General features: G+C 71.6%; 55 protein-coding genes (1 of these 55 running past the window's edge). 32 read left to right on the top strand and 23 right to left on the bottom strand.

Annotated features, from left to right (window positions below; genetic code table 11):
• The 3 genes in view from KUM38_RS36845 to KUM38_RS36835 are tightly spaced (at most 42 nt apart) and all read right to left on the bottom strand, a layout consistent with a single transcriptional unit that may run on beyond the window.
• A protein-coding gene (locus KUM38_RS36845; RefSeq protein WP_217136294.1) for an ABC transporter permease crosses the window boundary here: on the bottom strand, window positions 1-259 show its beginning. It extends 2024 nt beyond the left edge of the window; 259 of the gene's 2283 nt are visible here — the first part of the coding sequence; it begins with the start codon at window positions 257-259; its stop codon lies off the left edge, out of view.
• Between the two features lie 42 nt (window positions 260-301).
• Window positions 302-1054, bottom strand: a complete 753-nt coding sequence (locus tag KUM38_RS36840; protein ID WP_217136292.1) for an ABC transporter ATP-binding protein — start codon at window positions 1052-1054, stop codon at window positions 302-304.
• Window positions 1051-1566, bottom strand: a complete 516-nt coding sequence (locus KUM38_RS36835) for a PadR family transcriptional regulator (RefSeq protein WP_217136289.1) — start codon at window positions 1564-1566, stop codon at window positions 1051-1053. Before KUM38_RS36835 ends, KUM38_RS36840 begins: the two co-directional genes overlap by 4 nt.
• Before the next feature lie 129 nt (window positions 1567-1695).
• Here KUM38_RS36835 and KUM38_RS36830 point away from each other — a divergent pair, with 129 nt between their 5' ends.
• From KUM38_RS36830 to KUM38_RS36810, 5 genes are all read left to right on the top strand, one after another.
• Entirely contained in the window at window positions 1696-2967 is a 1272-nt protein-coding gene (locus KUM38_RS36830; protein ID WP_217136287.1) for an ABC transporter substrate-binding protein, read from the top strand.
• Between the two features lie 180 nt (window positions 2968-3147).
• On the top strand, window positions 3148-4770 hold the full coding sequence (locus KUM38_RS36825) for a glycoside hydrolase family 13 protein (RefSeq protein WP_217136285.1): 1623 nt from the start codon (window positions 3148-3150) through the stop codon (window positions 4768-4770).
• Window positions 4771-4799: 29 nt separating this feature from the next.
• Window positions 4800-6128, top strand: coding sequence for an ABC transporter substrate-binding protein (locus tag KUM38_RS36820; RefSeq protein WP_217136283.1), 1329 nt, complete (start codon window positions 4800-4802; stop codon window positions 6126-6128).
• Between the two features lie 5 nt (window positions 6129-6133).
• Entirely contained in the window at window positions 6134-7501 is a 1368-nt protein-coding gene (locus tag KUM38_RS36815; RefSeq protein ID WP_217136280.1) for an ABC transporter permease subunit, read from the top strand.
• Window positions 7498-8337, top strand: coding sequence for a carbohydrate ABC transporter permease (locus tag KUM38_RS36810; protein ID WP_217136278.1), 840 nt, complete (start codon window positions 7498-7500; stop codon window positions 8335-8337). Before KUM38_RS36815 ends, KUM38_RS36810 begins: the two co-directional genes overlap by 4 nt.
• Before the next feature lie 136 nt (window positions 8338-8473).
• On the opposite strand, the gene pgl is transcribed toward KUM38_RS36810, so the two are convergent.
• The 5 genes from pgl to tkt are packed head-to-tail and all read right to left on the bottom strand — an operon-like array spanning window position 8474 to window position 15073.
• Window positions 8474-9259, bottom strand: coding sequence for a 6-phosphogluconolactonase (gene pgl / locus KUM38_RS36805; protein ID WP_217136276.1), 786 nt, complete (start codon window positions 9257-9259; stop codon window positions 8474-8476).
• Window positions 9256-10308 (bottom strand): glucose-6-phosphate dehydrogenase assembly protein OpcA, encoded by a 1053-nt coding sequence (gene opcA, locus KUM38_RS36800; RefSeq protein WP_217136273.1) that lies wholly within the window; start codon window positions 10306-10308, stop codon window positions 9256-9258. Before opcA ends, pgl begins: the two co-directional genes overlap by 4 nt.
• Complete coding sequence (gene zwf, locus KUM38_RS36795) at window positions 10305-11828, bottom strand: glucose-6-phosphate dehydrogenase (RefSeq protein WP_217136271.1); 1524 nt, start codon at window positions 11826-11828, stop codon at window positions 10305-10307. Before zwf ends, opcA begins: the two co-directional genes overlap by 4 nt.
• A gap of 4 nt (window positions 11829-11832) precedes the next feature.
• The gene (tal, locus tag KUM38_RS36790) at window positions 11833-12951 is read right to left on the bottom strand and encodes a transaldolase (protein ID WP_217136270.1); all 1119 of its coding nucleotides are present in this window, start codon (window positions 12949-12951) and stop codon (window positions 11833-11835) included.
• A gap of 34 nt (window positions 12952-12985) precedes the next feature.
• Window positions 12986-15073 (bottom strand): transketolase, encoded by a 2088-nt coding sequence (tkt, locus tag KUM38_RS36785; RefSeq protein ID WP_217136268.1) that lies wholly within the window; start codon window positions 15071-15073, stop codon window positions 12986-12988.
• Between the two features lie 343 nt (window positions 15074-15416).
• Between tkt and KUM38_RS36780 the strand changes: the two genes are divergently transcribed.
• The 4 genes from KUM38_RS36780 to KUM38_RS36765 all read left to right on the top strand — a co-directional run bounded on the left by KUM38_RS36780 (window position 15417) and on the right by KUM38_RS36765 (window position 18822).
• Window positions 15417-16370, top strand: a complete 954-nt coding sequence (locus KUM38_RS36780; RefSeq protein ID WP_217136266.1) for a heme o synthase — start codon at window positions 15417-15419, stop codon at window positions 16368-16370.
• A 93-nt stretch (window positions 16371-16463) separates the two neighbouring features.
• Complete coding sequence (locus tag KUM38_RS36775) at window positions 16464-16796, top strand: hypothetical protein (protein WP_217136264.1); 333 nt, start codon at window positions 16464-16466, stop codon at window positions 16794-16796.
• A 166-nt stretch (window positions 16797-16962) separates the two neighbouring features.
• Window positions 16963-18069: an amidohydrolase family protein gene (locus tag KUM38_RS36770; protein WP_217136262.1), complete on the top strand. Its 1107-nt coding sequence runs from the start codon at window positions 16963-16965 to the stop codon at window positions 18067-18069.
• Window positions 18070-18087: 18 nt separating this feature from the next.
• The gene (locus KUM38_RS36765; protein WP_217136260.1) at window positions 18088-18822 is read left to right on the top strand and encodes a nucleotidyltransferase domain-containing protein; all 735 of its coding nucleotides are present in this window, start codon (window positions 18088-18090) and stop codon (window positions 18820-18822) included.
• Here KUM38_RS36765 and KUM38_RS36760 read toward each other — a convergent pair.
• The 4 genes from KUM38_RS36760 to KUM38_RS36745 all read right to left on the bottom strand — a co-directional run bounded on the left by KUM38_RS36760 (window position 18780) and on the right by KUM38_RS36745 (window position 22445).
• Window positions 18780-19802, bottom strand: a complete 1023-nt coding sequence (locus tag KUM38_RS36760) for a heme A synthase (protein WP_217136258.1) — start codon at window positions 19800-19802, stop codon at window positions 18780-18782. The two genes, KUM38_RS36765 and KUM38_RS36760, sit on opposite strands and share 43 nt — an antisense overlap.
• Before the next feature lie 108 nt (window positions 19803-19910).
• Window positions 19911-20681 carry an ABC transporter permease gene (locus KUM38_RS36755; protein WP_217136256.1) on the bottom strand — a complete coding sequence of 257 codons (771 nt, stop codon included), beginning with the start codon at window positions 20679-20681 and terminating at the stop codon, window positions 19911-19913.
• A complete protein-coding gene (locus KUM38_RS36750; protein WP_217136253.1) occupies window positions 20678-21601 on the bottom strand; it encodes an ABC transporter ATP-binding protein in 924 nt (307 codons plus the stop codon). Before KUM38_RS36750 ends, KUM38_RS36755 begins: the two co-directional genes overlap by 4 nt.
• A gap of 31 nt (window positions 21602-21632) precedes the next feature.
• Window positions 21633-22445, bottom strand: a complete 813-nt coding sequence (locus KUM38_RS36745) for an aminoglycoside N(3)-acetyltransferase (RefSeq protein WP_217136252.1) — start codon at window positions 22443-22445, stop codon at window positions 21633-21635.
• 161 nt (window positions 22446-22606) lie between these two features.
• On the opposite strand from KUM38_RS36745, the gene KUM38_RS36740 reads away from it, so the two are divergent.
• The 13 genes from KUM38_RS36740 (at window position 22607) to KUM38_RS36680 (ending at window position 32917) form a co-directional block, all read left to right on the top strand.
• On the top strand, window positions 22607-23320 hold the full coding sequence (locus KUM38_RS36740; RefSeq protein ID WP_217136250.1) for a metalloregulator ArsR/SmtB family transcription factor: 714 nt from the start codon (window positions 22607-22609) through the stop codon (window positions 23318-23320).
• Window positions 23317-24738, top strand: coding sequence for a Fe-S cluster assembly protein SufB (gene sufB, locus KUM38_RS36735; protein WP_217136248.1), 1422 nt, complete (start codon window positions 23317-23319; stop codon window positions 24736-24738). The genes KUM38_RS36740 and sufB overlap by 4 nt, the downstream gene beginning before the upstream one ends.
• Window positions 24739-24794: 56 nt before the next feature.
• A complete protein-coding gene (gene sufD / locus KUM38_RS36730) occupies window positions 24795-25979 on the top strand; it encodes a Fe-S cluster assembly protein SufD (protein WP_217136246.1) in 1185 nt (394 codons plus the stop codon).
• The gene (locus KUM38_RS36725; RefSeq protein ID WP_217136243.1) at window positions 25976-26293 is read left to right on the top strand and encodes a non-heme iron oxygenase ferredoxin subunit; all 318 of its coding nucleotides are present in this window, start codon (window positions 25976-25978) and stop codon (window positions 26291-26293) included. Before sufD ends, KUM38_RS36725 begins: the two co-directional genes overlap by 4 nt.
• 7 nt (window positions 26294-26300) lie before the next feature.
• Window positions 26301-27065 carry a Fe-S cluster assembly ATPase SufC gene (sufC, locus tag KUM38_RS36720; RefSeq protein WP_217136242.1) on the top strand — a complete coding sequence of 255 codons (765 nt, stop codon included), beginning with the start codon at window positions 26301-26303 and terminating at the stop codon, window positions 27063-27065.
• Window positions 27062-28318 (top strand): cysteine desulfurase, encoded by a 1257-nt coding sequence (locus tag KUM38_RS36715; protein WP_217136241.1) that lies wholly within the window; start codon window positions 27062-27064, stop codon window positions 28316-28318. Before sufC ends, KUM38_RS36715 begins: the two co-directional genes overlap by 4 nt.
• Before the next feature lie 11 nt (window positions 28319-28329).
• Window positions 28330-28794 (top strand): Fe-S cluster assembly sulfur transfer protein SufU, encoded by a 465-nt coding sequence (gene sufU / locus KUM38_RS36710; RefSeq protein ID WP_217136240.1) that lies wholly within the window; start codon window positions 28330-28332, stop codon window positions 28792-28794.
• On the top strand, window positions 28791-29123 hold the full coding sequence (locus KUM38_RS36705; RefSeq protein ID WP_004989638.1) for a metal-sulfur cluster assembly factor: 333 nt from the start codon (window positions 28791-28793) through the stop codon (window positions 29121-29123). The genes sufU and KUM38_RS36705 overlap by 4 nt, the downstream gene beginning before the upstream one ends.
• 86 nt (window positions 29124-29209) lie before the next feature.
• Window positions 29210-29530: a multidrug efflux SMR transporter gene (locus KUM38_RS36700; RefSeq protein ID WP_217136239.1), complete on the top strand. Its 321-nt coding sequence runs from the start codon at window positions 29210-29212 to the stop codon at window positions 29528-29530.
• A 101-nt stretch (window positions 29531-29631) separates the two neighbouring features.
• A complete protein-coding gene (gene dapD / locus KUM38_RS36695; protein WP_217136238.1) occupies window positions 29632-30621 on the top strand; it encodes a 2,3,4,5-tetrahydropyridine-2,6-dicarboxylate N-succinyltransferase in 990 nt (329 codons plus the stop codon).
• A 137-nt stretch (window positions 30622-30758) separates the two neighbouring features.
• Window positions 30759-30998, top strand: coding sequence for a hypothetical protein (locus tag KUM38_RS36690; protein WP_217136237.1), 240 nt, complete (start codon window positions 30759-30761; stop codon window positions 30996-30998).
• A gap of 135 nt (window positions 30999-31133) precedes the next feature.
• Entirely contained in the window at window positions 31134-31694 is a 561-nt protein-coding gene (locus KUM38_RS36685) for a SigE family RNA polymerase sigma factor (RefSeq protein ID WP_217136836.1), read from the top strand.
• On the top strand, window positions 31691-32917 hold the full coding sequence (locus KUM38_RS36680; protein ID WP_217136236.1) for a WD40 repeat domain-containing protein: 1227 nt from the start codon (window positions 31691-31693) through the stop codon (window positions 32915-32917). The genes KUM38_RS36685 and KUM38_RS36680 overlap by 4 nt, the downstream gene beginning before the upstream one ends.
• A 6-nt stretch (window positions 32918-32923) precedes the next feature.
• Here KUM38_RS36680 and dapA read toward each other — a convergent pair whose 3' ends face one another.
• The gene (dapA, locus tag KUM38_RS36675; RefSeq protein ID WP_217136234.1) at window positions 32924-33817 is read right to left on the bottom strand and encodes a 4-hydroxy-tetrahydrodipicolinate synthase; all 894 of its coding nucleotides are present in this window, start codon (window positions 33815-33817) and stop codon (window positions 32924-32926) included.
• A gap of 130 nt (window positions 33818-33947) precedes the next feature.
• Between dapA and KUM38_RS36670 the strand changes: the two genes are divergently transcribed.
• Together KUM38_RS36670 and KUM38_RS36665 are read left to right on the top strand one after the other, a co-directional pair.
• Complete coding sequence (locus tag KUM38_RS36670) at window positions 33948-34364, top strand: phage holin family protein (RefSeq protein WP_217136232.1); 417 nt, start codon at window positions 33948-33950, stop codon at window positions 34362-34364.
• Window positions 34361-34723, top strand: a complete 363-nt coding sequence (locus tag KUM38_RS36665) for a DUF3618 domain-containing protein (RefSeq protein WP_217136230.1) — start codon at window positions 34361-34363, stop codon at window positions 34721-34723. The genes KUM38_RS36670 and KUM38_RS36665 overlap by 4 nt, the downstream gene beginning before the upstream one ends.
• Before the next feature lie 119 nt (window positions 34724-34842).
• On the opposite strand, the gene KUM38_RS36660 is transcribed toward KUM38_RS36665, so the two are convergent.
• Window positions 34843-36669: an endonuclease/exonuclease/phosphatase family protein gene (locus tag KUM38_RS36660; protein ID WP_217136228.1), complete on the bottom strand. Its 1827-nt coding sequence runs from the start codon at window positions 36667-36669 to the stop codon at window positions 34843-34845.
• A gap of 184 nt (window positions 36670-36853) precedes the next feature.
• Here KUM38_RS36660 and KUM38_RS36655 point away from each other — a divergent pair, with 184 nt between their 5' ends.
• The 4 genes from KUM38_RS36655 (at window position 36854) to KUM38_RS36640 (ending at window position 42590) form a co-directional block, all read left to right on the top strand.
• On the top strand, window positions 36854-38293 hold the full coding sequence (locus KUM38_RS36655; RefSeq protein ID WP_217136226.1) for a hypothetical protein: 1440 nt from the start codon (window positions 36854-36856) through the stop codon (window positions 38291-38293).
• 145 nt (window positions 38294-38438) lie between these two features.
• On the top strand, window positions 38439-39896 hold the full coding sequence (locus tag KUM38_RS36650; RefSeq protein WP_217136223.1) for an alkaline phosphatase PhoX: 1458 nt from the start codon (window positions 38439-38441) through the stop codon (window positions 39894-39896).
• 475 nt (window positions 39897-40371) lie between these two features.
• Entirely contained in the window at window positions 40372-41955 is a 1584-nt protein-coding gene (locus KUM38_RS36645; RefSeq protein WP_217136221.1) for a TROVE domain-containing protein, read from the top strand.
• A gap of 80 nt (window positions 41956-42035) precedes the next feature.
• The gene (locus KUM38_RS36640) at window positions 42036-42590 is read left to right on the top strand and encodes a TetR/AcrR family transcriptional regulator (RefSeq protein WP_217136219.1); all 555 of its coding nucleotides are present in this window, start codon (window positions 42036-42038) and stop codon (window positions 42588-42590) included.
• A gap of 52 nt (window positions 42591-42642) precedes the next feature.
• Here the strand turns inward: KUM38_RS36640 and KUM38_RS36635 are convergent, their stop codons facing one another.
• The 8 genes from KUM38_RS36635 to KUM38_RS36600 form a co-directional block, all read right to left on the bottom strand.
• The gene (locus tag KUM38_RS36635; protein ID WP_217136835.1) at window positions 42643-43833 is read right to left on the bottom strand and encodes a TerD family protein; all 1191 of its coding nucleotides are present in this window, start codon (window positions 43831-43833) and stop codon (window positions 42643-42645) included.
• A 142-nt stretch (window positions 43834-43975) separates the two neighbouring features.
• Window positions 43976-44200 (bottom strand): hypothetical protein, encoded by a 225-nt coding sequence (locus KUM38_RS36630; protein ID WP_217136218.1) that lies wholly within the window; start codon window positions 44198-44200, stop codon window positions 43976-43978.
• Window positions 44201-44348: 148 nt separating this feature from the next.
• Entirely contained in the window at window positions 44349-45338 is a 990-nt protein-coding gene (locus tag KUM38_RS36625; RefSeq protein ID WP_217136214.1) for a zinc-dependent alcohol dehydrogenase family protein, read from the bottom strand.
• Complete coding sequence (locus tag KUM38_RS36620) at window positions 45335-46186, bottom strand: carbohydrate ABC transporter permease (RefSeq protein WP_217136212.1); 852 nt, start codon at window positions 46184-46186, stop codon at window positions 45335-45337. Before KUM38_RS36620 ends, KUM38_RS36625 begins: the two co-directional genes overlap by 4 nt.
• Window positions 46183-47124: a carbohydrate ABC transporter permease gene (locus KUM38_RS36615; RefSeq protein ID WP_217136210.1), complete on the bottom strand. Its 942-nt coding sequence runs from the start codon at window positions 47122-47124 to the stop codon at window positions 46183-46185. Before KUM38_RS36615 ends, KUM38_RS36620 begins: the two co-directional genes overlap by 4 nt.
• A complete protein-coding gene (locus KUM38_RS36610) occupies window positions 47121-48494 on the bottom strand; it encodes a sugar ABC transporter substrate-binding protein (RefSeq protein ID WP_217136208.1) in 1374 nt (457 codons plus the stop codon). Before KUM38_RS36610 ends, KUM38_RS36615 begins: the two co-directional genes overlap by 4 nt.
• Window positions 48495-48582: 88 nt before the next feature.
• Complete coding sequence (locus KUM38_RS36605) at window positions 48583-49353, bottom strand: DeoR/GlpR family DNA-binding transcription regulator (protein ID WP_217136206.1); 771 nt, start codon at window positions 49351-49353, stop codon at window positions 48583-48585.
• Window positions 49354-49630: 277 nt separating this feature from the next.
• Window positions 49631-50440, bottom strand: coding sequence for an NAD(P)-dependent oxidoreductase (locus KUM38_RS36600; RefSeq protein ID WP_217136204.1), 810 nt, complete (start codon window positions 50438-50440; stop codon window positions 49631-49633).
• 242 nt (window positions 50441-50682) lie between these two features.
• Here KUM38_RS36600 and KUM38_RS36595 point away from each other — a divergent pair, with 242 nt between their 5' ends.
• The gene (locus KUM38_RS36595; RefSeq protein WP_217136202.1) at window positions 50683-51624 is read left to right on the top strand and encodes a 5-dehydro-4-deoxyglucarate dehydratase; all 942 of its coding nucleotides are present in this window, start codon (window positions 50683-50685) and stop codon (window positions 51622-51624) included.
• The gene (locus KUM38_RS36590; protein ID WP_217136200.1) at window positions 51621-52784 is read left to right on the top strand and encodes a hypothetical protein; all 1164 of its coding nucleotides are present in this window, start codon (window positions 51621-51623) and stop codon (window positions 52782-52784) included. Before KUM38_RS36595 ends, KUM38_RS36590 begins: the two co-directional genes overlap by 4 nt.
• A gap of 303 nt (window positions 52785-53087) precedes the next feature.
• Here the strand turns inward: KUM38_RS36590 and KUM38_RS36585 are convergent, their stop codons facing one another.
• Window positions 53088-54287, bottom strand: coding sequence for an MFS transporter (locus KUM38_RS36585; protein WP_217136198.1), 1200 nt, complete (start codon window positions 54285-54287; stop codon window positions 53088-53090).
• 132 nt (window positions 54288-54419) lie between these two features.
• On the opposite strand from KUM38_RS36585, the gene KUM38_RS36580 reads away from it, so the two are divergent.
• Together KUM38_RS36580 and KUM38_RS36575 are read left to right on the top strand one after the other, a co-directional pair.
• The gene (locus KUM38_RS36580; RefSeq protein ID WP_217136197.1) at window positions 54420-55052 is read left to right on the top strand and encodes a TIGR03086 family metal-binding protein; all 633 of its coding nucleotides are present in this window, start codon (window positions 54420-54422) and stop codon (window positions 55050-55052) included.
• Between the two features lie 41 nt (window positions 55053-55093).
• Complete coding sequence (locus tag KUM38_RS36575) at window positions 55094-55852, top strand: MBL fold metallo-hydrolase (protein ID WP_217136194.1); 759 nt, start codon at window positions 55094-55096, stop codon at window positions 55850-55852.
• The last annotated feature ends 112 nt before the right edge of the window (window positions 55853-55964 follow it).

Below are 55964 nucleotides of genomic sequence, written 5' to 3'. Positions count from 1 at the left end.
TCGGGTAGGGGCCGGCGACGGACTCCACGCCGTCCAGGCCGGCCAGCCTCCCCGCGTCGGCGGAGGCGGTGGTGTGCAGCGTGACGTGCGCGCCGCGCGCCTGGGCGAAGACGCGCTGCCAGGGGTTGGTGGCGTACCCGAACAGGGCCGTGGCCAGCAGCAGGGACGCGACGATGCCCGCGGTGGCGAGCACCAGGAACAGCGCCTCGCCGCGGTGCGTGCGCAGATCGGAGTGTGCCCAGCGCAGGGTGGCTCGCACGGGCCTCAGCCCCTCGGCGCGGATCGGTCGTGGACGCGCATGTCAGTCCTTGAGCTCCAGCACACCGGACGCCCCGGTCCGGCGCGGCGGTGCGCCGCCGTCGAGCGCGGCGTCGTCGGCGATCCGGCCGTCGAAGAAGCTGATCACCCGGTCCGCCGCGCTCGCCAGCCGCGCGTCGTGCGTGACCAGCAGGATCGTCTGCCCACGCGCGTGGAAGCGGGAGAGCAGCCGCATCACCTCGCGGGTGCCCTTGCTGTCCAGGCTGCCCGCGGGCTCGTCGGCCAGCAGCAGCGGCGGATGGTTGACCAGCGCGCGGGCCAGCGCGACCCGCTGCTGCTCACCGCCGGACAGCTCGCCCGGCATGCTGCGCTCCTTGCCCTCGAGGCCCAGCTCGGCCAGGAGTTCCTCCCGCCCGGCGCGCGCCTTCTTCGGCGGCACCCCGGCGAGCAGGGCGGGCAGCTCCACGTTGTCGGCGACCGACAGGTCGGACACCAGGTTGAAGAACTGGAAGACGATCCCGATCCGTTTGCGGCGCTCCACCGCCCAGCGGGCCTCGCCGTAGCCGTCCGTGCACGCGCCGTCCAGCCAGATGCTGCCCGCGTCGGGCCGCTGGAGCCCGCCGAGCAGGTGCAGCAGCGTCGACTTGCCCGCACCGGACGGGCCGGTGATCGCCACGAACTCGCCGCGCGCCACCCGCAGGTCGACGCCGCGCACGGCGTGCGCCGGGGCGCCCTCGCCGTGGTGCGTCTTGACCAGGCCCTCGGCGCGCAGCACGGGAGCGTCGCTCTCGCTCACGGAAGCTCCTCCAGCTCCTCCTGGCACCGCTCCAGCCAGTCGAGGTCGGCCTGCAGGTGCAGCATCGCGCCCTCGATCAGCAGGTGGGAGATGCGGTTGTCCCGGTCTTCGGCGGCGGCCAGCTTCGACAACTGCCGCATGGTGTTCAGGTACTGGCGCCGCTGCCGGTTGATCAGCGCGATCCGGTCGGCGAGACCGGTCTGCGGGGCCAGGGCCAGTTTCATGAAGAACTCGTCCCGCACCCGCGGCTCGTCCGCCGTCTCCTCGTACCAGGCGCGCAGCGCCTCCCGCCCGGCGTCGGTGAGGTGGTAGACCTTCTTGTTGGGTCGGCTCGACTGCTCGACGTCCTCGCCCTCGATCAGTCCCGACTTCTCGAGGCGGCCGAGGGTGACGTAGATCTGGCCGACGTTCGGCTGAGGGTACGCGGAGCCCAGCAGTTGCTCAAGGTCCTGCTTGAGCTCGTAGCCGTGGGCCGGGCCACGGGCGAGCAGCGCCAGGAGGGGCAGCCGCACTCGCGCTCTCCTCCTCGCGTCCTGTGGGCAATGTGCCGCAGGCCCTAGTATCGCGCATACCTAACGGGTATACATGGCCTCTGACCCCCGGACGATGATGCCCGGGTGCCGGTGTACAGGGAGGAACCTATGCGGTGGATCCATGCCGCGGGTAGGGGCCTCCTCGTCCTGATCGTCGTCCTGACCGGTCACGTCGCCTCCGGGGCGCGGGCCGGGGAGGCCGGCGGGGACGGGCGGGGACCGCTCACCCTGGCCACCGCCGGCGACCTCACCGGCTACCTCGGCTCCGTGCTGGAGGGCTGGAACCGCACCCACCCCGGCGAGGAGGTCACCCTCGTCGAGCTGCCCGACTCCGCCGACGAGACCCGCGCGCAGATGATCACCGACCTGCGCGGCGGCGAGCGCGGCCGGTTCGACGTGCTCAACATCGACGTCAGCTGGACCTCGGAGTTCGCCGCCGCCGGCTGGATCCGTCCGCTGCCCCGCGACCGCTTCCCGCTCGGCACCTTCCTGCCCCGGGTCGTGGACACGGCGACGTACGACGGACGCCTGTACGCCGTCCCGTACGTCACCAACGCCGGGCTGCTCCTCTACCGCGAGGACGTCCTCGCCGAGGCGGGCGTCCCGCCGCCGCGCACCTGGGCCGAGCTGGAGCGGGCCGCGAAGACCCTCGCCCCGGAGCACGGCCTCGACGGCTACGCCGGCCAGTTCCTGCCCTACGAGGGCCTCACCGTCAACGCGGCCGAGGCCGTCTACTCGGCGGGCGGCACCGTCCTCGGCGACGAGGGCGAACGCGTCACCGTGAACTCGCGGGCGGCCCGGGACGGCATCGGCTTCCTCGCCCGCGGAATCCGCGAGGGCTGGATCCCCCGGGAGGCGCTGGCGTACAAGGAGGAGGAGTCCAAGCAGGCCTTCCAGGACGGCCGGCTGCTCTTCCTGCGCAACTGGCCCTACGCCTACGTCGCCGCCTCCGCCCCGGGCTCGAAGGTGGCCGGCAAGGTCGGCGCCGTACCGCTGCCGGGGCCGGACGGTCCGGGCACGAGCGTCCTCGGCGGCTCCAACCTGGCCGTCGGCAGCCACGCCCGGCACCCCGACTCCGCCGCGCGCCTGATCGCGTACCTCACCGGCGAGCGCGTGCAGCGCCAGGTCCTCACCCGCGGCGCGCTGCCGCCCGTACGGGCCGACCTGTACGAGGATCCGGAACTGGTCCGGCGGTTCCCGTACCTGCCGACCCTGCGCGAGAGCGTGCTCGCCGCCGCTCCGCGCCCCAAGAGCCCGCGCTACGACCAGGTGAGCCTGGTGGTGCAGGCGGTGGTGCACGACGCGATGACCGGGCGGCAGACGCCCGGGGCCGCGGTGCGCCGGCTGGCGGCCGAGCTCGCCGCCGTCTCCTCGCGATAACGCTCCCCCTAGTTACATGTTAGGTAACGCGGACATCTCAAACGTGCCCGTTGTGCCCGCTTAAGTCACCCTATGGGCTCCTCAACTCCGCAGTAGCTTCCGTACGTTCATTGACACCTTCGCGACACCGCTACTTAACATGCATGCATAACGAGCACTCCTCACAGACAGGTCAATGGGGTGAACAGGCACCACTGGTGGCGTGACGCGGTGATCTATCAGGTGTACGTCCGCAGCTTCCTGGACAGCACCGGTGACGGCATCGGCGATCTCGCCGGGGTCAGGGCGGGACTGCCGTACCTGAAGAAGCTCGGCGTGGACGGGATCTGGCTGAGCCCCTTCTACCCCTCGCCGCAGCACGACCACGGCTACGACGTGGCCGACTACACCGGCGTCGACCCGGTCTTCGGCGACCTCGCCGAGTTCGACCTGCTGGTCGACGCCGCCCGGCGGCTCGGCGTCAAGGTGCTGCTGGACATCGTCCCCAACCACTGCTCCAGCGAGCACCCCTGGTTCCGCGCGGCCCTCGCCGCCGGCCCCGGCAGCCCCGAACGGGCCCGCTTCCACTTCGCCGACGGCCGCGGCCCCGACGGCGCCGAGCCGCCCAACAACTGGCACGCCATGTTCGGCGGCCCCGCCTGGACCCGGGTCACCGAGCCGGACGGCCGGCCCGGCCAGTGGTACCTGCACATGTTCACGCCCGAACAGCCGGACTGGAACTGGCGCGAGCCCGAGGTGGCCGCCGAGTTCGACCGGATACTCCGCTTCTGGCTGGACCGGGGCGCCGACGGCTTCCGCATCGACGTCGCCGCCGGCCTCTACAAACACCCCGAACTGCCCGACTCCCCGGACCCGGAGGCCGACGCCCGCACCCGCGACTCGGTCAACCCGCTCGCCTGGAACCAGCCCGAGGTGCACGAGGTGTGGCGGCACTGGCGCGCGGTGTGCGAGGAGTACACCGCCCGCGACGGCCGCGAACGCCTCCTGGTCGGCGAGGTCTCCGTCCCCACCGCCCGCGAACACGCCCGCTACGTCCGCGCGGACGAACTCCACCAGGCCTTCTTCTTCGACCTCCTCGGCGCCCCCTGGGACGCCGACGCCTTCCGCAAGGTCGTCTCCGAGGCCATGCAGGACATCGCCGGCACCGGCTCCACCGTCACCTGGGTCCTCAACAACCACGACCAGGTCCGCACCGTCACCCGCTACGGCGAACCCGCCCCGGAAGGCAGCGGACTCGGCCCCGCCCGCGCCCGCGCCGCCGCCCTGCTGATGCTGGCGCTGCCCGGGGCCGCGTACATCTACCAGGGCGAGGAACTGGGCCTGCCCGAGGTCGTGGACCTGCCCGACGACGTGCTCACCGACCCGATCTTCCGCCGCACCGGCAGCCGCGCCCGGGTCCGCGACGGCTGCCGGGTGCCGCTGCCCTGGTCCGGACAGGCCTCACCGTTCGGCTTCACCTCCGGCGCCGAGGGCGTACGGCCCTGGCTGCCGCAGCCCGAGTGGTTCGCCGAGCACGCCACCGACCGGGCGCTGGCCGACACCCGCTCCTTCTGGCACCTCTACCGCGACGGCCTGCAACTGCGTGCCGCACTGGACCAGTTGGGCGAGGGCACGCTCCGCTGGCTGGACACCCAGCCCGGCGTCCTCGCCTTCACCCGCGGCGACGACCTCGTCTGCGCCGTCAACTTCGGCACCGCCCCCGTACCCGCCCCGGTCGCCGGCACCCCGCTGCTCGCCAGCGGCCCCTGCCCGCCCGGGACGCTCCCCGGCTCCACCGCCGCCTGGTGGATCGACGGCTCCTGAAACCCCGTACCCACGAAGGGACATCGACGATGATGCGACGACGTACCACCCTGCTCACCGGATGCACCGCCCTCGTCCTCGCGCTCGGCGCGACCGCCTGCGGCAACGGCGAACCCGTCGCGGCCGGCGGCGGCGACCAGGCACTCAGCGGCCAGACCGTCACCGTCGCCGGCGTCTGGTCCGGCAGCGAGCAGAAGAACTTCCAGAAGGTGCTCGACGCCTTCACCGAGAAGACCGGCGCCAAGACCGCCTTCGTCTCCACCGGCGACAACGTCTCCACCGTCGTCGGCAGCAAGATCGAGGGCGGCAACGCCCCCGACGTCGTCATGGTCCCGCAGGTCGGCGTGCTCAAGCAGTTCGCGGAGAAGGGCTGGCTCAAGCCGCTGGACAAGAAGGTCCAGGGCACGGTGTCGGCCAACTTCGCCAAGGTCTGGCAGGACTACGGCAGCGTCGACGGCACCCTGTACGGCCTCTACTTCAAGGCCGCCCACAAGTCGACCGTCTGGTACAGCCCCGAGGCCCTCGAACAGGCCGGCGTCACCCCGCCGAAGACGTACGACGCCATGCTGGAGAACGGACGGACCATCTCCGACTCCGGCCTCGCCGCCTTCTCGGTGGCCGGCCAGGACGGCTGGACGCTCACCGACTGGTTCGAGAACGTCTACCTCTCCCAGGCCGGACCCGAGAAGTACGACGCCCTCGCCGCGCACGAGCTGAAGTGGACCGACCCGACCGTGGTCGAGGCGCTCACCACCCTCGGCAAGCTCTTCAAGGACGAGCAACTCGTCGCGGGTGGCCGGAAGCAGGCCCTCAACACCGACTTCCCCGGCTCCGTGGAGAAGGTCTTCGGGCCCGAGGCGGAGGCCGCCATGGTGTACGAGGGCGACTTCGTCGCCGGTGTCGCCAAGGACCAGTTCGGCAGGACCATCGGCACCGACGCGGACTTCTTCCCCTTCCCGCCGGTCGACGACGGCAAGGCGCCCGTGGTCAGCGGCGGCGACGCGGCCGTCGTCCTCAAGGACGGCAAGAACAGCGAGGCCGGCATGGCGCTCGTGGAGTACCTCGCCGGCCCGGAGGCCGCCGCCGTGTGGGCCGAGGCGGGCGGCTTCCTCTCCCCGAACAAGAAGCTCGACCTCTCCTCCTACGGCGACGACGTCACCCGCGCCACCGCCGAGTCCCTGATCGAGGCCGGTGACTCGGTCCGCTTCGACATGTCCGACCAGGCCCCCGCGGCCTTCGGCGGCACCAAGGGCACCGGCGAGTGGAAGATCCTCCAGGACTTCCTGCGCGACCCGGCCGACCCGGAGAAGACCGCCGCCGAGCTCGAGGACGCCGCGGCCAAGGCGTACGGGAACTGACGGCCATGACCGCCACACTGGTGAAGGAGACGAGCACCCCGGCGCCCGCGCACCCCGACGGCGCGCACGGCAGGCGCCTGCGCCGGCGGGGGCGCGTCGTCGCCCTGCTGTTCGCGCTCCCCGCGCTGCTCCTGCTGGGCGCGCTGGTCGTGTACCCGGTGCTGTTCTCCGTCGGCCGCAGCTTCTTCGACGCCTCCGGCACCGCGTTCGTGGGCGGCGAGAACTACGCCGAGATGTTCCGCGACCCGACCACCCTCAAGGCCATCCGGAACACCGCGATCTGGGTCGTCGTGGCGCCGACGCTGCTGACCGGGCTCGGGCTGATCCTGGCCGTCCTGGTCGAGAAGGTCCGCTGGGCCACCGCGTTCAAACTGCTGCTGTTCATGCCGATGGCGGTGTCCTTCCTCGCCGCCGGCATCATCTTCCGGCTCGCCTACGACGACGACCCGGACAAGGGCGTGCTCAACGCGGCCGTGGTGTCCGTGCACGACGCCTTCAAGGGCACGTCCTCCTATCCGACCGCCCGCGCGCGGGACGGTGAGGGGCTGACCGAGGCGGCGGACGGGTCGTACGTCACCGGTGCGGACGTCTCGCCCGGCGGGACGGCGGCGGTGCTGGGGCTGGTCGGGGTGGCTCCCAAGGACCTGCCGGGGGATGCCGGACCCGCCGCTGCCGCCGCGGGGGAGAAGGCCGGCGCCGACGAGGTGCGCGGTGTGGTGTACCTCGACTTCACGCCCGGCGGGGGAGGGGAGCCGGGGGTGGTCGACCGGGAGGAGAGCGGACTGCCCGGAGTCACGGTCGAAGCGGTGCGCGGCGGGGAGACGGTCGCCCGTACGACCACTGCCGCTGACGGCTCGTTCCGTCTCACCGGGCTGGACAGCGGCTCGTACGCCTTGAAGCTGCCGTCGTCCAATTTCGCGGCGCCCTACGACGGCATCTCCTGGCTCGGTCCGGCGCTCGTCACCCCGGCGATCATCGGGGCGTACCTGTGGATCTGGACCGGGTTCGCGATGGTGCTGATCGGGGCGGGGCTGTCCACCCTGCCGCGGGACGCGCTGGAGGCGGCGCGGATGGACGGGGCCAATGAGTGGCAGATCTTCCGGCGGATCACCGTTCCGTTGCTCGCGCCTGTTCTCACCGTGGTGTTCGTGACGCTGGTGATCAACGTGATGAAGGTCTTCGACCTCGTCTACATCATCGCGCCCGGGCCCGTGCAGGAGGACGCGACCGTGCTCGCGACGCAGATGTGGCTGGTGTCGTTCGGCGGCGGCAACAACCAGGGGCTGGGCAGTGCGCTGGGCGTGCTGCTGCTGCTCCTGGTCATTCCGGCCATGGTGTTCAACGTCCGTCGTTTTCGGAGGAGTCAGCGGTGAGCGCGGTGCGGCGTGTCCTGGGTAACGCGGTGGTGCAGGCGTTCCTGGTGGTGATCGGGCTGGTGTGGATGACTCCGCTGGCCGGGTTGTTCCTGTCCTCGCTGCGGTCGGCCGAGGAGACGGCGGAGGGGGGCTGGTGGACCGTGTTCACCAGCCCGGGGGAGTTGTCCTTCGAGAACTACTCGGCGCTGCTGGGGAATGCGGGGATCACGCAGGCGTTCTGGAACACGGTGCTGATCTCGGTGCCGACCACTGTGTTGGTGGTGGTTGTGGCCGCGCTCGCCGGATATGCCTTCGCGTGGCTGGACTTCCCTGGGCGGGAGCCGGTCTTCCTCGTTGTGGTCGCGTTGTTGGTCGTGCCCGTGCAGATCGGGTTGCTGCCGGTCGCCAAGCTCTTCGGGCAGCTCGGGTTGTTCGGGACCATTCCCGGTGTCGTGCTGTTCCACGTGGCGTACGGGCTGCCGTTCGCGGTGTTCCTGCTGCGGAACTACTTCGCGGAGATGCCGAAGGAGATGCTGGAGGCCGCGCGGATGGACGGGGGGAGCGAGTGGCGGATCTTCACGCGGCTGGTGCTGCCGGTGGGGCGGCCGGCGATCGCCAGTCTCGCGATCTTCCAGTTCCTGTGGGTGTGGAACGACATGCTGGTGGCGTTGTTGTTCGCGGACAGTTCCTCGCAGCCGTTGACGGTGCAGCTTCAGTCGCAGATTCGGCAGTTCGGCAGCAACATCGATGTGCTGGCGCCTGGGGCGTTTCTGTCGCTGGTGGTGCCGGTTGTCGTGTTCTTCGCGTTCCAGCGGCACTTCGTACAGGGGGTCATGGCGGGGTCCGTGAAGTAGAGGGTGGGGCGGGAGGGTTTTTCGCCCCGCCGCCCCTTCCCTTCCCGTCCCCGGGGCTGCGCCCCGGACCCCCCTTCGGCCCTGAACGGGCCTTGTCCTCAAACTCCCCAGAGAGGGTGCCCCCAGACGGGCTGACTCAAGCCGACGCTTGTGGGTACAGCTCGCGTGGCAGTTGTGAGGCCGCCGCCCTGTCCAGGAGCCACAGGGTGCGGGTGCGGCCGTACGCGCCCGCTGCCGGGGCCTGGATCTCTCCCGCGCCCGAGAGGGCGATCTCCGCCGCCTCCGCCTTGTCCTCGCCGGCCGCCAGGAGCCAGACCTCGCGGGCCGCGCGGATCGCGGGGAGGGTCAACGTGACCCTGGTCGGCGGGGGTTTGGGGGCGCCGTGGACGCCCACCACCGTGCGTTCCGTTTCGCGGACCGCCGGGAGTTCCGGGAAGAGGGACGCCACGTGCGTGTCCGGGCCGACGCCCAGCATCAGGACGTCGAAGGTCGGGACCGGGCCGTGGTTGGAGGGGTCCGCGGCGGCGGCCAGTTCCTCGGCGTAGGCCGCCGCCGCGGCGTCCACGTCCGTGCCGTGCGGGCCGTCCGACGCGGGCATGGCGTGCACGCGCTTCGGGTCCAGCGGCACCGCGTCGAGCAGCGCCTCACGGGCCTGGGTGACATTGCGCTCCGGGTCGCCCTCCGGGAGGAAGCGCTCATCGCCCCACCACAGGTCGAGGCGGGCCCAGTCGATCGCGTCCCGCGCCGGGGCGGCGGCCAGCGCGGCCAGCAGGCCGTTGCCGTTGCGGCCGCCGGTCAGGACCACGGACGCCGAACCCCGCGAGGCCTGCGCGTCCACGATCTTCGTGATCAGCCGGGCCGCCGCGGCCTGCGCCATCAGCTCCTTGTCCCGGTGCACGACCAGCTGCGGTGCCGTACTCACTTCGCCGCCGCCTTCTTCACCGGGGCCTGCGCCGTCGCCTCGGCCGCGGGAGCTTTCGCAGCCGACTCGACGGGCGCGGGGACCGCTTCCCGTTCTCCTTTGGCCGGAGCGTCACCCTCACCCGACGACTTCAGGCGCTCCACGCCGTAGCGCAGCGCCGAGGCGTACGTGTCGTCCGGGTCCAGACGGCGCAGCTCCTCCGCGATCAGCTCCGCCGTGTCGCGGCGCTTCAGCGCCACCGCACGCTTCGGCTGACCCTGGATGGACAGCGTCGCCAGCGAACCGTCGGCGCGGTCCAGCACGATCGGCCCGCAGTCGGTGTCCATGCGGACCGCCGTGAGCCCCGGCCCACCGGAGTGCGAGCGCTTGACGGGGACGTTCAGCCGGTCCGCGAGCCACATCGCCAGCAGCTCGCAGCTCGGGTTGAACTCCTCGCCCTCCACCTCGACGCCCTGCACCTCGCAGGCGATCTGGTCCAGCGCCGCGGCCAGCATCGAACGCCAGGGCGTGATGCGGGTCCACGACAGGTCCGTGTCGCCGGGGGTGTAGGCGTCGGCGCGGGCGGCGAGCTCCTCCACCGGCTTCTCGCAGGCGTAGGTGTCGGTCACCCTGCGCTGGGCCAGCGCGCCCAGCGGGTCCTTCGCCGGGTCCAGCGGGGCGTTGACCGGCCACCAGACCACCACCGGGGCGTCCGGCAGCAGCAGCGGCAGCACCACCGACTGGGCGTGGTCGACGACCTCGCCGTAGAGGCGGAGCACGACGGTCTCGCCGGTGCCGGCGTCCGCGCCGACCCGCACCTCGGCGTCGAGGCGGGACTGGGTGCGGTCACGGGGAGAGCGGGAGACGCGCTTGACGACCACCAGCGTGCGCGAGGGGTGCTCGCGCGAGGCGTCGCCGGCCGCCTTCAGCGCGTCGTAGGCGTTCTCCTCGTCCGTGACGATGACCAGCGTGAGCACCATGCCGACGGCCGGTGTGCCGATGGCCCGGCGGGCCTGCACCAGCGCCTTGTTGATCTTGCTGGCCGTGGTGTCCGTGAGGTCTGTCTTCATGGCCGGCGCCAGCTCCGTCCGTCTCGCTCGAGCATTTCGTCCGCCTCGACGGGTCCCCACGTTCCGGCCGGGTACTGGGCCGGCTTGCCGTTGGTGTCCCAGTACTCCTCGATCGGGTCGAGGATCTTCCAGGACAGCTCGACCTCCTCCGTGCGCGGGAAGAGGTTGGAGTCGCCGAGCAGGACGTCCAGGATCAGGCGCTCGTACGCCTCCGGGCTGGACTCGGTGAACGACTCGCCGTAGGCGAAGTCCATCGACACGTCCCGGATCTCCATCGACGTGCCCGGCACCTTGGAGCCGAACCGGACCGTGACGCCCTCGTCCGGCTGGACGCGGATGACGATCGCGTTGGAGCCCAGCTCCTCGGTGGCCGTGGTGTCGAAGGGGGAGTGCGGCGCCCGCTGGAAGACCACCGCGATCTCGGTGACCCGCCGGCCCAGCCGCTTGCCGGTGCGCAGGTAGAAGGGGACGCCCGCCCAGCGGCGGTTGTCGATGCCCAGCTTGATCGCGGCGTAGGTGTCGGTCTTCGAGGAGGCGTCGATGCCCTCCTCCTCCAGGTACCCGACCGCCTTCGCGCCGCCCTGCCAGCCGGCCGCGTACTGCCCGCGCACGGTGTCCCGGCCCAGGTCCTTCGGCAGCCGCACGGCACCGAGCACCTTGGTCTTCTCCGCCGCCAGCGCGTCCGCGTCGAAGGAGGCCGGCTCCTCCATCGCGGTGAGCGCCAGCAGCTGCAGCAGGTGGTTCTGGATGACGTCACGGGCGGCGCCGATGCCGTCGTAGTACCCGGCCCGGCCGCCGATGCCGATGTCCTCGGCCATGGTGATCTGCACGTGGTCGACGAACGACCGGTTCCATATCGGCTCGAACATCGTGTTGGCGAAGCGCAGCGCCAGGATGTTCTGGACCGTCTCCTTGCCCAGGTAGTGGTCGATGCGGAAGACCTGGTCCGGGGCGAAGACCTCGTGGACGATCGCGTTCAGTTCCTCGGCCGACCTCAGGTCGTGCCCGAACGGCTTCTCGATCACCGCACGGCGCCAGGAGCCGTCCTTCTGGTCGGCCAGCCCGTGCTTCTTCAGCTGCTGGATGACCACCGGGAACGAACGCGGCGGCACCGACAGGTAGAAGGCGAAGTTGCCGCCCGTGCCCTGCGCCTTGTCCAGCTCCTCGATCGTGGAGCGCAGCCGCTCGAACGACTCGTCGTCGTCGAAGGTGCCCTGCACGAAGCGCATGCCCTGGATGAGCTGCTGCCAGACCTCCTCGCGGAAGGGGGTGCGGGCGTGCTCCTTGACCGCGTCGTGGACCTCCTGGGCGAAGTCCTCGTTCGCCCACTCCCGGCGGGCGAACCCCACCAGCGAGAAGCCCGGCGGCAGCAGGCCCCGGTTGGCGAGGTCGTACACGGCCGGCATCAGCTTCTTGCGGGACAGGTCGCCCGTCACGCCGAAGATGACCAGGCCCGACGGCCCCGCGATGCGCGGGAGCCGTCGGTCCGCCGGGTCACGCAGCGGGTTGCTGCTCGACAAGGTCTCAGCCCTCCGAGGGGGCGAGGCGCTGGAGCTCCGCCTCGGTCGACTTCAGCAGGTCGTTCCAGGAGCCCTCGAACTTGTCGACGCCCTCGTCCTCGAGGAGCTGCACCACCTCGTCGTACGAGATGCCGAGCGCCTCGACCGCGTCCAGGTCGGCGCGGGCCTGCTCGTAGGTGCCGGAGACGGCGTCGCCCCGGATCTCGCCCTGCTCCTCGGTGGCGGCCAGCGTCGCCTCCGGCATGGTGTTCACCGTGTTCGGCGCCACCAGCTCGTCGACGTACATCGTGGCCTTGTACGCCTTGTCCTTCACACCGGTCGACGCCCACAGCGGACGCTGCTTGTTGGCGCCCTCGCGCTCCAGCGCGCTCCAGCGGTCGGTCGAGAAGACCTCCTCGTACGCCTGGTAGGCCAGGCGCGCGTTGGCGATGGCGGCCTTGCCGCGCAGTGCCTTGGCCTCGTCGGTGCCGAGCGCGTCGATCCGCTTGTCGATCTCGGTGTCCACGCGGGACACGAAGAAGGACGCCACGGAGTGGATCTTCGACAGGTCCAGGCCGCGCTCCTTGGCCTTCTCCAGACCGGTCAGGAACGCGTCCATGACCTTGCGGTAGCGCTCCAGGGAGAAGATCAGCGTCACGTTGACGCTGATGCCCAGACCGATGACCTCGGCGATCGCCGGGATGCCGGCCTCGGTCGCCGGGATCTTGATCAGCGTGTTGGGCCGGTCCACCAGCCATGCCAGCTGCTTGGCCTCGGCGACCGTCGCACGGGTGTTGTGCGCCAGACGCGGGTCGACCTCGATCGAGACCCGGCCGTCCCGGCCGTCGGTGGCGTCGAAGACCGGGCGCAGGATGTCGGCGGCGTCGCGGACGTCCGCCGTGGTGATCATGCGGATGGCCTCTTCGACGGTGACCTTGCGGGCGGCGAGGTCGGCCAGCTGCGTGTCGTAGCCGTCGCCCTCGGAGATCGCCTTCTGGAAGATCGTCGGGTTGGTGGTGACGCCCACGACGTGCTGCTGGTCCATCAGCTCGGCGAGGTTGCCGGACGTGATCCGCTTGCGCGACAGGTCGTCCAGCCAGATCGCGACGCCTTCCTCGGAAAGGCGCTTCAGTGCGTCCGTCATGGAAATTCCATCTCCTACGTGTCGTGTATGGGCGTCAGCGCTGGGCTGCGGCGATCGATTCCCGCGCGACGGCGGCCACGTTCTCGGCGGTGAAGCCGAACTCCTCGAACAGCACCTTGCCGTCGGCGGAGGCACCGAAGTGCTCCAGGGAGACGATCCGGCCGGCGTCCCCGACGTACTTGTGCCAGGTGAGGCCGATGCCGGCCTCGACGGCCACGCGTGCCTTGACGGCCGGCGGCAGGACGCTGTCCCGGTACCCCTGGTCCTGCTCCTCGAACCACTCCACGGACGGCATGGACACCACGCGCGTGGGCACGCCGTCCGCCTGCAGCCGCTCGCGCGCCCCGACGGCGACGTGCACCTCGGAACCGGTCGCGATCAGCACGACCTGCGGCTCGCCGCCCTCGGCGTCGAACAGCACGTAGCCGCCCTTGGCCGCGTCCTCGTTGGGCTCGTACGTCGGCACGCCCTGGCGGGTCAGCGCCAGACCGTGCGGGGCGCCCTTGCCGAACTCCTTCGTCCAGCGGCTGAGGATCTCCCGCCAGGCGATCGCGGTCTCGTTGGCGTCCGCCGGGCGGACCACGTTCAGGCCCGGGATGGCGCGCAGCGAGGCCAGGTGCTCGACCGGCTGGTGCGTCGGGCCGTCCTCGCCCAGGCCGATGGAGTCGTGCGTCCACACGTACGTCACCGGCAGGTGCATCAGCGCCGACAGGCGCACCGCGTTGCGCATGTAGTCGGAGAACACCAGGAAGGTGCCGCCGTAGATCCGGGTGTTGCCGTGCAGCGCGATGCCGTTCATCTCCGCGGCCATGGCGTGCTCGCGGATGCCGAAGTGGATCGTGCGGCCGTACGGGTTGGCCTCGGGCAGCGGGTTGCCGGCCGGGAGGAACGACGACGTCTTGTCGATCGTGGTGTTGTTGGAGCCCGCCAGGTCGGCCGAGCCGCCCCACAGCTCCGGGATCACCGCGCCGAGCGCCTGCAGCACCTTGCCGGAGGCGGCACGGGTGGCCACGCCCTTGCCCGGCTCGAACACCGGGATCTTCTCCTGCCAGCCCTCGGGCAGCTCACCGGCGGCGATCCGGTCGTACTCGGCGGCACGCCCGGGGTTGTTGTCCCGCCACTGCTGGAAGGACTTCTCCCACACCGCGCGGGCCGCCTGGCCCCGCTCCAGCGCCTTGCGGGTGTGGCCGATGACCTCGTCGGTGACCTCGAAGCTCTGCTCCGGGTCGAAGCCCAGGACGCGCTTGGTGGCCGCGACCTCGTCGTCGCCCAGCGCCGAGCCGTGCGCGGCCTCGGTGTTCTGCGCGTTGGGGGCGGGCCAGGCGATGATCGACCGCATGGCGATGAAGGACGGCTTGTCCGTGACCTTCTTCGCCTCCTGGATCGCGTCGTAGATCGCGTTCGGGTCCAGGTCGCCGTCCGGCTTCGGGGCCACCCGCTGGACGTGCCAGCCGTAGGCCTCGTACCGCTTGACGACGTCCTCGGAGACGGCCGTCTCCGTGTCACCCTCGATGGAGATGTGGTTGTCGTCCCACAGCAGCACCAGGTTGCCCAGCTTCTGGTGCCCGGCCAGCGAGGACGCCTCGGCGGAGATGCCCTCCTGGAGGCAGCCGTCACCGGCGATGCAATAGACGAAGTGGTCGAAGGGCGACTCCCCCGGGGCGGCCTCCGGGTCGAACAGACCGCGCTCGTAACGCGCGGCCATCGCCATGCCCACGGCGTTGGCGACACCCTGGCCCAGCGGGCCGGTCGTGGTCTCCACGCCCGTGGTGTGCCCGTACTCCGGGTGGCCCGGCGTCTTCGAGCCCCAGGTGCGGAACGCCTTCAGGTCGTCCAGCTCCAGGCCGAAGCCGGCCAGGTACAGCTGGGTGTAGAGGGTCAGGGACGAATGGCCGGCGGACAGCACGAAACGGTCGCGCCCGACCCAGTCGGCATCCGCCGGGTCGTGCCGCATCACCTTCTGGAAGAGGGTGTAGGCGGCAGGCGCCAGGCTCATCGCCGTACCAGGATGGCCGTTACCGACCTTCTGTACGGCATCGGCGGCCAGGACGCGGGCGGTGTCGACGGCCCGCTGGTCCAACTCGGTCCACTCGAGGTCTGTGGTGGTCGGCTTGGTGCTCACCCTGAGTCAGGGCTCCTCTCCACATGGATTCGGACGGCCGGTGACTGCCCACCGGCGAGGTCGAGCCTACCCCCGTAGGACGTGCCTTTTTCCAGGTCGTTCCAGAGTGCGGGCGCTCCCGTGGATCCGCCTCCTGACCGGTCCGTTTTCCCCATTCGGCAGATGAATACGGAGCCGCTCATCCGGGTGCTCAATCGAGCTTCGAGGTGCACCTCGGAGGGGGTCTTCCAACACGAGCGGACCCCCGCGAATGTCCGGGACTGGGCAACGTCTACAGTGGCGTGGTACGCGCGAGCCTTTACCCCCGCTTCACACGGGGAGGCTTGCTGGAATCTCTGTAGGGGTGTGCGTGACGGCCGTTGAATCCCGTCCAGCGGGGGTGCTGGGGACGAGTCAGAGCCCTGCCCATCGGCCGTTCGGGGCCCGTGTGATGGCATTCGTGGCTCTCACCAAGCCGCGGATCATCGAGCTGCTGCTCATCACCACCGTCCCGGTGATGTTCCTGGCGCAGCAGGGGGTGCCCGACCTGACGCTGGTGCTGCTGACCTGTGTCGGCGGCTACCTGTCGGCGGGCGGCGCCAACGCGCTGAACATGTACATCGACCGCGACATCGACGCGCTGATGGACCGCACCTCGCAGCGTCCGCTGGTGACCGGCATGGTCAGCCCGCGCGAGTGCCTGGCCTTCGGCATCACCCTGGCGGTCGTGTCGACCCTGCTCTTCGGGCTGACCGTCAACTGGCTGTCCGCGTGGCTCTCCCTCGGCGCACTCCTCTTCTACGTCGTCGTCTACACGATGATCCTCAAACGGCGTACGTCGCAGAACATCGTGTGGGGCGGCATCGCCGGCTGCATGCCGGTGCTGATCGGCTGGTCCGCGGTCACCGACTCGCTGTCGTGGGCGCCGGTCATCCTCTTCCTCGTCATCTTCTTCTGGACGCCGCCGCACTACTGGCCGCTGTCCATGAAGGTGAAGGACGACTACGCGCGCGTCGGCGTGCCGATGCTGCCGGTCATCGCCGGCAACAAGACGGTCGCCAAGCAGATCGTGCTCTACAGCTGGGTCATGGTCGCGGTGTCGCTGCTGCTCACCCCGCTCGGCTACACCGGCTGGTTCTACACGGCGGTCGCCCTGGCGGCGGGCGGCTGGTGGCTGTGGGAGGCGCACGCCCTGCTGAACCGCGCGAAGGCCGAGGTGACGGGCGGCAAGCTGAAGGAGATGCGCCTGTTCCACTGGTCCATCACCTATGTGTCGCTGCTCTTCGTGGCCGTCGCGGTGGACCCGTTCCTGCGGTAACCGCTCTTCACACGCCGATCGGGCGGGGCACGTGGCCAAGGCCACGGACCCCGCCCGTCGCCGTTCGATCTACCCGTCGGTAGCATCCTGGTCATGGCAGACACGCAGCAGGTGGACCCGAAGGCCGAGCAGAAGGCGGCCCGGCTCGCCAAGCAGATCAGCGGCTTCGCCAAGGCGCACGGCGGCGCCGAGGGCCAGGTCGCGTACCTCGGACAGCGCGGCGCCCGCATCGTCCTCGTCGGCGAGGACGGCGACTGGGGCGACGTGTTCGCCCCGTCCGTGGAGATCGCCGAGAAGGCCGTCGAGAAGGCGGGCATCACCGTCCACGAGAACTTCGACGGCGAGTTCGCGTCGAAGGTGAGGACGGGCCCGTACGAGTGGAGCCGCATGGCGGGCATCCAGGTCGGCGGCCCGTCCAACGGCTGAGCGGCAGCCGGCCCGGGGCGCGGGGGCGCACCGGTGTGCGGCTCCGCCGCGTGGGTGCGATCGATCACGGACGGCCCGCACCCGGCAGACGCGCGACCTCTTCCGGGGTTCACCCGTTAGGACGGGTGAAGCACCGACACACGGTCCCGTCCCGGGGGAGCTCCGGATGATCGAAACACCCTCACTCGTGGACCAGCACTGCCACGGAGTGCTCCGCACGGAACTGGGCCTCGGCACCTTCGAGGCCCAGCTCGCCCGCACCGAGGGCCCACCCGCCCCCGGCACCACCCTCTTCGACACCCAGACCGGCTTCGCCGTACGCCGCTGGTGCCCGCCCCTGCTCGGTCTGGAGCCGCACTGCCCGCCCGCCCGGTACCTCGCCCGGCGCCGTGAACTCGGCGTGCTCGAGGCCGGGCGCCGGCTGCTGCGCGGCAGCGGCATCACCGCCTACCTCGTCGACACCGGGCTGCCCGGCGACCTCACCGGACCCACCGAGCTGGGCATGGCCGGGGACGCCGAGGCACACGAGATCGTCCGCCTGGAACAGCTCGCCGAACAGGTCGCCGACACCTCCGGCACCGTCGAGTCCTTCCTCGCCAACCTCGCCGAGTCCGTGCACGGCGCCGCCGCGCACGCCGTCGCCTTCACCTCCGTCGCCGGCGTACGGCACGGCCTGGCGCTCGCCCCCGAGCCGCCCGGACCGGGCGAGGTACGCGGCGCGGCGGGGCGCTGGCTGGCCGCACGCCGGGCCGGGGACGAACTGAGCGACCCCGTGCTGCTCCGGCATCTGCTGTGGATCGCCGTCGCCTCGGGCCGGCCCGTCCAGCTCCACGCCGGTCTCGCCGCACCGGGCGCCCGCATCGACCGCACCGACCCGGTCCTGCTCGCCGACTTCGTCCGGGCCACCGCCGGTCTCGGCACCGACCTCGTGCTGCTGCACGGCTACCCGTACCACCGCCACGCCGCCCACCTCGCCGGCGTCTTCCCGCACGTCTACGCCGACTGCGGCGCCGCCCTGGTCCGCACCGGTGCCCGCGCGGCGACCGTCCTCGCGGAGATCCTGGAACTCGCCCCCTTCGGCAAGATCCTCTTCTCCAGCGGCGCCCGCGGCCTCCCCGAGCTGCACGTGGTCGGCGCCCATCTGTTCCGCGAGGCCCTCGGCCGGGTGCTCGGCACCTGGGTCGCCGAGGGCGCGTGGTCGCTGGACGACGCGCAGCGGGTGGCCGGTCTGATCGCCTCGGGGAACGCGGGCCGGGTGTACGGACTGCGCTGAGGCGTGAAGACTGGGCGGATGCCGACCGACGCCCTGCTCGACCGCTTCCTCACCGGCCTGGCGCCGCTCACCCCCGTCGCCGTGTGGGCGCACGGCTCACTGGCCGGCGGCGACTACGTGGAGGGCCGCAGCGACCTGGACGTGATCGCGGTCCTGGACCACCCGGTCACGGCCCGGACGGTGTGGCGCGTCGCGCTGCTGCACGCGCGGCTGCGGGCCGAGCCGCTCGCCGACCGGCTGCACTGCACCTACCTGACGCCGGACACCGCGGCGGGCGCCGGGCGGCGCCACCTGACCTGGGCGCACGAGCAGCTTTTCAAGCGCCCCGTCACCCCGGTCACCCGGACCGAGCTGCACGCCTTCGGCCGGGTCCTGCACGGGGTGCCGCCCGCGGACGCACTGCCGCCGGTGCCGGACGGCGAACTCGCCGCCTTCGTGGTGCGCGACCAGCGCGACTACTGGCGGCGGGAGGTGGACCGGGCCGCCAACTGGACCCAGGACGTGTGGGTCGACCTGGGCCTGCTGACCTTCGCCCGCGCCACCGTCACCCTCCGCGAGGGCCGCCTGATCACCAAGCGGGAGGCCCTGGACGTCCTGCCCGGCCTCGGTGCGCCCGGCGAGGTCGTCGAGGACGTCCGGAGGCGGCGCTACGGCGATGCCGCGCCGCCCGCCGAGGAGTGGACCGCCCGCCGGGCCCGGCTGACCCGGGACTACCTGGGACCGGCGATCGACGCGCTGGTGGCGGGCTCCTGAGCAGCCGGTACGGCCGGGGCCGTCGCCTCCGGGCGCTCGCGCAGCGACAGCAGCACGCGCAGCACCCAGATCCACATCACGCACGAGCCGAACATGTGCAGGCCGACCAGGACCTCGGGGAGGTCGGTGAAGTACTGGACGTAGCCGATGGCACCCTGCGCGAGCAGGATCAGGAACAGCTCGCGGGTACGGGCCAGGGGCCCCTCGGGGGCGTCGACCGCCTTCAGGACGAACCACAGGGCGAACGTCAGCGTCACCACGATCCACGCCAGTACGGCGTGCAGCTTGCTGACCGTCTCCCAGTCGAGCGGCATCCGCGGGACGTCGCTGGAGTCGCCCGCGTGCGGGCCCGCGCCGGTGACCACCGTGCCGACCGCGATCAGCAGCGCGGAGGCGGCCACCATGGACCACACCAGCTGCTGCACGGCCTTGCCGACCAGCGGCCGGGGCTCCGCGTCGCCCTCCCGGGTGCGCTGCCACATCACCGTGGCGACCGCGATCAGCGCGGTGGAGAGCAGGAAGTGCGCCGCGACCGTGTACGGGTTCAGGCCGACGAGGACCACGATGCCACCGAGGATCGCGTTGCCCATGACGACCCAGAACTGCGCCCAGCCCAGCCGGGTCAGGCCGCGCCGGTACGGCTTCTCCGAGCGGGCGGCGATGATCGCCCAGCCGACGGCGGCGCACAGCACGTACGTCAGCAGGCGGTTGCCGAACTCGATGACGCCGTGCAGGCCCATCTCGCTGGTCGTGGTGAGCGAGTCGTCGGTGCACTTGGGCCAGGTCGGGCAGCCCAGGCCGGAGCCGGTCAGCCGTACGGCACCGCCGGTGACCACGATGACGACCGCCATGACGAGCGCGGTGAGGGCCGCCCGCCGGACGGTCCGGGGATCCGGGGTCCAGCGTGCGGCGATGAAGGCGAGCGGGTTGCGCAGGGCCGCCTGGGCGTCGGCGCGGGTCACGTTTGGCACGCGTCCCATCGTAGGACGCCGCTTGTGCACGCTTTCACGAGGGTCCGTCCTGGCCGGGGGAGGCCGCGCGCCCCGGCGTTCGCGGGGTGCCTCCCCGGAGGGGGTGCCCCCGGCCCACTACTCCCAGCGGAAGAGCCGCCCGGCCGCCGCGAGACCCGCGACCGCCCACACGGCGAGGATCCCGAGGCTGCCCCACGGTGTTCCGGCCCCGTGCTGGAGCACGTCCCGCAGACCCTCCGACAGCGCGGAGATCGGCAGCAGGCCCAGCACGTCCTGCGCCGCGTCCGGGAACCTGTCCAGCGGTACGACCACCCCGCCGCCGACGAGCAGCAGCAGGAACACCAGGTTGGCGGCGGCGAGCGTCGCCTCGGCCTTCAGGGTGCCCGCCATCAGCAGGCCGAGCCCGGAGAAGGCGGCGGTGCCGAGGACCAGCAGCAGGAACACGGAGAAGGGGTCGCCCTGCGGGGACCAGCCGAGCGCGAGGGCGATCACCGTCACGAGGATCACCTGGAGGACCTCGGTGACCAGCACCGACAGCGTCTTCGCGGTCATCAGGCCCCAGCGCGGCAGCGGTGACGAGGCCAGTCGCTTCAGCACGCCGTACCGGCGCTCGAAGCCGGTCGCGATGGCCTGCCCGGTGAACGCCGTCGACATCACCGCGAGCGCGAGGACGCCCGGGGCGAGGAAGTCCACCGCCTCGCCCTCTCCGGTGTCCACGACGTCCACGGTGCTGAACAGCACCAGCAGCAGCGTGGGGATGATCACCGTCAGCAGCAGCTGCTCGCCGTTGCGCAGCAGCATCTTCGTCTCGAGCGCGGCCTGCGCGGCGATCATGCGGGCCAGGGGTGCCGCGCCCGGCTTCGGTGAGTAGGTGCCGGTGGCCGTCACGAGCGCAGCTCCTTGCCGGTGAGCTCCAAAAAGACATCTTCGAGGGTGTGCCGTTCCACCGAGATCCGGTCCGGCATCACCCCGTGCTGCGCGCACCAGGACGTCACCGTGGCGAGCAGCTGCGGGTCGACCCGGCCGACGATCCGGTACGAGCCCGGGGCCACCTCGGCGCCCGAGGAGTCGGCGGGCAGCGCCTTCAGCAGGGACGTCACGTCCAGCCCCGGCCGTCCGGAGAAGCGGAGCGTGTTCTCGGCGCCGCCCTTGCACAGCTCCTCGGGGGAGCCCTGGGCGATCACCCGGCCGGCGTCGATGATCGCCACGTCGTCGGCGAGCTGCTCGGCCTCGTCCATGTGGTGGGTGGTGAGGATGGCGGAGACGCCGTCCGCGCGCAGATCCCGGACCAGGTCCCAGGTGGCGCGGCGGGCCTGCGGGTCGAGGCCGGCGGTTGGCTCGTCCAGGAACACCAGCTCCGGGCGCCCCACCACGGCCATGGCGAGGGCGAGCCGCTGCTGCTGGCCGCCGGAGAGCCGCCGGTACGTCGTACGGCCGCAGGAGCCGAGCCCGAGGCGCTCGATCAGCGCGTCCACGTCCAGCGGATGCGCGTGCAGCTTCGCCACGTGCCGGAGCATCTCGTCCGCCCGCGCGCCCGAGTAGACGCCGCCGGACTGGAGCATCACCCCGACGCGGGGCCGCAGCGCCGCGGACTGCTTCACCGGGTCGAGGCCCAGGACGCGCACCGTGCCGGAATCCGGCCGCCGGTACCCCTCGCAGGTCTCGACCGTGGTCGTCTTGCCCGCCCCGTTGGGGCCGAGCACGGCGGTCACGCCCTGCCGGGCCACCAGGTCGAGGCCGTCCACCGCGGTCTTCGTGCCGTACCGCTTCACCAGGGCCTGCACCTGGACCACGGGCTCACTTCGCATGGGTCACGAGTCTAGGGAGGCGACCGGGGCCTCAGACCGCGGGGTGCTGGATCCCCTCCTCACGGGGGCGGTGGACCGGCAGCCAGCGCTCGGCGTAGGCCACCGCGTCCGCCAGGGGGAACAGCCGCGCCTCGGCCGCCCCGACCCGGCCGCGCACGACGGGACGGTCCCGTTCGAAGTCGTGCCCCAGTTCGTCGAAGCGCTCGGAGGTGATCGACACCTCGGTGACCGTCTCCCAGCCGTCCGGGCCGGGGCGGCCCACCTCGACGAGCGGGGACGGGACGCGGTACTCGGCGAGGTGGAAGCCGGTGCAGGTGTCGTACCCGGTGCCGAGCAGCAGCACCCGCGCGCCGAGCCGCTCCAGCGCGGCCAGCGGGCTCCGCTCGCCGAGGCGGCAGTCGGGCGCGTGCCCTGCCGTGATCTCCGCCGCGCGGGCGCCGACCGCCGCGAACGACGTCTGGGGGTGCGCGCTTCGCACCGCGCCCGGCCAGGTCCGTACGGTCTCCGGGATCACCCCGACCCCGCGCGAGGGCGTGGTCGGCGGGTCGTAGGCGGGCATGGTCGCCCGGACGGTCTCCCACCACTCCTCGGGCACCGGCGGTGCCTGCCACAGCGCCGGGTCGGAGAGGTCGCCGGACTGGGTGGGGACCACCAGCGTGCCGTCCGGACCCAGCGTGTCCAGCAGCGCCCGGACGACCGTGACCGGTCCGCCGTTGACCCAGCCCAGGGAGCTGAGCGAGGTGTGCGCGAGGAGGGTCTCGCCGGGGCGCACACCGAGCTCGCGCAGCTGCGCGGTGAGGGTGTCGCGGGTGACAAGAGGGCCGGTCGGAGGGGGTGTGGGCATGGTCCGGGAGTGTCCCCGAGGACGCCGCCGGACGCCACCGGTTTGATCGATCAAAGATCGTTTCCGCAGGTCACGTTAGGTATGCCTAAGTGATGCAGCGCACTTTCGGGCCGTCCGGGCGCGGCTTGCCCGGCTCGGATGAATTACGCAACAATGGCGTTGTGAAAAACGTTGGCGAGGCTCCCCACGAGGAACTGGCAACCGGTGAGCGGTCCACCCGCAACCGCGTCGCCCGCTCCGTCCTGGACCACGGCCCGTCGACCGTCGCCGAACTCGCCGAGCGGCTCGGCCTCACCCAGGCGGCCGTACGCCGGCACCTGGACGCGCTGGCCGCCGACAACGTCGTGGAAGCACGCGAGCGGCGCGTCTACGGCGCGCGCACGCGCGGGCGCCCGGCCAAGGTGTTCGCCCTCACCGACTGCGGGCGGGACGCCTTCGACCAGTCGTACGACACACTGGCCGTGGACGCCCTGCGGTGGATCGGTGAGCGGGAGGGCGGCGACGAGGCGATCGCCGCGTTCGCCCGCGCCCGGATCGCCGCCCAGGCGGACGCGTACCGCAAGGCGGTCGAGGCCGCGGCCCCCGAGGACCGGACGGAAGCCCTGGCCAAGGCCCTCAGCGCGGACGGGTACGCTGCGACTGCGCGCAGCGCGCCGGTCGGTGAGCAGCTCTGCCAGCACCACTGCCCGGTCGCCCACGCCGCCGAGAAGTTTCCGCAGCTGTGCGAGGCCGAGACGGAATTTTTCGCCGAGCTTCTCGGTACGCATGTGCAGCGACTGGCCACCATCGCGCACGGCGACGGCGTCTGCACGACGTTCATCCCCAAGATTTCCCACCACGCATCTGAAAGCACGTCCGGGAGGAACCCCGCATGACTCTCCCCACGGAGACTGCCCACCCCGAGCTGGAGGGTCTGGGCAACTACGAATACGGCTGGGCCGACCGTGACGAGGCCGGTGCGTCGGCGCGCCGCGGCCTGAACGAGGAAGTCGTCCGGGACATCTCCGCGAAGAAGGACGAGCCGGAGTGGATGACCAAGCTCCGCCTCAAGGGCCTGCGCCTGTTCGAGAAGAAGCCCATGCCGAACTGGGGCTCCGACCTCTCCGGCATCGACTTCGACAACATCAAGTACTTCGTGCGGTCCACGGAGAAGCAGGCGGAGTCCTGGGAGGACCTGCCCGAGGACATCAAGAACACCTACGACAAGCTGGGCATCCCGGAGGCCGAGAAGAAGCGCCTCGTCGCCGGTGTCGCCGCCCAGTACGAGTCGGAGGTCGTCTACCACCAGATCCGCGAGGACCTGGAGGAGCAGGGCGTCATCTTCCTCGACACCGACACCGCCCTGAAGGAGCACCCGGAGCTCTTCAAGGAGTACTTCGGCACGGTCATCCCGGTCGGCGACAACAAGTTCGCGTCGCTGAACTCCGCGGTGTGGTCCGGCGGCTCCTTCATCTACGTCCCGCCGGGCGTGCACGTCGAGATCCCGCTCCAGGCCTACTTCCGGATCAACACCGAGAACATGGGCCAGTTCGAGCGGACCCTGATCATCGTCGACGAGGGTGCCTACGTGCACTACGTCGAGGGCTGCACCGCCCCGATCTACAAGAGCGACTCGCTGCACTCCGCGGTCGTCGAGATCATCGTCAAGAAGAACGCCCGCTGCCGCTACACGACCATCCAGAACTGGTCGAACAACGTCTACAACCTGGTCACCAAGCGCGCCGTGGCCTACGAGGGCGCGACCATGGAGTGGGTCGACGGCAACATCGGCTCCAAGGTGACGATGAAGTACCCGGCCGTCTACCTGATGGGCGAGCACGCCAAGGGCGAGACGCTGTCCATCGCCTTCGCCGGCGAGGGCCAGCACCAGGACGCGGGCGCCAAGATGGTCCACATGGCCCCGAACACCTCGTCCAACATCGTCTCCAAGTCGGTGGCGCGCGGCGGTGGCCGCACCTCCTACCGCGGTCTGATCGAGATCGGCGAGGGGGCCCCGGGCTCCAAGTCCAACGTGCTCTGCGACGCGCTGCTCGTCGACACCATCTCCCGCTCGGACACCTACCCCTACGTGGACGTCCGCGAGGACGACGTGTCCATGGGCCACGAGGCGACCGTCTCCAAGGTCTCCGAGGACCAGCTCTTCTACCTGATGAGCCGAGGCCTGAGCGAGTTCGAGGCGATGGCGATGATCGTGCGCGGCTTCGTCGAGCCGATCGCCAAGGAACTGCCGATGGAGTACGCGCTCGAGCTCAACCGGCTGATCGAGCTGCAGATGGAAGGCGCGGTCGGCTAGCACCACGCCGTTCCGTCAAGCCCCTTAAGCAAAGGAAAGCGAGCACTACGACAGCCATGGCTGAGGCTCAGAACATCCCCGTGGGTTCCACCACCGCGGGCTCGATCGCGGTCGCCGCCGAGTCGACCGTCGCCACCCGGATGAGCGCGCCCCCGTCCTTCGACGTGGCGGACTTCCCCGTCCCCCACGGCCGTGAGGAGGAGTGGCGGTTCACCCCGCTGGAGCGGCTGCGCGGCCTGCACGACGGCACCGCCACCGCCACCGACGGGGGCGTCAAGGTCACCGTCGAGGCGCCCGAGGGCGTCACCGTCGAGACCGTCGGCCGCGACGACGCGCGGCTCGGCCGCGCCGGCGCCCCGGTGGACCGCGTCGCCGCCCAGGCGTACTCCGCCTTCGAGCGGGCCTCGGTCGTGACCGTGCCGAAGGAGACCGTCCTCACCGAGCCGATCCGCATCGCGGTGCACGGCGAGGGCGGCACCGCCTACGCCCACCAGGTGATCGAGCTCGGCGCCTTCGCCGAGGCGGTCGTGGTCATCGACCACACCGGTGACGCGGTGCTCGCCGCAGGCGTCGAGTACGTCCTCGGCGACGGCGCCAAGCTGACCGTCGTCTCCGTCCAGGACTGGGACGACAAGGCCGTCCACGTGGGCCAGCACAACGCCCTCGTCGGCCGCGACGCCTCCTTCAAGTCGGTCGTCGTCACCTTCGGCGGCGACGTGGTCCGCCTCCACCCGCGCGTCGTCTACGCCGGCCCCGGCGGCGAGGCCGAGCTGTACGGCCTGTACTTCACCGACGCCGGCCAGCACCAGGAGCACCGCCTCCTGGTCGACCACAACGTCCCGCACTGCAAGTCGAACGTCGCCTACAAGGGCGCGCTCCAGGGCGACGACGCGCACGCCGTGTGGATCGGTGACGTGCTCATCGAGGCCAAGGCCGAGGGCACCGACACCTACGAGATGAACCGCAACCTGGTCCTCACCGACGGCGCCCGCGTCGACTCCGTGCCCAACCTGGAGATCGAGACCGGCGAGATCGTCGGCGCCGGCCACGCCTCCGCGACCGGCCGCTTCGACGACGAGCAGCTCTTCTACCTGATGGCCCGAGGCATCGCCGAGCAGGACGCCCGCCGTCTGGTGGTCCGCGGCTTCTTCGCCGAACTCGTCCAGCAGATCGGCGTCCCGGACATCGAGGAGCGCCTGATCGCCAAGATCGAGGAGGAGCTGGAGGCGGCGGTCGCATGACCTTCGTACGCGCCTGCGGGCTGAGCGAGCTGGAGGAGGACACCCCGAAGCGGGTGGAACTCGACGGCACGCCGGTCTCCCTCGTGCAGACCGAGGGGGAGGTGTTCGCGATCCACGACATCTGCTCGCACGCGAACGTCTCCCTCGCGGAGGGCGAGGTGGACGACTGCCACATCGAGTGCTGGCTGCACGGCTCGCGTTTCGACCTCCGTTCCGGCAAGCCCGACGCCCTTCCGGCGACGCGCCCCGTCCCCGTATACCCCGTAAAGATCGAAGGGGACGACGTGCTCGTCTCCCTCACCCAGGAGTCCTGAGGCACCCATGGCAACGCTTGAAATCCGAGACCTGCACGTCACCGTCGAGGCCGACAACGCCACGAAGGAGATCCTCAAGGGCGTCGACCTCACCGTGAAGCAGGGCGAGACGCACGCCATCATGGGCCCCAACGGCTCGGGCAAGTCGACCCTCGCCTACGCGCTCGCGGGTCACCCCAAGTACACGATCTCCGGCGGCGCCGTCACCCTCGACGGTGAGGACGTCCTGGAGATGTCCGTCGACGAGCGCGCCCGCGCCGGCCTGTTCCTCGCCATGCAGTACCCGGTCGAGGTCCCCGGCGTCTCCGTCTCCAACTTCCTGCGCACCTCAGCCACCGCGATCCGCGGCGAGGCCCCCAAGCTGCGCACCTGGGTGAAGGAGGTCAAGGAGGCCATGGAGCGCCTCAACATGGACCCCGCCTTCGCCGAGCGCAACGTCAACGAGGGCTTCTCCGGCGGTGAGAAGAAGCGCCACGAGATCCTCCAGCTCGAGCTGCTCAAGCCGAAGATCGCGATCCTCGACGAGACCGACTCCGGTCTGGACGTCGACGCCCTGCGCATCGTCTCCGAGGGCGTCAACCGCGTCCGCGAGTCCGGCGAGGTCGGCACCCTGCTGATCACGCACTACACGCGCATCCTGCGCTACATCAAGCCCGACCACGTCCATGTGTTCGCCGGCGGCCGCATCGTCGAGTCCGGCGGCCCCGAGCTCGCGGACAAGCTGGAGAACGAGGGCTACGAGGCATACGTGAAGGGTGGCGCATCCGAGTGACACAGCTGCCGGGCCTCCTCGACACCGAGGCGATCCGCAAGGACTTCCCCATCCTGGACCGGCAGGTCCACGACGGGCGGAAGCTCGTGTACCTGGACAACGCGGCGACCAGCCAGAAGCCGCGCCAGGTGCTGGACGCCCTGAGCGAGTACTACGAGCGCTACAACGCCAACGTCCACCGCGGTGTGCATGTGCTCGCCGAGGAGGCCACGGCGCTGTACGAGGGCGCGCGCGACAAGGTCGCGGAGTTCATCAACGCGCCCTCGCGCGACGAGGTGATCTTCACCAAGAACGCCTCCGAGTCGCTCAACCTCGTGGCCAACATGCTCGGCTGGGCCGACGAGCCCTACCGGGTGGACCACGAGACCGAGATCGTCATCACGGAGATGGAGCACCACTCCAACATCGTGCCGTGGCAGCTGCTCGCGCAGCGCACGGGCGCGAAGCTGAAGTGGTTCGGCCTCACCGACGACGGCCGGCTCGACCTGTCCAACATCGACGAGGTCATCACCGAGAAGACGAAGATCGTCTCCTTCGTGCTGGTCTCCAACATCCTGGGCACGGTCAACCCGGTCGAGGCGATCGTGCGCCGCGCCCAGGAGGTCGGCGCGCTGGTCTGCATCGACGCCTCCCAGGCCGCGCCGCACATGCCCATGGACGTCCAGGCCCTCCAGGCCGACTTCGTGGCCTTCACCGGCCACAAGATGTGCGGCCCGACCGGCATAGGCGTGCTCTGGGGCCGCCAGGAGCTGCTGGAGGACCTGCCTCCGTTCCTCGGCGGCGGCGAGATGATCGAGACCGTGTCGATGAGCTCGTCGACCTACGCGCCGGCCCCGCACAAGTTCGAGGCGGGCACCCCGCCGATCGCCCAGGCGGTCGGTCTCGGCGCGGCGATCGACTACCTGTCGGCCATCGGCATGGACAAGATCCTCGCCCACGAGCACGCCATCACCGAGTACGCGGTCAAGCGCCTGGCCGAGGTCCCGGACCTGCGCATCATCGGCCCCGCCACGGCCGAGGACCGGGGAGCGGCGATCTCGTTCACGCTCGGCGACATCCACCCGCACGACGTGGGCCAGGTCCTCGACGAACAGGGCATCGCGGTCCGCGTGGGTCATCACTGCGCCCGCCCCGTCTGCCTGCGGTACGGAATTCCTGCGACCACGCGAGCGTCGTTCTATCTGTACTCCACGCCGGCCGAGATCGACGCACTGGTCGACGGCCTGGAGCACGTACGGAACTTCTTCGGATGAGGGGCTGAGGCGTGAAGCTGGACTCCATGTACCAGGACGTCATCCTGGACCACTACAAGAACCCGCACGGGCGTGGTCTGAGGGACGGCGACGCCGAGGTGCACCACGTCAACCCGACGTGCGGCGACGAGATCACGCTCCGCGTGAAGTACGACGGCACGACGATCAGCGACGTCAGCTACGAGGGGCAGGGCTGTTCCATCAGCCAGGCCTCCGCCTCCGTGCTGAACGACCTGCTGGTCGGCAAGGACCTGGCCGAGGCGCAGAAGATCCAGGCGACCTTCCTGGAACTGATGCAGTCCAAGGGGAAGATCGAGCCCGACGACGCGATGGAGGAGGTCCTGGAGGACGCGGTCGCGTTCGCCGGGGTCTCCAAGTACCCGGCCCGGGTGAAGTGCGCCCTCCTCAGCTGGATGGCGTGGAAGGACGCGACGGCCCAGGCGCTGGGCGCCGACGCCGAAAGGACAACGGCATGAGCGAGACCGTGGAGATGAAGCCGGCCTCGGAGGAGGAGCTCCGCGAGGCCCTGATGGACGTCGTCGACCCCGAGCTGGGCATCGACGTCGTCAACCTGGGCCTGATCTACGGCATCCACGTCGACGACTCCAATGTGGCGACCGTCGACATGACCCTGACCTCCGCGGCCTGCCCGCTGACGGACGTCATCGAGGACCAGGCCAAGTCCGCCACGGACGGTCTGGTCAGCGAGTTGCGCATCAACTGGGTCTGGATGCCGCCGTGGGGCCCCGACAAGATCACGGACGACGGCCGTGAGCAGCTGCGGGCGCTGGGCTTCAACGTCTGAGCGAGCGGTTCGACGAGTGGCCCCCGGTGCGAGGTGAAGCCGGGGGCCGCTTCGCGTGCGGTCGTCCCTGGCTACGATCGGCCGTCATGGGGTACGCACTGCTCGCCGGAGCCATCGCAGCGGAAGTGGTCGGGACGACCGCCATGAAGTACAGCGAGGGGTTCACCCGGCTGTGGCCCTCGGTCGTCACCGTCGCCGGGTACCTGGTGGCGTTCGCGCTGCTCGCGCAGACCCTGAGGACCCTGTCGGTCGGAACGGCGTACGCCATCTGGTCGGGGGTCGGGACGGCCGCCATCGCGGTGATCGGCACGATGTTCCTGGGCGAGGGACTCACCGTCGCCAAGGCCGGCGGCATCGCGCTGATCATCGCCGGAGTGGTGGTGCTCAACCTGGGCGGGGCGCACTGACCGGTGCCGGCCGGCGGGGCGGGCCGCCCGCGCGGACCGCACGCCGAGACGAGGTCCGCACCGGTTCGCGTCCGTGGCCACCGGTTGGTTAGGTTGCCCTCATGACCGACACGACTGCTCACAGCACCTCCGGCGCGGTGGCCGCCGGCCTCGCCACCATCGCCGCCGACGGCACCGTCCTCGACACCTGGTTCCCCGCCCCCGTCCTGGCCGACGAGCCCGGCCCGTCCGGCACCGAGCGGCTCTCCGCCGAGCAGGCCGCGGAACTCCTGGGCGGCGGGGCCACCGCGGCGGTCGGCCCGGACGCCCGCCGGGGCGTCGAGGTGGTCGCGGTCCGTACGGTCATCTCGTCGCTGGCCGAGAAGCCGGTCGACGCGCACGACGTCTACCTGCGCCTGCACCTGCTCTCGCACCGCCTGGTCCGGCCGCACGGCCAGAACCTGGACGGCATCTTCGGCTTCCTCGCCAACGTCGCCTGGACCTCGCTGGGCCCGGTCGCCGTGGACGACCTCGAGAAGGTGCGGCTCAACGCCCGTGCCGAGGGCCTGCACCTGGCCGTGACGTCCGTCGACAAGTTCCCCCGCATGACGGACTACGTCGCCCCCAAGGGCGTCCGCATCGCCGACGCCGACCGGGTGCGGCTCGGCGCGCACCTCGCCGAGGGCACCACCGTCATGCACGAGGGCTTCGTCAACTTCAACGCCGGCACGCTCGGCACGTCGATGGTCGAGGGCCGCATCTCGGCCGGTGTCGTCATCGGCGACGGCTCCGACATCGGCGGCGGCGCCTCCACCATGGGCACCCTGTCCGGCGGCGGCAACGTGCGCATCACCATCGGCGAGCGCTGCCTGGTCGGCGCCGAGGCGGGCGTCGGCATCGCCCTCGGTGACGAGTGCGTGGTCGAGGCCGGCCTGTACGTCACCGCGGGTACCCGCGTCACCATGCCCGACGGCCAGATCGTCAAGGCCCGTGAACTGTCCGGCGCCTCCCACATCCTCTACCGCCGCAACTCCGTCACCGGCACGGTCGAGGCCCGCCCGAACAACGCGGTCTGGGGCGGTCTGAACGAGGTCCTGCACAGCCACAACTGAGCCGGCCGTCACCCCCGCACGCCCTCGTACGGGTTACTCCCCGTGTCTTCGGGGTCGTTTTGGCAGATGAACGGGTGGACACAGGGTCCGATCAGAAGCCGGGACGACTGACATACAGGAATGGGGACGAACGGGCGATGACAAACGAGTGGGTGTGGGGCGTGGTCCGCTGTGCGGTCGGAGTGATGGGAGTGGCGTCCGTGCTGATGCTGTGCGGCACACTGGCCAGCACCGCACACGCGGACGAGACCAACACGGCCTCCCACAACGGTCACCGCGTCGGACTGATCAACGCCAACGTCGGTCAGGTCGACGACCCCGCGGAGGACGTACTGGAACACACCCTGCTGTTCGGGGACGGGTACGCCTGGGACTGAGGGCCGATTCGGCGGTCCGGACCGCCTCTTTTTGTGTTTCCGCTGTGCGGTGGCATAGCGGGAGGCACCCGCGCGCGTCCATAGGGGAGCGGGGAGCGGACACAGGGCCCGCCCCCGGGGGAAGAGAAGGTGACGATGGATGCCCAGGCGCAGGAGAGTTTCCGGGAGTTCGTGGCGAACCGGTCGCCCGCGCTGCTGAAGACCGCGGTCCTGCTGAGCGGCGGCGACCGGCACGCGGGCGAGGACCTGCTGCAGAACGCGCTGATCAAGACGGCGGGACGCTGGCACCGCGTCGACGAACCCGAGGCGTACGTACGGCAGGTCCTCTACCGCCAGCAGATCAGCCGGTGGCGGCTGAAACGGCGCGGGAGGGAACTCAGCGTGGCCGAGCCGCCGGAACCCGGTGCGGGCGGGGACGCCGCCTCGGCCGACGCGGAGCTGCGTCTGCTGATGCGGGGTGCGCTGGCCCGGCTGACCGCGCGCCAGCGGGCCGTGCTGGTGCTGCGTTACTTCGAGGACCTGCCCGAGGCCGAGGTGGCCCGCATCCTCGGCTGCTCGGTGGGCACCGTACGGTCCACCACCCACCGTTCCCTGGCCCGGCTGCGCGCCCTCGCGCCCGAGCTGCGCGCCCTCGGCCCGTCCGAGGCCGGGGGACGGCCGTCCGGTGACTACTCGCCCATGGAGGTGCGGTCGTGAACGTCGACGAACTCGTGCGTGACGCGTTGCGTGAACAGGCGGCGGAACTGACGGCGCCCGGCCCGGGGTTCGCCGACCGGGTGCTGGCGGCACGGCGGCGGCGCCGCATGCGCGGGCTCGCCGCCGTGGCCGCCGCGACGGCGGCCGTGATCGCGGTCTCGGTGGGGGTGCCCGCGCTGGACTCCGGCGGGGAGGGGGTGCGGCCCTCGGGCGGTGGAGTGGAGCAGAGCGAGATCACCGCCCGGGCCGATCAGTCGCCGCCGCGGGACCTGCTGGCCGCCGGGGAGGTGGCGATGGCCGCGTACTTCACCACCGAGAAGGTGCGACTGGCCGAGGACCGCAGGACCTCCGAGCGCACCTACTGGCTGCTCGACCCGGGGACCGGGAAGTACGAGAAGGACGACCGGTGGTCGTTCGTCGCCGTGGCCCCCGGGCTGAGGACCGCGGCCGTGCTGGAGCGGGAGCTGCCCGCCGGGCGCATCGGGCTGCTCGACCTCGCCAGCGGTGAGGTCGAGCGGTGGATCCCGGTCGACCCCGGGGCCGCGGGCCTGGCCTTCTCGCCGGACGGCCGCAGGCTCGTGGCGACGACGTACGGCGAGAATCCCGATGTGCAGTACCGGACCGAGGACCCGGACGGGTCGGTCGGATGGCAGGCGCGGGAGATCTCGTCCCGGAACGGATTCCAGGTCATCGACGTGGCCTCGGGGACGGGGTCCTGGGCCGAGGTCGAGACCGGCGACGATCCGCTGAGCCCGGCGGGCCTCATCAACGCGCGCCAGGACTTCGCCTTCAGCGCCGACGGCCGCTTCGTCTGGGCGGGGCGGATCTCCGTGGAGATCCCCCTGGACTACTTCGACCTCGACGGCGACGCCGTCGCGCCCCCGCCCCGCGAGGCACACCGGGTCTGGCACGTCGACGCCGGTCTGTCGCCGGACGGGCGCAGGCTCGCCGGTGACTTCGCGGGGAAGTCACGGAAGACGTCCTCCTGGATCCTCGACTCCCGCACCGGGAAGCAGGTCGCCGAGGTCCGCGGGCAGCAACTGCTGGCCTGGGCCGACGGCGACTCGCTCGTCGCCTGGGACATCGGTGCCGACGGCAACGAGTTCCACCAGCGGCTGGTGCTGGTCACCGTGGGCAGCGACAAGACGGTCCCGCTGAGCGGGTTCCGGTCACCGAAGGACGACACGAAGGGGCGGTGGGAGCCGGTGTTCGCACGGCGGTGAGGTGAGTCAGGCGGCCGTCAGACCGTCGTACACCGCTCTGAGCCCGTCGGTCGTCTCCCGGTCGGCGGGCCTCAGCGGTGGGCGGGGCGGGCCCGCGGGGAGGTCCAGGGCGGTGAGGAGGGCCTTCGCGGTGACCGTGCCGGGGAGGCCGTTCGCCATCACGGCCTCGATGAGGGGGGTCATCCGCTGCTGGAGGTGCGCCGCGCGGGCCGTCTCGCCGGCGTCGAAGGCGTCCAGCACGGCGCGCGGGTGCCCGGGGACGACGTTGGCGACCGTGCTGACACAGCCGGCGCCGCCGACGGCGTAGAGGGCCAGGTTGTGTTCGTCGCAGCCCGCGTAGTACGCGAGGCCGGTGCGGGACATGACCTTCTGGGCGGCCAGGAAGTCGTAGGAGCAGTCCTTGACCGCCTGGACGCGGGGGTGCTCCGCCAGGCGGAGGAGGGTGTCCGGTTCGATGCGGACGCCGGTGCGGGACGGGATGTCGTACAGGGCGAGGGGGAGGGACGTGGCCTCCGCGACGTCGAGGAAGTGGGCCTCGATCGCGTCCTGCGGGGGCCTGCTGTAGTACGGGGCCGACACCAGGAGGGCGTCCGCGCCGGCCTTCTCCGCCTCGCGGGCCAGTTCCGTGGTGTGGAGGGTGTCGGGGGTGCCGATGCCCGCGACGATCGTCGCCCGGGTGCCGACGGCTTGGCGTACCGCCCTGATGAGGGACGACTTCTCCGCGTCGGTGGTGGTGGGGGACTCGCCCGTGGTTCCGGAGAGGACCAGGCCGTCGCAGCCGTGGGTGACCAGGTGGTCGGCCAGGTGCTGGGCGCCGTCCAGGTCGAGTGCGCCGGTGGGGGTGAACGGGGTGATCATCGCGCACAGGGTGCGGCCGAGGGGTGGGGTCCTGGAGGTCATGGGGGTAGTGTCCGACGGTCGGTTGTGAAGGTCCACTTAAATGTGGTGTCGGGTATGGGTAAGCGTTGCTTTATGGATAGCGCCGGGGCGGTGGGGGTACTCGGGGTCCCGACCCGAGAGGAGGCGCATCGTGACCGGAACCATGGAGCGACGGCCGGTTCGCGACGAGCACAGCGTGGGTGAGCTCGTCGGGCAGGCCACCGAGCAGATCTCCCGGCTCGCACGGCAGGAAGTGGCCCTCGCCAAGGAGGAACTGGCGGAGAAGGGGCGTCGTGCGGGGCGCGGCGGCGGGATGCTGGGTGCGGCGGGAGCGTTCGGCTACGCGGGGCTGCTCGCACTGGCCGGTACGGGTGTCGCCGCGCTGGACCTGGTGCTGCCGCTGTGGGCGGCGGCGCTCATCGTCACGGGGCTGCTGTTCGCCATCGCCGGTGTGCTCGCTCTCGCCGGTCGCGGACAGTTGCGCCGGGCCACGCCGCCCAAACCCGAGCGGACCATGGGCAGCGTGAAGGCCGATGTCGAGGAGATCAAGGGAAGGGCGCACCGATGACGCACGACGTGAGGCGCGCGGGGGCCCGGTCGGGGGCCCATGTGGACGCGAACGCGGAGGCCGCGGCGACGGGGCGGGGGGCCAAGGGGCCGGACGAACTGCGGCGGCAGATCGAGCGGACCCGGCACGAACTCGGCGACACCGTCGAGGAGTTGGCCGGGAAGATGGACATCAAGGGGAGGGCGCGGGCGCGGGCCGAGGATCTTCGGGACCGGGCCGGGGCGATGACCGTGCAGATGCGGAGCAGCGCGGCGCACGCCGGGGAGGCCGGCATGCGGTACCGCAAGCCGGTGATGATCGCCGGTGCGGTGGTCGCGGTCGTCGTGGGTGCGGTGATGGTGCGGCGCCATCGTTGTTGAAGCGGCGCCACCCGCGGCGCGGCGTTCGGCCGAGGGGCGCGTGGCGCCCTCGACCGGTGGGTGGGGCGGTGAGGGGACGGGGTACTGTCCCCTCACCGCCGTGGGCGGCTACGCGTGCGCTACGGCCGGAAGCGGAGCACCTGCGGGTCGTGGTCGCTGATCTGGTCGTGGAACTCCGCGTTGATGTGCACGCTGTCGTACGCGAAGGTGCCGCGGCGGATCGACGGGCTGATCAGGATCTGGTCCAGGGCCTGGCTGTTGCCCTGGTAGACGTACGAGTAGCGCTCGCTCCGGGGGAGGGACTTGATCGCCGACCAGAGGGTGCCCCTGCCTTCGAGGAGCTCGGTGGTCTCCGAGAACTCGAAGTCGTTGATGTCGCCCAGGGCCACCACGTCGGCGTTCTTCTGGGTCTTGAGGATCTTCGCGGTGAAGTCGTGGACCGCCTTCGCCTGGAGGTGGCGCTGGGTCTCCGAGCTGCGGGACGGGGGCTGGTACTGGGCGGTCAGGCCCTGGTCGCCGCCCTTCGACGCGAAGTGGTTGGCTATGACGATGACCGTGCGGCCCCGGAAGGTGAACTCGCCGGCGAGGGGCTTGCGGCTGTTGTCGAAGGCCTCGGAGGCCGGGTCGATCCGGCCCGGGGAGAGGGTCAGGGCCGCCTTGCCGCGGACCTTCGTGACGTCGGTGGCCGTGGTGGCGTCGCCGCCCGCGCGGTCGGTGAACGAGACCCGGGCGGGGTTGAAGAGGAAGGCCTGGCGGATGTTGCCGCCCGGTTCGCCGCCGTCCTGCTTGTCGGCGGGGTCGACGGAGCGCCAGTCGTAGCGGGGGCCGCCGGCCGCCTCGATGGCCTCGATCAGCTTGGTCATCGTCAGGTCGGCGGCGACCGTGCCGTCGTCGGTGGCGCCGTTGTTGTCCTGGATCTCCTCCAGGGACACGATGTCGGGCGACTTGAGGTTGTCCACGATCGCGGCGGCGTGGGCGGCGAAGGTGTCGTCGCCGGGGTCGAGGTTCTCGACGTTGTAGGTGGCGACGGCCAGTTCGGTGCCGCGCTGCTCGCGGGTCGTCTCGCGCTGGAGGTCCGCGCTCTCGAGCGTGCCCAGCTTGCCGGCCACGAGGGTGTAGCCGCCGTACTGGTTGTAGTCCAGGGGGCCCTCGGTGGTGCCGGCGAGGGTGTCGCCGACGTTCGCGTCGGGGAAGTCGGACGCCTTGCCCAGCGACTGGATCTGGAGACGGCCGGTGTTCTGGGCGTCGTAGGAGCCGTAGACCGTGCCGCCCCGGTGGTTGCGGTGCTCGTGGGGCTTCACCGTGACCCAGAGTTCGGTGTACGGGTCGGTGGCGCCCACCACACGGGTGTCGGAGACCTGGACGTTCATGCCCTCCAGGGACTCGTAGAAGTCCAGGGCGTACCGGGTGGGGCGCAGGGGGAGCGCGTTGATCGAGCCGCCTGCGGCGGGGTCGCCCGCGGGGGTGTAGGCGGCGGGGACGGAGCGGGCGTCGACGGTGGTGGCGGCCGGGAGCGGGTTGCCGCTGGAGGTGACCGTGAACGTGGGGCGGGTGATCTCCGTCAGGGACTGGTTGCCCGAGGACGTGCCGCCGGGGACGTACTCCGAGACCGTGCCGGAGACGGTGACGGCGTCGCCGACCGCCACACCCTTCGGGGTGGAGCTCGTGAAGACGAAGACGCCCTCGCTGGTGGCCGGGTCGGCGTCCGGGGCGGGGTCCTGGATCCAGAAGCCGCGGGACGAGCCGTAGGTGCGGATGCCGGTGACGACGCCGGTCACGTCGGTGACCTGCTGGCCCGCCAGCGGCGAGATACGGGTGTCGCCCTGGACGTCGTGGATGCGCACGGTGTCGGCGTGCGCGGGCGACGTGAGGACGACGGTGGACGCCGCGGAACACACGGCGGCGACGGTGAGCGCGGCGAGGCGCGCGGACGACTTGCTCGGCAAGGGATTCCCTCCGGGAACGTATGACCCGCCCATTTCTACGCGCGTCAATCTCCAGCCAGGCCGGGTCACTTGTCAAGGTTTCGGCCATGTACGGCGACTGAAGGGGAGATGAAGCGGGCGGCATGGGTGGAAATCCGTCTAGGCTGAGCGGCTGAGTCGTTAACGGGCCTAGGAGAAAAAGCCGATGTCAGACAGCTCCATCCTGCCGCCTGCGCGGCTGCGTCCCGAAGCGGAGCTGGCGCGCGACGCCCTGTCCACCCCGGTGCTCTCCCGGGCCGCCAGGCTCGCCCGCTGGGCCGGACCGGACACCAGGGTCGACGCCGGCGGTGGGCTCGTCGACGAGCAGGTGCCGGCGGCCGCCGCGGAGCTGGGGCTGACCGGGGAGGACGCCGCGGCCGACGCCGGTGAGGCCTGGCGCGTCGCCGTGGACGCCGGGCTCGTCGAGGTGGCCGACGAGGAGGAGGGGACCGTCGCCGCGGGGGCCGGACTGGCGCTGCTCACCGGCGGTTCGCCGCAGGACGTGCTCGGGGTGTGGCTCACGGCCCTGGAGACGGTGCTCGGTGACGCGAGCGTCCCGGACCTGGGCGGACTGGTCGACGCCATCGCCGAGGGGGAGGGTTCCGGAGAGCTCGATCTCGACGCGCTGGACTGGGACCCGGAGGCCGAGGCGGAGTTCCTGGACGGGGTGCTCGGCAATCTCTACCTGCTGACCGTGGGCGGGGAGGGCGTCGAGGGCGCGATGGTGCCGTTGCCCGGGCTGGCCGCGTCGGTGATCGTGCCCGATGACATGGCCGAGCCCACCAACGACGTCCTGGAACAGGTGTCCGACGCCATGATGCGGCTGGACGACCAGTTCCGGATGCTGGAGCCGGTCGGGCTGGTGGAGTACCGGCCGGTGGACGAGGCGCTGATGGCCGACACCGACGAGGAGCCCGCCGCCGCGCCGGTCGACGACACCGACGTCTCCCGGTACGGCATGGTGCGGCTGACCCCGCTCGGGCTGTACGGGCTGCGCGCCCGGCTGCTGGAGGCCGGGTTCGAGGCGCCCGCGGTGGGCGACCTCGTGGACAAGGGCGCGGACGCGCTGCTCGACGGCACGGCCGTCTTTCCGCCGGCCGCCGCCCACGCGGAGACCGAGCAGTGGCTGGCCCGGCGCGAACCGCTCGCCTCCGCACGCGAGTTGCTGGCGGCGGCACGGGGAGCGGACGAAGGCGCGCCGCTGCGGCGGCTGCGGTGCCAGCAGGCGCTGTCACTGGTCGGCGCCTCGGCGGAGCCCGCGCTGCGGGAGGTGCTGGACGATCCCGAACTCGGCGGCCTGGCCCGGGTGTGGCTGGCCGAGCACGGGGCGGCCGACGTACCGCCGCCGTCCGAGGCCCTGATCTTCTGGCTGACCATCGACACGGTCGCCGCCCAGCTCGCCGCCGAGGGCAACTCCGAGGAGCTGCGCTCCCTGGTGGAGGGTCTGGCGCGGCAGCACAGCGGCTTCTTCGACACGGCCTGGCGGGTGGAGCACCCGGCCACCGCGGACGTGCTGGAGGCCATGGGACGGCTGCACCCCGACAAGAGGATCGCGAAGGAAGCACGGAAGGCGGCGTTCAAGGCGCGGTCGCAGCACGGGAACTGAGCTCCGCGACGGGACCCGTGCGGTTCACGGAAGGGAGAACCTCCGTGACCCTCGGTGTTCAACCGGCGTTCAGGCATGGGCGGGAGCGTGGCGGGCGCACGAGGTCCGCCACCCTCCACGGCCCAGCCACGTCACAGGAGACAGCATGTCGCTCACCCGCAGGGACTTCGCCAGAACGTCCGCGATCGCCGGCGCCGGTGTCGCGCTGGCGGGCAGTGTGGCCGCCCTCGCCTCCGCGCCCCACGCCCTCGCGACCGCCGACACCGAGAGCGCGGACGAAGGCGCCGGGGAAGCGGCGGAGCGGCACGGCGGGGTCGGGTACGGACCGCTCGTCGCGGACCCGGACGGACTCCTCGCCCTGCCCGCCGGGTTCACCTACCGCGTCCTCACCCACACTGGTAAGACCCGGCTGGAGTCGGGCGAGTTCACGCCCGCCGAGCACGACGGCACGGCCGCCTTCCCCGGCCCGCGCGGCAGCACCCTCCTGGTCAACAACCACGAGATGGACGGCCCGCGCGACGAGGTCGAGTTCCCCGTCCCGCTCACCGAGGGCCTCGTCTACGACCCGGCCGCACCCGGCGGCTGCACCGTCGTCGAGGTGCGCCCCGACGGCAGCGTCGCCGAGTGGGTCGGCATCGCCGGCACCGCCAACAACTGCGCCGGCGGCAGCACCCCCTGGGGCACCTGGCTCACCTGCGAGGAGAACTCCGACCGGGCCGGCGAGAACGGCATGACCAAGGACCACGGCTACGTCTTCGAGGTCGACCCCGCCGACCGGCGCGCCAACCGCGACCCCAAGCCGCTGAAGTTCTTCGGCCGTTACGACCACGAGGCCGTCGTCATCGACACCAAGCGCGGCCACGCCTACCTCACCGAGGACGCCGACGAGCCCAACGGCCTCTTCTACCGCTGGACCCCGCCGGAGGGCTTCCGCTACGGCCCCGGCACCCTCCGCACCCTCGCCGACGACGCCGGTGTCCTCCAGGCGCCCAAGTGCTACGACTCCGGCGGCCGGTACGTCGACGACCTCTCCCGCGCCACGAAGACCGGCACGGTGTACGGCGTCGACTGGGTGGACGTACCCGACCGCGACGCGCGGACCGTCGACGTGCGCGAGCAGTTCGCGGAGGGCGAGGTCACCCGCGCCCGCAAGCTGGAGGGCATGTGGTGGGGCGACGGCGGGGCCTACATCGTCTCCTCGTACGCCCGTGAGGAGAGCCCCGTCCAGCACGACGGCCAGGTCTGGTTCTACGACCCCAGGCGCCGCACGCTGACCCTGAAGGTCCTGCTCGGCGTCAACCGGGACCCGTCCAGGGACGGCGCCTTCGACGGTCCGGACAACATCACCGTCTCGCCGTACGGCGGCCTGATCATCGCCGAGAACGGCGAGGGCGTGCAGCACCTGTTCGGCGCCACCGACAGCGGACGCACCTACCCCATCGCCCGCAACGAACTCAACATCGGCACCGAGGACGAGCCGGAGTTCAGCGAATTCACCGGCGTCACCTTCTCGCCCGACGGGAAGACCCTGTACGCCAACATCCAGGAACCCGGCATCATGCTCGCCATCACGGGTCCGTGGAAGCGGCAGAAGCGCCGGTGATTAATTCGCTCGCCCGGCCGAGGACCGCCCGCTTAGAGTGATGCACGTCCAGGTGCGAAGGCAGGACCTACTTCCACTCATAATGGGGCGGTCACGGGTTCGAGTCCCGTCACCGGCACAACGCGCCGGTGTAGCTCAGGGGTTAGAGCACCTTGTCGGTTCCGCCGGCCTTGATCTCTGGACACCACAACTTCATGCACCTCCCGGTGCGCGGGCGACGGCTCCTTCGTTGTGATCGAATCCAGGCCGCCGCCGACTTGATCTCGGGGGGTGCGGCATTTGGTGGGTGCCCGGTGCGCAGGCAGCGGATACTTCTTTGATCGGAGAGTTGCGGGTTCGAGTCCCGTCATCGACTTCGGGTCGATGTAGCTCAAAAGGCAGAGCATCCGAATGTTCCCGTCGCCGGTTCCGACCTCGGGCACCCTCCTTTGTCGCGCCTCCCTCCGAAAAGGACTTGGATTCGGGGGAATTCACCATGGCGCGATTCAACACCCGGGCCGCCAGGGCGCAGCCGGCGTCGCGCGTGACGTCGACCGGCCGCGTGCTGCGTACCCACGAGGGCGGCCGAGGCCGCGAGCGGGAGCCGCGCTCCGAACTCTTCCTGCTCGCCGTCTCCAATTTCGTGACGCAGCAGGCCTTCTACGAGACCGGCGACGACCGTGACGACCGGTTCGCGAAGCTCGTGCGCGAGCTCGCCGTGAGCGACCCGTCCTGGACGGCCGGGCTGCTCGGCTGGCTGCGCGGCGAGGGCAACCTGCGGACCGCGTCGATCGTGGGCGCCGCCGAGTACGTCAAGGCCCGCCTGGACGCCGGCGCGACCGGCGGTCCGTCGAACCGGCAGGTCGTGGACTCCGTACTGCGGCGCCCCGACGAGCCCGGCGAACTGCTCGCCTACTGGACCGCCCGGTACGGGCGCGCCGTCCCCAAGCCCGTCAAGCGCGGTCTCGCCGACGCCGTCCGGCGGCTCTACGGCGGCAAGGCCCTGCTGAAGTACGACACCGCGTCCAAGGGCTACCGCTTCGGCGACGTCCTCAACCTGGTGCACGCGGCCCCCGACCCGGACAAGCCGTGGCAGGGAGAGCTGTTCCGGTACGCCCTCGACCGCCGGCACCACCCGGACACCGCGGTGCCGCCCGCCTCGAACCGTGTCCTCACCGCGCACCGCGAGCTGATGGCGCTGCCCGTCGAGGAGCGGCGCGCGGTCGTCACGGCACCCGACGGGGCCGAGCGGCTCGCCGCCGCGGGCCTCACCTGGGAGGCGCTGGCGGGCTGGCTGCAGGGGCCGATGGACAAGGCGGCCTGGGAGGCCGTGATCCCGTCCATGGGCACGATGGCATTGATCCGGAATCTGCGGAACTTCGACGAGGCCGGGGTCTCCGACGAGGTCGCCGCGCGGGTCGCCGCCCGCATCGCCGACCCGGCGGAGGTCGCGAAGTCCCGGCAGTTCCCCTTCCGGTACCTCGCCGCGTACCGGCACGCGCCGTCGCTGCGCTGGTCGTACCCACTGGAGCAGGCGCTCGGCCACTCGCTGGCCCATGTGCCCGCGCTGCCCGGCCGCACCCTGGTGCTCGTCGACCGCTCCGGCTCGATGTTCTACTCGCGGATGTCGGACCGCTCCGAGCTCACCTGCGCGGACGCGGCGGCGGTCTTCGGCACGGCGCTCGCGCTGCGGGCCGGGAAGGCGGACCTCGTCGAGTTCGGCTCGACGAACAGGCCGGTGCCGTTCCGCCGGGGCGAGTCGGTGCTGAAGATCCTCGGCCGGTTCGGCAACCTCGGCGGCACCGACACCACCGAGGCGGTGCGCCGGCACTACCAGGGGCACGACCGCGTGCTGATCGTCACCGACGAGCAGTACACCCACAGCCACCACGGCGACCCGACCGAGCAGGTCCCGGCCGATGTCCCGGTCTACACCTGGAACCTCGCCGGACACCGCGCGGGCCACGGCCCGTCGGGCACGGCGAACCGGCACACCTTCGGGGGCCTCACGGACGCGGCTTTCCGGATGGTTCCGCTGCTCGAGGCCGGCCGGGACGCCGACTGGCCGTGGGCCGCGTGAGGCGGTGCTCCGTTCCGGGTCCCTCCCCGCTGCCCGCTCGGTAGGGTACGGGGAGGGTTCCCGGGGGTGAGGAGTGGGTGATGGCGCAGGTCAGGTCCATGCGCGCGGACGCCCGCCGCAATCGCGAGCTGCTGCTCCAGGCCGCGGTGGAAGCGTTCGCCGCGCACGGTGAGGGCGCCTCGCTCGACGACATCGCCAAGCGGGCGGGCGTCGGTTCCGGCACGCTCTACCGGCATTTCCCGACCCGTCAGGCGCTGCTGGAGGCCGCCTACGTCGACCGCATCGAGTCGATCGCGGCCCGCGCCGCCGAACTGGCCGGGCGGCTGCCGCCGGGCGAGGCACTGGTGGAGTGGCTGAACGAACTCGGCGCCGGGATGCTCCGGCTCCGGGGGCTGCGGGCGCTGCTGGGCGCCGCCGTCGGGGACGGCGGCACGGAGTGCTGCGATCCGCTGAAGGGCGCGGTGGACCGGCTGGTCGGGGCGGCGCGGGAGGCGGGAGCGCTGCGGCGCGACGTCGAGCCCGTCGATGTGCTGCGGCTGGCCCACGGAGTGGCGACGGCCTCGGAGCTGGCGGGCGGGGAGGGCACGCAGATCCGCCGCTATCTGGGGCTGCTGATGGAGGGGCTGCGGGCTTAGGGCCTGTCCGGGCGCCCCCTGGGCGGGGGCGCCCGACGGCTCGTCCGCGTGGTTACAGCGCCTGGCCGGCCGGCTTCACCATCCCCCGTACCGTGCGGGACTTCACGAAGTCGCCCATCGCGGTCATCTCCCACTCGCCGGAGTACTGCCGGATCAGCTTCGCCATCATCACGCCCGTCTGCGGTTCGGCGCTGGTGAGGTCGAAACGGACCAGTTCCTCGCCGGTGGTGGCGTCCAGGAGACGGCAGTACGCCTTGGCGACCTCGGTGAACTTCTGGCCGGAGAAGGAGTTGACCGTGAAGACCAGGCCCGAGACCTCCTGGGGGAGGCGTCCGAGGTCCACGGTGATCACCTCGTCGTCGCCGCCGCCCTCGCCGGTGAGGTTGTCACCGGAGTGCCGGATCGCGCCGTTCACGATCTGCAGCTTGCCGAAGTAGCAGCTGTCGATGTGGTTGCGCTGCGGGCCGTAGGCGATGACCGAGGCGTCGAGGTCGATGTCCTTGCCGCGGTAGGCCGGTTCCCAGCCGAGGCCCATCTTGACCTGGGAGAGCAGCGGGCGGCCGCCCTTCATCAGGGAGACGGTCTGGTTCTTCTGGAGGCTGACCCGGCCCTTGTCCAGGTTGATCTTCCCGGTGCCGGGGGCGGCGGCGGGCGGTGCCGGGGGCGCGGGCTGGGCGGCGGGGGCCGCGGCCGGCACGGGGGGCGCCTGCGGGGTGGCCGGCTGGGCGGCGGGGGCGGCGGGGGCGGCGGGTTCCTCGACCGTGACGCCGAAGTCGGTGGCGATGCCGGCCAGGCCGTTGGCGTAGCCCTGGCCGACGGCGCGGGCCTTCCAGGCGCCGTTGCGCAGGTAGATCTCGACGACCACCAGTGCCGTCTCGGCGCCGAGGGCCGGGGGTGTGAAGGTGGCGAGGACCGTGTTGTCGTCCGCGTTGCGGATGGTGGCGGTCGGTTCGATGCCCTGGAAGGTCTGGCCGGCGGCGTCGGGGCTGGCGGTGACGACGATCTTCTCGATGCCGGGGGGTACGGCCGTGGTGTCGACCGTGATGGCGTCGGGGGCGGTGCCGCCGCCGGACCGGTAGGTCACGCCGGGGCCGGCGGGCTGGTTGTAGAAGATGAAGTCGTCGTCGGAGCGCACCTTGCCGTCGGCGGTGAGCAGCAGGCCCGATACGTCGAGCCGCACGGGGGCGGCGACGTCCACCGTCACGCGGACGGTGGGAAGAGGGATGTTCGAGCCGGGGGTCATAGCGGTCATGCCGGGTGAACGAGCGGGGCGGTTTTGCCGTTCCCTTACCTGTCGTCCGATCGGGCCGTGGGGTCTCCGTTGTCGCCGTCGCAGTCCTTTCGCCCGTGGACCGTCGTTCGGCGCGGTCGGTTCCCCGCCCGGCTCAGCGCCGGTTGCGGGGGTGGTCGCGGGCGGAGCGTTCGTTGCCGCGCTTGTGGTTCCCGGTCCAGCGGGCCATGACGAGCTGGGGGTCGGAAACGGTGGTGACCTCGGTGAGGAAGCGGGTGGCCCGGTCGCCCCGGAGGGTGGTCGCGGGGCGGTCGCGGTGGGTGACACGGACGGTTCCGGTGGCGTGGGCCTCGTAGGCGAAGCCGCTGGGTCTGGGCATGCCGGGGATGGTACGGAAGGGAGGGCGGGGGCGCCCAGGGGGTTTCGTCCCTGGGCGCCCCCGCCCTCCCCTCGTTCCCGGCTTCGCTCGAGCGGGGCCCGGCGTCCCGGGGCGCTGTCCCGCACCCCCTGCCGGCGTTCGGGAAACGTCAGGGCACGACCACGATCTTCCGGCCCACGCCCGCCGCGAACTGCTCCAGCGCCTGCGGGTACCGGTCCAGCGGGAGGCGGTCGCTGATGAAGACGTCCGGGTCCAGGACACCCCCCGCGAAGAGCTCCGCCGCCCGCTCGTAGCTGTGCAGGACGGCCATCGAGCCGGTGATGGTGATCTCCTGGTTGTAGATCCGGTACGGATCGATCGTCACCCGCGTCGCGTAGTCGGCCACCCCGAACTGGAGGAACGTACCGGCCTTGGCCACCCGGTCCAGGCCGTCCTGGATCGCCGCCGCGTTGCCCGTCGCGTCGATGACGAGGTCCCAGCCCTGGGGACGGTCGAGTTCGTCGGGGTTCGCCGCCGACGCGGACACGCCCAGCGCCCGCGCCGTCTCCAGCCGCGCCGGATTCAGGTCCACCATGTCCACACTCGCCGCACCGGTCCGCTTCGCCAGCTCCAGCATCATCAGGCCCATGGTCCCGGACCCGTAGATCAGCACATGGGCGCCGAGACGGGACTGGAGCACGTCGTAGCCGCGCACCGCGCAGGACAGCGGCTCGATCAGCGCCGCGTCCTGGGTGCGGACGTGCTCGGGGAGCCTGACGCAGTTCGCCACCGGCGCCACGGCGTACTGGGCCGCGCCACCCGCCGTGGTGACGCCGATCGCCGCCCAGCGTTCGCAGAGGTTGTTGTGGCCGTTCCGGCAGTAGCGGCACTCGTAGCAGTACAGGGAGGGGTCCACGGCCACCCGGTCGCCGAGCGACACCTCCGTGACCTGCGCGCCGACGCCGACCACCTCGCCGGCGAACTCGTGCCCCGGCACGATCGGCAGCTTCGGCGCGAACTCGCCCTGGAGGATGTGCAGGTCCGTGCCGCACAGTCCGCAGGCGGCGACCTCGACGACGACGTCGCGCGGCCCTGGCGTCGGGTCCGGGACCTCGGTGACGACGGCCTTGCCCACGGACTCGATGACGGCGGCCTTCATTTCACTGCTCCCAACGACAGGCCCTGGACGAGTTTGTCCTGGGCGGCGAACCCCGCGGCGAGCACCGGCAGGGAGATGACGAGCGACGCGGCGCACACCTTGGCCAGGAACAGGCCCTGGCTGGTGATGAAGCCGGTCAGGAAGACGGGGGCGGTCTCGGCGACCACGCCCGTCAGGACCCGGGCGAACAGCAGTTCGTTCCAGCTGAAGATGAAGCAGATGAGGGAGGTCGCCGCGATGCCGGGGAGCGCGATGGGCGCGACCACCCGGGCCAGGACCGTCGGCAGCTTCGCGCCGTCCACCCGCGCGGCCTCGATGATCGCGACCGGCACCTCGGCGAGGAAGGACTGCATCATCCACACCGCGATCGGCAGGTTCATGGAGGTGTAGAGGATGACCAGCAGCCAGATGTTGTCCAGCAGGTCCGTGTTCTTGGCGAACAGGTAGATCGGCAGCAGGCCGGCCACGACGGGCAGCATCTTGGTGGAGAGGAAGAAGAAGAGGACGTCCGTCCACTTCTTCACCGGGCGGATGGACAGGGCGTAGGCCGCGGGCAGGGCCAGCAGCAGGACCAGGAGCGTCGAGGCGACGGACGCGACCGTGGAGTTGATCAGGGCCGGCCAGGGGCTCGCGCCGCCGCCCGCGCCGAAGAACTCGCGGTAGCCGTCGAGGGTGAGGGCGGCGGTGAAGGACGGCGGGTTGGTGGCCGCGTCCGCCTCGGAGTGGAAGGACGTCAGCGCCATCCAGGCGATGGGCAGGAAGAACACGATGCCGGCCAGCCAGGCGACCAGGCCGAGACCCGCTCCGCCGCGGAACCGGCCGCCGGTGCGTACGGTGGTGCTGCTCATGCGCGGGACACCTCCTCGCGGAACAGGGACGACACCACGCGCAGGGCGAAGGTCGCGATGATGATCGAGCCGATGACGACCAGGACGCCGGCGGCCGAGGCGAGGCCGTTCTCGTGGGCCTGGTAGAAGGTCTGGTAGACGGTGTAGGGCAGGTTGGCGGTGCCCAGGCCGCCGGACGTGATGGTGAAGACCGCGTCGAAGTTCTGCACGATGTAGATCGAGCCGAGCAGGGCGCCCAGTTCGAGGTAGCGGCGCAGGTGGGGCAGGGTGAGGTGGACGAAGATCTGCCAGTCGCCCGCGCCGTCGACGCGGGCGGCCTCGATCTGCTGCTGGTCCCGGCTCTGCAGTCCGGCGAGCAGGATCAGCATCATGAACGGGGTCCACTGCCACACCAGTGAGGCCTCGACGGCGAGCAGCGGGGTGTTGGAGACCCAGTCGGGCTGGGGGCCGCCGACGTAGTGCAGCAGGCCGTTGAGGAGTCCGTACTCGGGGTTGTAGAGGACGTGCTTCCACAGCAGGGCCGCCGCCACCGGGACCACCAGGAACGGGGCGATCAGCAGGGTGCGGACGATGCCCCGGCCGCGGAACCTCCGGTCCAGCAGGAGGGCGAGGAGCAGCCCGAGGACCAGGCTGGCGAGCACGACGGCGACGGTCAGCAGGATCGTCGTCCAGACCGACTTGCGCAGGGCCGCGTCGGTGAGCACCTCCTGGTAGTTCTCGAAGCCGGCGAAGTGACGGGCGTCGGGATAGAGGGAGTTCCAGTCGAAGAAGGAGATCACCAGCGTCGCCACGAAGGGCAGCTGGGTCACCGCGATCATGAAGATCAGGGCGGGCAGCAGCGGGGCCCGGGTGGCCCAGGCGCGCAGCCGGGCGGAGGGCGGGCGAGGGGCGGAGCGTGTCCTGGGTGCGGCCGTGGGGGCCGTTGTCGTGGCGGTCATCGGCCCTCGTACTCCTCGGAGATCTCTTCGGCGAGCTGCTGGGACTTCTTCAGGGCCGACTCGACGGACTGGCGTCCGGCGATGGCCGCGCTGATCTCCTGGGAGACCTTGGTGCCGAGGTCGGTGAACTCGGGGATGCCGACGAACTGGATGCCGGGCGCCGGACGGGGCTGTACGCCGGGGTCGTCGGGCCGGGCCTGCTCGATGGCCTCCTTGGTCATCTCCTGGAAGGCGGCGGCCTCCGCGCGGTAGGCGGGGTTGGCGTAGGTGGAGGCGCGCTTGCCGGCCGGGACGTTGGACCAGCCGATCTCGTCGCCGACCAGCTGCTCGTACTCCTTGCCGGAGGCCCAGGAGACGAACTTCCAGGCGTTGTCGGGGTTGCGGGAGGCGTGCTGGATGCCCCAGGCCCAGGTGTAGAGCCAGCCGGAGGACTCGGTCTTCTCGACGGGCGCGGGGGCGTAGCCGACCTTGCCCTTGACGGGGGACCCGGCGGCCTCCAGGGAGCCGGCCGCGGAGGTGGCGTCGTACCACATGGCGACCTTGCCCTGGGTCATGTTGTTCAGGCACTCGGCGAAGCCGGCCTGGGGTGCGCCGGACTCGCCGTGCTCGCGCACCAGGCCGACGTAGAACTCCACGGCCTCCTTCCACTCGGGGGAGTCGAGCCGGGCCTTCCAGTCCTTGTCGAACCAGGTGCCGCCGAAGGTGTTGACCACGGTGGTCAGCGGCGCCATGACCTCGCCCCAGCCGGGCAGTCCGCGCAGGCAGATGCCCTTCATGCCCGGCTCGGCGCCGTCGAGTGCGGCGGCGAGGTCGGCCACCTGCCGCCAGGTGGGCTCGGCGGGCATGGTCAGGCCCTCCTTCTCGAAGACGTCCTTGCGGTACATCAGGAAGGACGACTCGCCGTAGAAGGGCTGGCCGTAGAGCTTGCCGTCGTCGCCGGTGAGGGACTGGCGCATCGGCCCCAGCACGTCCTGCTCGTCGTAGGCGCCGTCCTTCGCGACGTACGGGTCCATCTCGCGCAGCCAGCCGTTGCGGGCGTAGATGGGGATCTCGTAGTTGGACAGGGTGGCCACGTCGTACTGGCCGGCCTGGTTGGCGAAGTCCTGGCTGATCTTGTCGCGGACGTCGTTCTCCGGCAGCACGGTGAAGTTGACCTTGATGCCGGTGTCCTCGGTGAAGTGGTCCGCGGTCAGCTTCTGCAACTCGACCATCTGCGGGTTGTTGACCATCAGGACGTTGATGGAGTCACCGCCGGATCCGGCCCCGCCCGCTCCGACCCAGCAGCCGGAGAGCAGCGGGGCGAGCAGCGTCCCTGCGGCGACCGCGGCGAGTGTGGCTCGCGGCGGCCTCCGTCGGCTCTGGGTTCGCATGGATCGCTCCTGGACGTATAGGGAGGTAACGGGCGCGACCTGGTGCGGATCGGCCCGATGGGGACGTGGAACGGTGTGCTGATGTGGTTCAGACCCGGATGACCTGCGGGCCGAGCAGGGAGTAGCGATGGGCCTCGGCCGCCGGGAGCAGGGTGCTCGTGACGATCGCCTCCAGCGCGCCGACCTCGGCGAACCGGCAGAAGCTGACCGCCCCGAACTTGGTGTGGACGCCGGCGAACACCACCCGGCGGGAGGCCCGGACCGCCTGCGCCTTGACCTCGCCGACCGCCGGGTCGGGCGTGGTCAGTCCGTGTTCGCGGGAGATCCCGTTGGCGCCGATGAACGCCAGGTCGATGACGAAACCGGAGAGCATCCTCGTCGTCCAGTGGTCGACGGTGGCGAGGGTTCCGGAGCGGACCCGGCCGCCGAGCAGCAGGACGGACGTGGTGCCGGTCCCCGCGAGCGCGCCCGCGACCGGCAGGGAGGCGGTGACCACGGTGAGCGGCCGGTCGGTGGGCAGGGCCTCGGCGATGAGCTGGGGGGTGAAGCCCTCGTCGACGAAGACCGTCTCGGCGTCCCCGAGCAGCTCGGCCGCGGCGGCCGCGACCCTGCGCTTCTCGGGGACGTGGCTGGTGGCGCGGAAGGCGAGCGTCGTCTCGAAGCCGGCGCTCTCCACGGGATAGGCGCCGCCGTGGGTGCGGCGCACCAGACCGTGGTCCTCCAGGGCGCGCAGATCCCGTCGTACGGTCTCCTTCGCCACGCCCAGGTCGGCGGCGAGCGCGCTGACGTCGACCGAGCCGGTGGTGCGCGCCACCCGTACGATCTCCCGCTGGCGCTCTTCGGCCGTCCTGTTGCTCATGGCCGGACTCCCGCTTCCTGATCTCGCTGCCCGTTCGGGCCCGGTGGGACCCATGCAGGAAGTTGTACAGCGGGCTTCCGGCGCTGACCAGGTCTGCTTCGGGCCCGTTCCTGCCCGGTTGTGCCCGTTCGGCTCGCCTCGTGCCCGGCTCGGACCTGGGAGGGCGCGGGGGAACGGGTGGGAGCGGGCAGCGCGGATGCCCGCATGCGGCGGCGGGCGGGCCCGTTCGGTGCCCGCCCGCCGTGGGATGCGTCGATTTCCCGCCCGATTCCTGCCGTCAGTACGGCCAGACGGGCGGGTCGGTGACGAAGTGGCCGCCCAGGCGGGCGTGCGCCGGGTTGTCCGGGTCCAGCTCGCCCTGCTCGGCGATCAGCTTCTCGGCGTACGGCTCGGAGTCGTCCTGCGGGTCGTAGCCGAGCGCCCGCGCGGAGGTGAGGTCCCACCACAGCCGGGTGTTGGCGGAGGAGCCGTGGACGACGGTGTGGCCGACGTTCTCGGCGGTCAGGGCGGCGTGGAAGAGGCGGGCGCCGTCGGCGGGGCTCATCCACACCGAGAGCATCCGCACGCTGGTCGGCTCGGGGAAGCAGGAGCCGATGCGCACGGAGACGGTCTCGACGCCGTGCTTGTCCCAGTAGAGCTGGGCGAGGTCCTCGCCGAAGCACTTGGACAGGCCGTAGAAGGTGTCGGGGCGGCGCGGGGTGTCGACCGGGATGAGGGGGTCGTCGCCCTGCGGGCGCGGGGTGTAGCCGACGGCGTGGTTGGAGGAGGCGAAGACGACGCGGCCGACGCCCTCCTCGCGGGCGGCCTCGTACAGGTTGTACGTGCCCTCGATGTTGGCCTTCAGGATCTTCTCGAACGAGGCTTCCAGGGAGATGCCCGCGAGGTGGATGATCGCGTCGACGCCGCGGACCGCCTCGCGCACGGCGTCCTGGTCGGCGAGGTCCGCGACGATCGCGTCCGGTTCGCCGTCGACGGGGCGCAGGTCGAGCAGGCGCAGGTCGTAACCGTGGTCCGGGAGCAGGCCCCGCATCAGCGTGCCGAGGCCGCCGGCGGCGCCGGTGAGCAGAACGGTGCGGGGAGCGGGCATCCTCGGGTCTCCTTGCATCGCCGACCGTGTCACCCTTACACATGGGCGCACGATGTTCATATTCTTGGACACGCTAAGGAGGTGGGGCGCGGCGCGTCAAGTATTCCGCGACTTCCCGCGGAACGGAAGAATTCGCTGGTGTGTGGCGGGTTGCAGCGCTTGACCGGGGTCCCTGGGGCGTCTTAGCGTGAACATGTTCAGGAATATGGACGTGAATCAGAAATGTGGACCTGGGAGAGCTTGTGACGTCAGCCCCTCTCGCCGCCCGACTCGGTGTCCCCAGCGGGCCGCTGTTCTTCCCGGTCACCGCCTACGGACCGGACGGCTCCGTCGACCTCGACACCTACCGGCTCCACGTGCGGCGCGGGGTGGAGGCCGGGGCCGCCGCCGTGTTCGCCTGCTGCGGCACCGGTGAGTTCCACGCGCTGACGCCGGAGGAGTTCGAGCTGTGCGTGACGGCGGCCGTGGAGGCCACCGAGGGGCGCGTCCCGGTGGTCGCGGGCGCCGGGTACGGCACCGCGCTCGCGGTCCGCTACGCCCGCCTCGCCGAGCGCGCCGGGGCCGACGGGCTGCTCGCGATGCCGCCGTACCTGGTCAAGGCCGCGCAGGAGGGACTGCTGCGGCACTACCGGCAGATGGCCGCCGCGACCTCCCTGCCGGTCATCGTCTACCAGCGCGACAACGCCGTCTTCACCCCCGAGACCGTCGTCGGACTCGCCCGCACCGAGGGGATCGTCGGCTTCAAGGACGGCCTCGGCGACCTCGACCTGATGCAGCGGATCGTCAGCGCCGTACGCGCCGAGGACCCCGGTGACTTCCTGTACTTCAACGGGCTGCCGACCGCCGAACTGACCCAGCCCGCCTACGGCGGCATCGGCATCACCCTCTACTCGTCCGCGGTGTTCTGCTTCGCGCCCGAGATCGCCCTCGCCTGCCACACGGCCTTCCGCACCGGCGACACGGACACCGCGCACCGCCTGATCGACGGCTTCTACCGGCCGTTCGTCGAACTGCGCGCCCAGGGCAGCGGCTACGCCGTCTCCCTCGTCAAGGCCGGCGTACGCCTGCGCGGCCTCGACGTGGGGGAGGTGCGGCCGCCGCTGCACGAACCGGCCGGGGATCATGTCAAGCAGCTCGCTCGGCTGATCGAGCGGGGACACGCGCTGCTCGAGGAGGGCCGGTGAAGGCGTCGGCGTTCGTCTACCCCTGGGACGTCAACGGGGACCCGGAGGCACCCGCGCGGATCGCCGCGCTCGGCACGGCGCAGGTGACGCTCGCCTCCGCCTACCACTCCACCCGCGCGCTGACCCCGCGCCATCCGCGCCACCGCGTCGTCACCGCGGAACACGCGGCCGTGCTCTACCCGGCGGGCGACCGCTGGTCCGGCCGCGCCCTGCGCCCGTACCCGGCCGGGGACTGGGCGCCCGGCGACGCCTTCGGCGAGGCCGCCGCCGCGCTCGCGGACGCGGGCCTCCAGGTGCACACCTGGGTGGTACTGGCACACAACTCCCGCCTCGGCGCGGAGCATCCGGACACCTCGGTGGTCAACGCCTACGGCGACCGCTACCCCTGGGCGCCGTGTATCGCCCAGCCCGCCACCCGCGCGTACCTGACCGACCTGGCCGCCGAGGCGGCGGTACGGCCCGGGGCGCGCGGCACCGAGCTGGAGTCCCTCGGCTGGTACGGACTGGCCCATCTGCACGCCCACGACAAGACCGCCGGGGTCGGGCTCGGGGACGCCGGGCAGTACCTGATGTCCCTGTGCTTCTGCCCCTCCTGCCGGGAGGGGTACGGGGCCCACGACCTGGACGCCGACGAGCTCGCCGCCGCCGTGCGCGCCGCGCTGGAACCGGTGTGGCGGGGAGCGCCCTCCGACGGGGGCTGGACGGGCGTGGAGAAGCTCCTCGGCGAGGCCCCGGCGAACGCCACGCGCGCCTGGCGCGACGCGACGGCCCGCACGCTCCAGGAGGCGGCGGTCCGGGCCGTACGGGAGGCCGCGCCCGAGGGTTTCCAGGTACTGCTGCACGCGGACCCGGTGTCCTACCACTGCGGCGCCAACGCCGGCGTCGACCCGGCCCACATCCTCTCCGTCGCCGACGGCGTGGTCGTGCCCTGCACCGGAGGCGCCGGGCTGCTGACGCCGTTCGCGCGGGAAGGCCGCGAGGGCGCCGTCCTCGCGGCCAACTTCACGGTGGTCTCCGGTATGGGCGGCAGCCCCGCCACCCTCGCGGCCGACGCGGCGGAGGCCCGCCGCCTGGGCGCCACGGAACTGCGCCTGTACCACGCGGGGCTGGCGTCGGACGGGGACCTGGACGCGGTGCGGTCGGCGCTGGCCGGGCTCTGAGGAGCCGGGGGCGTGACGGTGCGGGGGCCGGGCCGGGGGTGTGTTGCGCAGCCCGGCGTTTGCGGGGTGCCTCCCCCACTCTCGACTTCTCCCCCACTCTCGACTTCGCTCGAGCGGGAGGGACCCCCATGAGCGGGAGGGACCCCCATGAGCGGGAGGTACCCCCACCGCCCACCCTCCCCCACTCTCGGCTCCGCTCGAGCGGGGGACCCCCATCGCCCTGGGGGTACCTCCCAGGCCTTTAAGGCACTGGGGGAGGCACGATTGCCCGCAGCTGCGGCGGCGCGGTTGGTCGCAGTTGTGTCATGCCGGGGTGGGGTTCGGCCGGTGGGTGAGGAGTGTTGCCGCCGTTGCCGTCAGGGCGCAGCCGAGGGCGGCCAGGAGCAGCCGGTGGCCGACGCGCTCGACCAGGGCCGCGCCCGCCGCCAGGCCGAGGACGTTCGGGGCGAACACCAGGGTGTGGGCCGTGGCGGTGACCCGGCCCAGCAGCGGTGGCGGGGTCTCGTGCTGCACGGCGGTCAGCGTGGCGATCAGCACGGCGGGCAGACCCACGCCGATCGCCGCGCTGCACGCCCACGCCAGCGGGTCGTCCGGCACCGCGCGCAGCGCCACCGCGACCGCCAGCACGGCGATGCCGTACGCCGCGAAGCGCCGGGCGCCGAAACGGCGCAGGGCCGGACCGGAGAGCAGACCGACCACCACCGACCCCGCGCCCTGGACGGCGTACAGCACACCGGCGTACGCGGGGGAGTGGCCGAGGTCCTCGACCACGGCGTAGACCAGCGCCCCGCTCACCCCCGCGCACAGCATCGTGGCGCCGCCCGCCGACACGAGCGGGCGCAGCACCGGGTGCGACCACAGGTGGCGGGCGCCCTCGGCCGTCCGCTCGCGGCGGCTGCCCGCCGGCGGCGCCGGCCGGTCCTCCCGTACGCGCAGGAACGCGTACACCACCGCGGCCAGCAGGAAGGTGACCGCGTCCAGGACGGCGACGGCCGCCCCGCCGTACGCCGCGTAGAGGCCCGCTCCGGCCAGCGGCGCCAGCAGCTTCATGCCCTCGTCGGCGGTCATCCGCAGGCCGTTGAAATCGCCGAGCAGGGAGCGGTCCACGGCGGTGGCGAGCAGCGCCGACTCGGCCGCGTCGTGGACGACACCCGCCGCGCCGTACACGAACAGCACCGCGTACAGCAGCCACAGCCCGCGCGGTGAGCCGACGGCGCAGAGGGTGAGCAGGAGCCCCGCCATGAGCAGGCTCGTGCCGATCAGCAGCGGCCTGCGGCGCACCCGGTCGGCCAGGGTGCCCAGCAGCGGGCCGGCCAGGGTGGGGGCCCACATCGCCAGCAGGCACAGGGCCGCGAGACCGTCCGAGCCGGTGAGGTCCTTCACCCACACACCCGAGGCCAGCCACAGCGCGGAGGTGCCGAAGCCGGAGACCACCACCCCGGTGAGGCAGAGGCCCGCATTGCGGTCCCGTACCACGCGGGCCACCGTCCATGTCGTCGTCATGCCTGCTCATCGTGGGCCTAAGGACCCTCCGTGGGGATCGGGCAGGTGCCTTAGAAGGAGGGCCGCCGAGCGATGAGTTCCGCGGGGCCGGCCGGTCTGTCTCCCAGGACCACCGTCAGAAGGAGCAGCCCGATGACCGACACCCCCCTCGACCTCGGACCGCAGGCCCGGATCGTGGCGCGCCTCGCCGAGGGCGTCACCGACGAACAGCTGGCGGACGGGACACCCTGTCCGCGGTACGCGGTACGAAACATGCTGGGCCACCTCCTCGGGCTGGCCGTCGCCTTCCGGGACGCGGGCCGCAAGGACCTGGGCGTCACCACGGACACCAGCCCGGACGCCGCCGTGCCCGACATCGGACCGGGCTGGCGCGAGGAGCTGCCCAAGGTGCTCGACGAGCTCGTCGAGACCTGGCGGGACCCGGCGGCCTGGACCGGCGCGACCCGCGCGGGCGGCGTGGACCTGCCGGGCGAGATCGCCGGCGCCGTCGTCACCGACGAACTGGTGATCCACGGCTGGGACCTGGCCCGCGCGACCGGACAGGCCTACGCGCCCGACCCCGTCGCGCTGGAGGCCACGCACACCTTCCTCCTGGCCGCCGCCGCCGAGGACCCCGACCGGACCGGCGGCATCTTCGGCCCCGTCGTCCCCGTCCCGCCCGACGCCCCGCTCCTGGACCGGACGGTCGGGCTGAGTGGCCGGGACCCGGGCTGGACGAGGCCCGCGCAAAGGGCGAGGCCCGCGCAAAGGGCGAGGCCCGCGTAAAGCAGGCGCGGGGGCCGGGGCGCGCCTCGTAGCCTCCCCGCATGACTTCCGATCTCACGCTCACCGTCCTCGGCACCGCCTCCCCGCACCCCGGCCCCGACCGCCCCAGCTCCGGGTACCTCCTGCGCGGTGGTGGCGCCGAGGTGTGGGTCGACGCGGGGTTCGGGACGTTCGCCGAGTTGCGGCGGCACACGGATCCGGCGCGCATCGACGCCGTATGGATCTCCCATCTGCACGCCGATCACAGCGCCGATCTGCTCGCCGCCGTGTACGGCCTCGCGTACGGCGGGCTCACCCCGCCCGCGCCGATCCCCGTCCACGCGCCGGCCGACTGCGCCCAGCGGCTCGCCGGGTTCTTCGGGCGCCCCGACGCCGGCTTCCTCGGCGGCATATTCGACTTCCGGCCCCTGCACGACGGGCAGACCGTCCGGCACGGCGGCCTGGCCCTCACCTCCACCGCGGTCGTCCACGACGTCGAGGCCTACGGGCTGCGCGCCGAGTGCGCGGGGCGGGTCCTCGCCTACTCCGGGGACAGCGGACCGTGCGACGCCCTCACCGGACTCGCCCGCGACGCCGACCTGTTCCTCTGTGAGGCGGACATCGACGAGCATCGCGAAAGCGAACGGGTCCACCTGACGCCCGAGGACGCCGGTGACGCCGCCCGGCGGGCGGGCGTGCGCGAACTCCTCGTCACCCACGTCGGTCCCACGCTCACCCCCGAGGCGGCGACCGGCCGGGCCGCATCCGTCTTCGGCGGACCCACCGCCACCGCCCGGGAGGGCCGCACATACGCCGTGTGAGGCAACGACAAGTTCCTCTGTCAGAAGCATTGACGAAACTCCGGGCCACTTCTACGGTCATCGCGTCGTACTTCGTACGTCATATATGAGACGCGATACGCGAGATCCGATA

This window comes from Streptomyces sp. AC558_RSS880, from assembly GCF_019049255.1.
GTDB lineage: Bacteria > Actinomycetota > Actinomycetes > Streptomycetales > Streptomycetaceae > Streptomyces.
Note: the sequence above shows the minus strand (reverse complement) of the source record. Positions and strands in the feature narration are given on the sequence as shown.

What these genes read in the sequence shown, in the direction of transcription:
- KUM38_RS36830 (WP_217136287.1), top strand. Translation starts at nt 1,696, where the DNA reads ATGCGGTGGATCCATGCCGCGGGTAGGGGCCTCCTCGTCCTGATCGTC.
- KUM38_RS36750 (WP_217136253.1), bottom strand. Translation starts at nt 21,601, where the DNA reads ATGCGAAGTGAGCCCGTGGTCCAGGTGCAGGCCCTGGTGAAGCGGTAC.
- KUM38_RS36655 (WP_217136226.1), top strand. Translation starts at nt 36,854, where the DNA reads ATGTCAGACAGCTCCATCCTGCCGCCTGCGCGGCTGCGTCCCGAAGCG.
- KUM38_RS36625 (WP_217136214.1), bottom strand. Translation starts at nt 45,338, where the DNA reads ATGAAGGCCGCCGTCATCGAGTCCGTGGGCAAGGCCGTCGTCACCGAG.
- KUM38_RS36585 (WP_217136198.1), bottom strand. Translation starts at nt 54,287, where the DNA reads ATGACGACGACATGGACGGTGGCCCGCGTGGTACGGGACCGCAATGCG.
- dapA (WP_217136234.1), bottom strand. Translation starts at nt 33,817, where the DNA reads ATGACCTCCAGGACCCCACCCCTCGGCCGCACCCTGTGCGCGATGATC.
- KUM38_RS36580 (WP_217136197.1), top strand. Translation starts at nt 54,420, where the DNA reads ATGACCGACACCCCCCTCGACCTCGGACCGCAGGCCCGGATCGTGGCG.
- dapD (WP_217136238.1), top strand. Translation starts at nt 29,632, where the DNA reads ATGACCGACACGACTGCTCACAGCACCTCCGGCGCGGTGGCCGCCGGC.
- KUM38_RS36815 (WP_217136280.1), top strand. Translation starts at nt 6,134, where the DNA reads ATGACCGCCACACTGGTGAAGGAGACGAGCACCCCGGCGCCCGCGCAC.
- sufB (WP_217136248.1), top strand. Translation starts at nt 23,317, where the DNA reads ATGACTCTCCCCACGGAGACTGCCCACCCCGAGCTGGAGGGTCTGGGC.
- KUM38_RS36610 (WP_217136208.1), bottom strand. Translation starts at nt 48,494, where the DNA reads ATGCGAACCCAGAGCCGACGGAGGCCGCCGCGAGCCACACTCGCCGCG.
- KUM38_RS36640 (WP_217136219.1), top strand. Translation starts at nt 42,036, where the DNA reads ATGGCGCAGGTCAGGTCCATGCGCGCGGACGCCCGCCGCAATCGCGAG.
- KUM38_RS36575 (WP_217136194.1), top strand. Translation starts at nt 55,094, where the DNA reads ATGACTTCCGATCTCACGCTCACCGTCCTCGGCACCGCCTCCCCGCAC.
- KUM38_RS36765 (WP_217136260.1), top strand. Translation starts at nt 18,088, where the DNA reads ATGCCGACCGACGCCCTGCTCGACCGCTTCCTCACCGGCCTGGCGCCG.
- KUM38_RS36770 (WP_217136262.1), top strand. Translation starts at nt 16,963, where the DNA reads ATGATCGAAACACCCTCACTCGTGGACCAGCACTGCCACGGAGTGCTC.
- KUM38_RS36760 (WP_217136258.1), bottom strand. Translation starts at nt 19,802, where the DNA reads ATGGGACGCGTGCCAAACGTGACCCGCGCCGACGCCCAGGCGGCCCTG.
- KUM38_RS36820 (WP_217136283.1), top strand. Translation starts at nt 4,800, where the DNA reads ATGATGCGACGACGTACCACCCTGCTCACCGGATGCACCGCCCTCGTC.
- KUM38_RS36685 (WP_217136836.1), top strand. Translation starts at nt 31,134, where the DNA reads ATGGATGCCCAGGCGCAGGAGAGTTTCCGGGAGTTCGTGGCGAACCGG.
- KUM38_RS36705 (WP_004989638.1), top strand. Translation starts at nt 28,791, where the DNA reads ATGAGCGAGACCGTGGAGATGAAGCCGGCCTCGGAGGAGGAGCTCCGC.
- KUM38_RS36615 (WP_217136210.1), bottom strand. Translation starts at nt 47,124, where the DNA reads ATGACCGCCACGACAACGGCCCCCACGGCCGCACCCAGGACACGCTCC.
- opcA (WP_217136273.1), bottom strand. Translation starts at nt 10,308, where the DNA reads ATGAAGACAGACCTCACGGACACCACGGCCAGCAAGATCAACAAGGCG.
- KUM38_RS36645 (WP_217136221.1), top strand. Translation starts at nt 40,372, where the DNA reads ATGGCGCGATTCAACACCCGGGCCGCCAGGGCGCAGCCGGCGTCGCGC.
- KUM38_RS36600 (WP_217136204.1), bottom strand. Translation starts at nt 50,440, where the DNA reads ATGCCCGCTCCCCGCACCGTTCTGCTCACCGGCGCCGCCGGCGGCCTC.
- sufC (WP_217136242.1), top strand. Translation starts at nt 26,301, where the DNA reads ATGGCAACGCTTGAAATCCGAGACCTGCACGTCACCGTCGAGGCCGAC.
- KUM38_RS36665 (WP_217136230.1), top strand. Translation starts at nt 34,361, where the DNA reads ATGACGCACGACGTGAGGCGCGCGGGGGCCCGGTCGGGGGCCCATGTG.
- tal (WP_217136270.1), bottom strand. Translation starts at nt 12,951, where the DNA reads ATGACGGACGCACTGAAGCGCCTTTCCGAGGAAGGCGTCGCGATCTGG.
- KUM38_RS36650 (WP_217136223.1), top strand. Translation starts at nt 38,439, where the DNA reads ATGTCGCTCACCCGCAGGGACTTCGCCAGAACGTCCGCGATCGCCGGC.
- KUM38_RS36700 (WP_217136239.1), top strand. Translation starts at nt 29,210, where the DNA reads ATGGGGTACGCACTGCTCGCCGGAGCCATCGCAGCGGAAGTGGTCGGG.
- KUM38_RS36775 (WP_217136264.1), top strand. Translation starts at nt 16,464, where the DNA reads ATGGCAGACACGCAGCAGGTGGACCCGAAGGCCGAGCAGAAGGCGGCC.
- KUM38_RS36630 (WP_217136218.1), bottom strand. Translation starts at nt 44,200, where the DNA reads ATGCCCAGACCCAGCGGCTTCGCCTACGAGGCCCACGCCACCGGAACC.
- KUM38_RS36620 (WP_217136212.1), bottom strand. Translation starts at nt 46,186, where the DNA reads ATGAGCAGCACCACCGTACGCACCGGCGGCCGGTTCCGCGGCGGAGCG.
- KUM38_RS36635 (WP_217136835.1), bottom strand. Translation starts at nt 43,833, where the DNA reads ATGACCCCCGGCTCGAACATCCCTCTTCCCACCGTCCGCGTGACGGTG.
- KUM38_RS36605 (WP_217136206.1), bottom strand. Translation starts at nt 49,353, where the DNA reads ATGAGCAACAGGACGGCCGAAGAGCGCCAGCGGGAGATCGTACGGGTG.
- sufD (WP_217136246.1), top strand. Translation starts at nt 24,795, where the DNA reads ATGGCTGAGGCTCAGAACATCCCCGTGGGTTCCACCACCGCGGGCTCG.
- KUM38_RS36745 (WP_217136252.1), bottom strand. Translation starts at nt 22,445, where the DNA reads ATGCCCACACCCCCTCCGACCGGCCCTCTTGTCACCCGCGACACCCTC.
- KUM38_RS36690 (WP_217136237.1), top strand. Translation starts at nt 30,759, where the DNA reads ATGACAAACGAGTGGGTGTGGGGCGTGGTCCGCTGTGCGGTCGGAGTG.
- KUM38_RS36725 (WP_217136243.1), top strand. Translation starts at nt 25,976, where the DNA reads ATGACCTTCGTACGCGCCTGCGGGCTGAGCGAGCTGGAGGAGGACACC.